At 65.1% G+C, this 57671-nt stretch carries 47 protein-coding genes (1 of these 47 running past the window's edge); 28 read left to right on the forward strand and 19 right to left on the reverse strand.

The genetic code is table 11. The features are described from left to right. Both VM94_RS28405 and VM94_RS26170 read left to right on the forward strand, forming a co-directional pair. Positions 1–1490: glycoside hydrolase family 32 protein (locus tag VM94_RS28405; RefSeq protein ID WP_046686323.1), on the forward strand; the 1490-nt coding region annotated here is incomplete at its 5' end. Positions 1491–1592: 102 nt separating this feature from the next. Next, a complete protein-coding gene (locus tag VM94_RS26170) occupies positions 1593–2840 on the forward strand; it encodes an ROK family transcriptional regulator (RefSeq protein ID WP_046686051.1) in 1248 nt (415 codons plus the stop codon). Positions 2841–2869: 29 nt separating this feature from the next. Here the strand turns inward: VM94_RS26170 and VM94_RS26175 are convergent, their stop codons facing one another. The 3 genes from VM94_RS26175 to VM94_RS26185 are packed head-to-tail and all read right to left on the reverse strand — an operon-like array spanning position 2870 to position 5220. Then, positions 2870–3394 carry a GNAT family N-acetyltransferase gene (locus VM94_RS26175; RefSeq protein ID WP_046686052.1) on the reverse strand — a complete coding sequence of 175 codons (525 nt, stop codon included), beginning with the start codon at positions 3392–3394 and terminating at the stop codon, positions 2870–2872. Then, positions 3391–3909, reverse strand: coding sequence for a GNAT family N-acetyltransferase (locus tag VM94_RS26180; protein WP_034747283.1), 519 nt, complete (start codon positions 3907–3909; stop codon positions 3391–3393). The genes VM94_RS26175 and VM94_RS26180 overlap by 4 nt, the downstream gene beginning before the upstream one ends. A gap of 36 nt (positions 3910–3945) precedes the next feature. Then, positions 3946–5220, reverse strand: a complete 1275-nt coding sequence (locus tag VM94_RS26185; RefSeq protein ID WP_046686053.1) for an amidohydrolase family protein — start codon at positions 5218–5220, stop codon at positions 3946–3948. 379 nt (positions 5221–5599) lie between these two features. On the opposite strand from VM94_RS26185, the gene VM94_RS26190 reads away from it, so the two are divergent. The 4 genes from VM94_RS26190 (at position 5600) to VM94_RS26205 (ending at position 12456) form a co-directional block, all read left to right on the forward strand. After that, positions 5600–6496, forward strand: coding sequence for a phasin family protein (locus VM94_RS26190; protein WP_046686054.1), 897 nt, complete (start codon positions 5600–5602; stop codon positions 6494–6496). A gap of 166 nt (positions 6497–6662) precedes the next feature. Next, the gene (locus VM94_RS26195; protein ID WP_046686055.1) at positions 6663–8414 is read left to right on the forward strand and encodes an ABC transporter ATP-binding protein; all 1752 of its coding nucleotides are present in this window, start codon (positions 6663–6665) and stop codon (positions 8412–8414) included. Beyond that, the gene (locus tag VM94_RS26200) at positions 8404–10212 is read left to right on the forward strand and encodes an ABC transporter ATP-binding protein (RefSeq protein WP_046686056.1); all 1809 of its coding nucleotides are present in this window, start codon (positions 8404–8406) and stop codon (positions 10210–10212) included. The genes VM94_RS26195 and VM94_RS26200 overlap by 11 nt, the downstream gene beginning before the upstream one ends. Positions 10213–10395: 183 nt before the next feature. After that, positions 10396–12456, forward strand: coding sequence for a sensor domain-containing diguanylate cyclase (locus VM94_RS26205; RefSeq protein WP_235433021.1), 2061 nt, complete (start codon positions 10396–10398; stop codon positions 12454–12456). Positions 12457–12486: 30 nt separating this feature from the next. Here the strand turns inward: VM94_RS26205 and VM94_RS26210 are convergent, their stop codons facing one another. Together VM94_RS26210 and VM94_RS26215 are read right to left on the reverse strand one after the other, a co-directional pair. Further along, a complete protein-coding gene (locus tag VM94_RS26210) occupies positions 12487–12819 on the reverse strand; it encodes a hypothetical protein (RefSeq protein ID WP_034747273.1) in 333 nt (110 codons plus the stop codon). Positions 12820–12956: 137 nt separating this feature from the next. Beyond that, the gene (locus VM94_RS26215; protein ID WP_409929614.1) at positions 12957–14237 is read right to left on the reverse strand and encodes a cytochrome-c peroxidase; all 1281 of its coding nucleotides are present in this window, start codon (positions 14235–14237) and stop codon (positions 12957–12959) included. A gap of 164 nt (positions 14238–14401) precedes the next feature. On the opposite strand from VM94_RS26215, the gene acpA reads away from it, so the two are divergent. Further along, positions 14402–16522 (forward strand): acid phosphatase, encoded by a 2121-nt coding sequence (acpA, locus tag VM94_RS26220; RefSeq protein WP_046686057.1) that lies wholly within the window; start codon positions 14402–14404, stop codon positions 16520–16522. A 70-nt stretch (positions 16523–16592) separates the two neighbouring features. On the opposite strand, the gene VM94_RS26225 is transcribed toward acpA, so the two are convergent. Continuing rightward, entirely contained in the window at positions 16593–17507 is a 915-nt protein-coding gene (locus VM94_RS26225; RefSeq protein ID WP_138829000.1) for a hypothetical protein, read from the reverse strand. 168 nt (positions 17508–17675) lie between these two features. On the opposite strand from VM94_RS26225, the gene VM94_RS26230 reads away from it, so the two are divergent. Together VM94_RS26230 and VM94_RS26235 are read left to right on the forward strand one after the other, a co-directional pair. After that, a complete protein-coding gene (locus VM94_RS26230; protein WP_046686059.1) occupies positions 17676–18560 on the forward strand; it encodes a hypothetical protein in 885 nt (294 codons plus the stop codon). Then, on the forward strand, positions 18557–20059 hold the full coding sequence (locus VM94_RS26235) for a choice-of-anchor X domain-containing protein (RefSeq protein WP_046686060.1): 1503 nt from the start codon (positions 18557–18559) through the stop codon (positions 20057–20059). Before VM94_RS26230 ends, VM94_RS26235 begins: the two co-directional genes overlap by 4 nt. Positions 20060–20225: 166 nt before the next feature. Here VM94_RS26235 and VM94_RS26240 read toward each other — a convergent pair whose 3' ends face one another. Beyond that, positions 20226–20645 carry a hypothetical protein gene (locus tag VM94_RS26240; protein WP_082127916.1) on the reverse strand — a complete coding sequence of 140 codons (420 nt, stop codon included), beginning with the start codon at positions 20643–20645 and terminating at the stop codon, positions 20226–20228. A gap of 293 nt (positions 20646–20938) precedes the next feature. Between VM94_RS26240 and VM94_RS26245 the strand changes: the two genes are divergently transcribed. Then, positions 20939–22009: a hypothetical protein gene (locus VM94_RS26245; protein ID WP_046686062.1), complete on the forward strand. Its 1071-nt coding sequence runs from the start codon at positions 20939–20941 to the stop codon at positions 22007–22009. On the opposite strand, the gene VM94_RS26250 is transcribed toward VM94_RS26245, so the two are convergent. Beyond that, the gene (locus VM94_RS26250; RefSeq protein WP_235433022.1) at positions 22002–22961 is read right to left on the reverse strand and encodes a LysR family transcriptional regulator; all 960 of its coding nucleotides are present in this window, start codon (positions 22959–22961) and stop codon (positions 22002–22004) included. The two genes, VM94_RS26245 and VM94_RS26250, sit on opposite strands and share 8 nt — an antisense overlap. A 109-nt stretch (positions 22962–23070) precedes the next feature. Between VM94_RS26250 and VM94_RS26255 the strand changes: the two genes are divergently transcribed. Both VM94_RS26255 and VM94_RS26260 read left to right on the forward strand, forming a co-directional pair. Next, entirely contained in the window at positions 23071–23910 is an 840-nt protein-coding gene (locus VM94_RS26255; RefSeq protein ID WP_046686064.1) for a phytanoyl-CoA dioxygenase family protein, read from the forward strand. Beyond that, positions 23910–24731, forward strand: a complete 822-nt coding sequence (locus VM94_RS26260; protein ID WP_046686065.1) for a sugar phosphate isomerase/epimerase family protein — start codon at positions 23910–23912, stop codon at positions 24729–24731. The genes VM94_RS26255 and VM94_RS26260 overlap by 1 nt, the downstream gene beginning before the upstream one ends. A gap of 5 nt (positions 24732–24736) precedes the next feature. Here the strand turns inward: VM94_RS26260 and VM94_RS26265 are convergent, their stop codons facing one another. Further along, complete coding sequence (locus VM94_RS26265; protein WP_046686066.1) at positions 24737–25654, reverse strand: LysR family transcriptional regulator; 918 nt, start codon at positions 25652–25654, stop codon at positions 24737–24739. Between the two features lie 126 nt (positions 25655–25780). On the opposite strand from VM94_RS26265, the gene VM94_RS26270 reads away from it, so the two are divergent. The 12 genes from VM94_RS26270 to VM94_RS26325 all read left to right on the forward strand — a co-directional run bounded on the left by VM94_RS26270 (position 25781) and on the right by VM94_RS26325 (position 42374). Further along, on the forward strand, positions 25781–26650 hold the full coding sequence (locus VM94_RS26270) for an aldo/keto reductase family oxidoreductase (RefSeq protein ID WP_046686288.1): 870 nt from the start codon (positions 25781–25783) through the stop codon (positions 26648–26650). Between the two features lie 21 nt (positions 26651–26671). After that, entirely contained in the window at positions 26672–27133 is a 462-nt protein-coding gene (locus VM94_RS26275; protein WP_046686067.1) for a MarR family winged helix-turn-helix transcriptional regulator, read from the forward strand. 165 nt (positions 27134–27298) lie between these two features. After that, a complete protein-coding gene (locus VM94_RS26280; protein WP_046686068.1) occupies positions 27299–29674 on the forward strand; it encodes a M1 family metallopeptidase in 2376 nt (791 codons plus the stop codon). Continuing rightward, positions 29671–30159 (forward strand): DUF6702 family protein, encoded by a 489-nt coding sequence (locus tag VM94_RS26285; RefSeq protein ID WP_046686069.1) that lies wholly within the window; start codon positions 29671–29673, stop codon positions 30157–30159. Before VM94_RS26280 ends, VM94_RS26285 begins: the two co-directional genes overlap by 4 nt. A gap of 21 nt (positions 30160–30180) precedes the next feature. Next, a complete protein-coding gene (locus VM94_RS26290) occupies positions 30181–32217 on the forward strand; it encodes a TonB-dependent receptor (RefSeq protein ID WP_046686070.1) in 2037 nt (678 codons plus the stop codon). A 102-nt stretch (positions 32218–32319) separates the two neighbouring features. After that, the gene (locus tag VM94_RS26295; RefSeq protein WP_046686071.1) at positions 32320–33054 is read left to right on the forward strand and encodes a 2OG-Fe dioxygenase family protein; all 735 of its coding nucleotides are present in this window, start codon (positions 32320–32322) and stop codon (positions 33052–33054) included. A gap of 142 nt (positions 33055–33196) precedes the next feature. Beyond that, positions 33197–34558, forward strand: coding sequence for a hybrid sensor histidine kinase/response regulator (locus VM94_RS26300; protein ID WP_046686072.1), 1362 nt, complete (start codon positions 33197–33199; stop codon positions 34556–34558). 264 nt (positions 34559–34822) lie between these two features. Then, positions 34823–35551: a CerR family C-terminal domain-containing protein gene (locus tag VM94_RS26305; RefSeq protein WP_046686073.1), complete on the forward strand. Its 729-nt coding sequence runs from the start codon at positions 34823–34825 to the stop codon at positions 35549–35551. Next, positions 35548–36960, forward strand: coding sequence for an efflux transporter outer membrane subunit (locus VM94_RS26310; RefSeq protein ID WP_046686074.1), 1413 nt, complete (start codon positions 35548–35550; stop codon positions 36958–36960). Before VM94_RS26305 ends, VM94_RS26310 begins: the two co-directional genes overlap by 4 nt. A 12-nt stretch (positions 36961–36972) precedes the next feature. Beyond that, positions 36973–38139 (forward strand): efflux RND transporter periplasmic adaptor subunit, encoded by a 1167-nt coding sequence (locus VM94_RS26315; protein ID WP_046686075.1) that lies wholly within the window; start codon positions 36973–36975, stop codon positions 38137–38139. A 9-nt stretch (positions 38140–38148) separates the two neighbouring features. Next, on the forward strand, positions 38149–41265 hold the full coding sequence (locus tag VM94_RS26320) for an efflux RND transporter permease subunit (RefSeq protein ID WP_046686076.1): 3117 nt from the start codon (positions 38149–38151) through the stop codon (positions 41263–41265). A 131-nt stretch (positions 41266–41396) separates the two neighbouring features. Then, on the forward strand, positions 41397–42374 hold the full coding sequence (locus VM94_RS26325) for a hypothetical protein (RefSeq protein ID WP_046686077.1): 978 nt from the start codon (positions 41397–41399) through the stop codon (positions 42372–42374). A gap of 19 nt (positions 42375–42393) precedes the next feature. On the opposite strand, the gene VM94_RS26330 is transcribed toward VM94_RS26325, so the two are convergent. From VM94_RS26330 to VM94_RS26360, 7 genes are all read right to left on the reverse strand, one after another. Then, complete coding sequence (locus tag VM94_RS26330; protein ID WP_046686289.1) at positions 42394–43134, reverse strand: hypothetical protein; 741 nt, start codon at positions 43132–43134, stop codon at positions 42394–42396. An 86-nt stretch (positions 43135–43220) separates the two neighbouring features. Next, positions 43221–44615: an efflux transporter outer membrane subunit gene (locus VM94_RS26335; protein WP_046686078.1), complete on the reverse strand. Its 1395-nt coding sequence runs from the start codon at positions 44613–44615 to the stop codon at positions 43221–43223. After that, positions 44612–45808, reverse strand: a complete 1197-nt coding sequence (locus VM94_RS26340) for an HlyD family secretion protein (protein WP_046686079.1) — start codon at positions 45806–45808, stop codon at positions 44612–44614. The genes VM94_RS26335 and VM94_RS26340 overlap by 4 nt, the downstream gene beginning before the upstream one ends. After that, entirely contained in the window at positions 45795–47489 is a 1695-nt protein-coding gene (locus VM94_RS26345; RefSeq protein ID WP_046686080.1) for an MFS transporter, read from the reverse strand. The genes VM94_RS26340 and VM94_RS26345 overlap by 14 nt, the downstream gene beginning before the upstream one ends. Positions 47490–47678: 189 nt before the next feature. Further along, complete coding sequence (locus tag VM94_RS26350; RefSeq protein WP_046686081.1) at positions 47679–50090, reverse strand: catalase; 2412 nt, start codon at positions 50088–50090, stop codon at positions 47679–47681. Positions 50091–50345: 255 nt separating this feature from the next. After that, a complete protein-coding gene (locus tag VM94_RS26355) occupies positions 50346–50699 on the reverse strand; it encodes a DUF883 family protein (protein WP_046686082.1) in 354 nt (117 codons plus the stop codon). Between the two features lie 332 nt (positions 50700–51031). Further along, positions 51032–51445, reverse strand: a complete 414-nt coding sequence (locus VM94_RS26360; protein WP_200899274.1) for a DoxX family protein — start codon at positions 51443–51445, stop codon at positions 51032–51034. 187 nt (positions 51446–51632) lie between these two features. Here VM94_RS26360 and VM94_RS26365 point away from each other — a divergent pair, with 187 nt between their 5' ends. The 3 genes from VM94_RS26365 (at position 51633) to VM94_RS26375 (ending at position 54186) form a co-directional block, all read left to right on the forward strand. After that, positions 51633–52613 (forward strand): alpha/beta fold hydrolase, encoded by a 981-nt coding sequence (locus VM94_RS26365; protein WP_138828999.1) that lies wholly within the window; start codon positions 51633–51635, stop codon positions 52611–52613. Positions 52614–52777: 164 nt separating this feature from the next. Next, complete coding sequence (locus VM94_RS26370; protein WP_052755948.1) at positions 52778–53530, forward strand: sensor histidine kinase; 753 nt, start codon at positions 52778–52780, stop codon at positions 53528–53530. Between the two features lie 8 nt (positions 53531–53538). After that, positions 53539–54186 (forward strand): response regulator, encoded by a 648-nt coding sequence (locus VM94_RS26375; RefSeq protein ID WP_046686083.1) that lies wholly within the window; start codon positions 53539–53541, stop codon positions 54184–54186. A gap of 11 nt (positions 54187–54197) precedes the next feature. On the opposite strand, the gene VM94_RS26380 is transcribed toward VM94_RS26375, so the two are convergent. Together VM94_RS26380 and VM94_RS26385 are read right to left on the reverse strand one after the other, a co-directional pair. Further along, positions 54198–54479 carry a XapX domain-containing protein gene (locus VM94_RS26380; RefSeq protein ID WP_046686084.1) on the reverse strand — a complete coding sequence of 94 codons (282 nt, stop codon included), beginning with the start codon at positions 54477–54479 and terminating at the stop codon, positions 54198–54200. Positions 54480–54551: 72 nt separating this feature from the next. Then, positions 54552–55238 carry a hydrolase gene (locus VM94_RS26385; RefSeq protein WP_034747885.1) on the reverse strand — a complete coding sequence of 229 codons (687 nt, stop codon included), beginning with the start codon at positions 55236–55238 and terminating at the stop codon, positions 54552–54554. Between the two features lie 209 nt (positions 55239–55447). Between VM94_RS26385 and VM94_RS26390 the strand changes: the two genes are divergently transcribed. Further along, positions 55448–56080 carry a response regulator gene (locus VM94_RS26390; protein ID WP_046686293.1) on the forward strand — a complete coding sequence of 211 codons (633 nt, stop codon included), beginning with the start codon at positions 55448–55450 and terminating at the stop codon, positions 56078–56080. Here VM94_RS26390 and VM94_RS26395 read toward each other — a convergent pair. Further along, positions 56054–57671 carry the 3' portion of a sensor histidine kinase gene (locus VM94_RS26395; RefSeq protein WP_046686085.1) on the reverse strand. The gene runs 1457 nt beyond the window's last position, so 1618 of the gene's 3075 nt are visible here — the last part of the coding sequence; its start codon lies beyond the right edge, outside the window — the gene reads right to left on this strand; the stop codon is at positions 56054–56056. The genes VM94_RS26390 and VM94_RS26395 overlap by 27 nt on opposite strands.

Consider the following 57671-nt stretch of genomic DNA (forward strand, 5'->3'; position numbering starts at 1 on the left):
TCACGAGCAAGTACATCAATCTGATGGTCGGCGGCGGGCGCCATCCGCGCTTGCCCGGTGCGGGCGACGGCACGGTGCCTGCGGGAACCCTGCTGTTCCCGGGCGCCGGTTTTGAAGGCCCGCCCAATGCCACTTACGCCGACCTGGGCTGGACGGCCTCCGGCGACGTGGTAGGGCAAAAAGTTGCCGCAGGAAGCGACGCCGACCGGCAAGCGGCAGCCGGCAAGCTGGGCTCGGGTGTGTTCAATTCCCTCATCGGGGCCGGTGACGTGGCCAAGGGCAGCCTGACGTCGCCCACCTTTACCATCTCCAGGGACTACATCAACTTCCTCATCGGCGGCGGCAACCATCCCTACGCCAGCCCCAATCCCACGGCGGTGGTGCTCAAGGTCAATGGCAAGGTCGTGCGCAGCGCCACCGGGGCGGACTCCGAGCTGAACTGGACAAACTGGGACGTGCGCGAGTTCGCCGGACAGCAGGCCCAGATTGTCATCATCGACGACAACGACGGCGCCTGGGGACACATCGTTGCCGACGTGTTCGAGGCATCGGACCAGCCAGCCAAGCCCGTCAGCGATGAAACGACGGTGAACCTGCTGGTCAACGGCCAGGTGGTGAAAAGCGCAACCGGCGCCAATGCCGAAACCCTGAACTGGCGCAGCTGGAACGTGGATGCCTACCGGGGCAAGAGCGCGCAGATCCAGGTGGTGGACAAAAACACGGGCGGCTGGGGCCATATCCTGGTCGACCATATCGTTTTTTCAGACGCTGCCAAGGAAGAAGCCAACTGGCTCGACTACGGCGCCGACTTTTATGCCGCCGTGACCTGGAACGGCATACCCGATGGCAAGCGCATCGGCCTGGGCTGGATGAGCAACTGGGACTACGCTGGCAACACGCCCACCACCCCATGGCGCAGCGCCCAGACCTTCGCCCGGGAATTCACGCTGCGCACCATCGGCGGCCAGGTGCGGCTGGTGCAACAGCCGGTGGACAACTTCAGCTCACTGCGCACCAAGGCGCTCTACAGCGCCCAGGACCGTTCCGTGGCCACCGGCGTGCAAGCACTAGCTATCACCCCCGCCCCGGGTCAGGCCCTGGACATCGTGGCCAAATTCCAGCCGGGCAGTGCCACCGGTTTTGGCCTGAAGGTGCGCACCGGCGCGAATGGCGAAGAAACCGTCATCGGTTATGACGCGGTGGCCGGCGAGGTGTATATCGACCGCAGCAAATCGGGCGACGCCAGCTTCAACGCCAGCTTTGCCGCCCGCCATACCGCCCCGCTGCCCCTGCGCACCGGCACGGTGGACCTGCGCATTGTGGTCGACACCTCGTCGGTGATGGTATTTGCGGGCAACGAGGTGGTGTTAACCGACCAGATCTTCCCGCAACCGTCCAGCAACGGTGTCGCGCTGTTCGCCGTGGGCGGCGCGGCAACGCTGAAAGATCTGACCATCTGGCCTTTGAAGTCGATCTGGGCCAAGCGCTAACGCTGCACGGGAGCTCCAGCATCTGGAGCTCCACTGGCGGGGCGTCGGATATGTAATAAAATGTCCTTCTTTTACGCCTGTAGAAACCGGACCCGCCCCGCCATGTCAGACAGCTTTACCGAAGAGGCGTGCGCGCCGCAAGCAGCCATCGACGATGCTCCATGGCTGCAGCCGCGCGGCTCGAACCAGATGGGCATGAGCCAGTTCAACGAGCGGGTGGTGCTGCAGGCCGTGCGCTTGCACGGCAGCATGCCAAAGGCCGACCTGGCCAGGCTGACCAACCTGAGCACGCAAACGATTTCCCTGATCATCAATCGCCTGCTGGAAGACGGCCTGGTCAGCAAGCGCGCGCCCGTGCGGGGCAAGGTCGGCCAGCCATCGGTGCCCATCATGCTCAATCCGGACGGCGCCTTCTCGATCGGCATCAAGATCGGCCGGCGCAGCCTCGACGTGTTGCTGGTCGATTTCGTCGGCAAGACGCGCGAGCGCCTGTCGTTTCCCTATTCCTTTCCCGTCCCCGACACCGTGTTCGGCCAGATCGAGTCGACGCTCCAAAGCATGGCCGTGCTGCTGGGACCGAAGTTGCTGCCGCGCCTGTGCGGCGTCGGCATCGCCGCGCCGCTGGGCTTGGGCGGCTGGCAGAATCTGCTCGAGATGGCGCCGGAGCAGGCCAACGCGTGGGACAGCATCGACATCGGCCAGCGCGTGCAGGCGATGACGGCGTTGCCGGTCGAGTTCGCCAAGGACACGGCTGCCGCCTGCGTCGCCGAGCTGGTGCTCGGGCGCGGGCGCAGCATCAAGAACTTCCTGTACGTCTTCGTCGACATCTTCATCGGTGGCGGCCTGGTCATCAACAGCCATTTGCACAGCGGTCTGCACGGCAACGCCGGCGCGGTCGGCTCCTTGCCGCTCGGCATGGCCACGGCCGGCGCCAGGAACCCGCCGGGCCAGTTGCTGGGCGACGCTTCCCTGTTCAACCTCGAGCAGTTGTACACCCTGGCCGGGCTGGACCCGGCCGCCGCCCACGACGGGCGGGCGCTGCAGGAACCGTTCGTCACGCACACCGTGGCCTGGCTCGACGACGCGGCGCGGGCCATCGCACTGAGCATCAACAGCGCCACCTGCCTGCTCGACCTGGAGGGGGTGATTATCGACGGCTCTTTCGACCGCGGCCTGCTCGAACAATTGCTGGCCCAGGTCGAGCGCGCGCTGGAATGCTATAGCTGGGAGGGCATCGCCCGGCCGCAGGTGCTCGGCGGCACCGTCGGCTCCGACGCGCGCGCCGTTGGCGGCGCCTTCCTGCCCCTGTACGCGCATTTCGCGCCGGACCGCGACCTGTTCCTCAAGTAAAGGTCCTGTCGCGTTGTTTTCTATAGAGACTAAGAAAAACTCTTGCGATAGATATTGATGTCCTTGCCAACGATAGGCTGGCGCGAAAAGCGTTCGAAGCGCAAACCGAGCTTGTTGATCAAGTTGATCGAAGGCTGGTTCTGCGGCGACACGAGGCCATACACAGCCGGCAGGCACAGCACGTCGCGCGCATGGCGCAGCACGCTAGCTGCAGCCTCCCAGGCCAGGCCCTGGCCGCAATACGCAGGCAGCAGCGCGTAGCCGATATCGGGACCCGGCATGGTGGCGCGTTTGATCAGGCCGCACATGCCGATTGCCACGCCATCGCCGCGGTGCTCGACGATATAGAAAGAGTAGCCGAGTTCCTGCTGCTGCGCGATCGGGCCCGTTTCCAGCGCCGCGCGCGCCGCGTCCACGGTGTGAATGTTGCGGTCGCCGATGGTCGCCAGCCAGGTCGGCTCGTTCACCAGCCCGAGGAAAAACGCCCCATCATCGACACTGGCGGTACGCAGGCGCAGGCGCGGCGTTTCAATCACGATGACCGTATCCGTCATGCCGGCCACTGCATCGGATCGGTCAGCAGCTGGTACATCACGTAGGCGTCGACATAGCCGAGCTGCGCGTGGCGGTAGGCCAGCGGCAGGGTGGCGACAACCGTGAAGCCCAGTTTTTTCCACAAGGTGACGGCGGCCAGGTTGGTGCTGACGACGAAGTTGAACTGCATCGCCAGGTAGCCCGCGCGGCGCGCTTCTTCCATGCAGTGCACGCCCAGCAGGCGGCCCACGCCCACGCCCTGCGCGGCCGGGTCGACCATGAACGAGGCATTGGCCACGTGCGAACCATGGCCAGGCTGGTTCGCCACCAGCTTGTACATGCCCAGCAGGCGCTCCGTGCCCATGGTGGCGACAAAGCTTTGCACGCCGGGGCCGAACCAGTAGGCGTGGCATGCTTCGCGCGTCGTATCGGCGGGGAAGGAATACGTGTCGCCGCCGGCCACCAGGGTCTGGAAGATCGGCCACATGGCGTCGAAGTCGGCTTCGCTGGCCGGGCGGATGTCAATTTCTTTCAAGGCGGTGCTCCCGATAACAAGTGATGGCTGATTGTATCAGCGGCCCAGGCGGAAATTGACCGTTTCGGGCCGCCCCGGCAGGTGCAGGCGCGATTGCGCGCGCGGCGCTTCGCTGACGACTTTCCCGCGCCGCAGCACCAGGCGCCGCGCCGCGCGCAATCGCAGCGCTTCCACGGTACTGCCGCAATCGAGGATCAGCAAATCCGCATGGCAGCCGGGCGCGATGCCGTAGCCGTCGAGACCCAGGATGCGCGCCGGCGTTTCCGTCACTGCCAGGAAGCAGTCGTGCATCGCTTGCTGGCCCGTCATCTGCGCCACGTGCAGTCCCATGTGCGCCACTTCCAGCATGTCGCCCGAACCGAGGCTGTACCACGGGTCCATCACGCAGTCGTGGCCAAAGGCGACGGGGATGCCGGCAGCCAGCATCTCGGGCACGCGCGTCATGCCGCGCCGCTTCGGATACGTATCGTGGCGCGCCTGCAGGGTGATGTTGATGAGGGGATTGGCGATGGCCGCCACGCCCGCCTCGCGGATCAGCGGCAGCAGTTTGCTCACATAATAATTGTCCATCGAATGCATGGATGTCAGGTGCGAGCCCGTCACCCTGCCCTGCATGCCAAGGCGCTGGCTGTGGAAGGCCAGGGTTTCGATGTGGCGCGACAGCGGGTCGTCCGACTCGTCGCAATGCATGTCGACCATCAGTCCCCGTTCGCAAGCGAATTCGCACAGCAGGCGCACGGATTCCGCGCCGTCCGCCATGGTGCGCTCGAAATGCGGGATGCCGCCCACCACGTCGACGCCCATGGCGATGGCCCGCTTCAGATTGTCGAAGGCGCCGGGGCTGCGCAGGATGCCGTCCTGCGGAAAGGCCACCAGCTGCAAATCGAGATACGGCGCCACTTGCCGCTTGACGTCGAGCAGCGCTTCGACGGCCAGCAGTCGCGGGTCGCAGATATCCACGTGCGAGCGGATGGCCAGCAAGCCCCGCGCCACGGCCCAGTCGCAATACTGCAGGGCGCGGTCCACCAGCGCCTGCTGCGTCAATTGCGGTTTCAGCTCGCCCCACAGTGCGATGCCTTCGAGCAGGGTGCCGGACGCGTTCACGCGCGGCAAGCCATAGCTGAGCGTGGCGTCCATGTGGAAGTGGGCATCGACGAACGGCGGCGTGACGAGGTCGCCGGCGGCGTCGATCTCTTGCGCGCCCGTCACGGGCAAGGCGGGGCCGACGGCGGCGATGCGGCCGCCCTCGATGGCGATATCGATGGCGCGGCGCCCATCGGGCAGGCTGGCATTGCGGATGACAAGGTCCATGCGGACACTCCTTCGGTTGACTACGGTACCTGGCGCTTCCAGTGCATTGTCATCGTATCTTTCAAGAATGCTGCAGCGCAAGAATATAGTCACTGGCAAAAGCGTAGCCATAGATTCCATGACAACGCTTTGCGCGGGCGCAAACTTCCGGCAAATGCCGCCAGGCGCATGAATGAAGCCAGCACACGGCACACGCCCTTGAGAAAATAGCTTTCAACTAACTCGAATCACCGCTAGAATATTCATATTGCGTTGCATCATAAAAAGTCTATGATCAGCTGTTTAGCACGCTACCTACTTTACAAAACGCGGCCAACTCTGGTTTTCGGGATTTTGCAGAGCGTTTTGCCAGCATTTTAATCCGTACAAAGGAGTAAATATGTTTCCGCTTCCTGAACAATTTTCCAGCGCCGCCAAGTCGCAACTGGAAAGCCAGCTGCAAATCTTCAGTACCCTCACCAGCAAAGTCTTTGAAAGCGCCGAGAAAATCATCGCGCTGAACCTGAACGCCGGTAAGGCCGCCATCTCGCAGACGGCGGAAACGGCGCAGCACCTGCTGGAAACGCAGGACCCGCGCGACTTCTTCAGCTACAGCAGCAGCCAGGCGCAGCCGAACATCGAGAGCGTGCTGGCCTACAGCCGCCAGCTGTTCGGCATCGCCTCGAGCACCCAGGCGGAATTGCTGGCCTCGGCCAAGGCCCGCCTCGACGAAGCCGCGCCTGTCGCCGCAACGGCACCCGCTCCTGCCGCAGCCAAGCCTGCACTGGCCACTGTACCTGCTGCGCCTGCCGCTGCGCCTGCACCGACGCCAGCAGCGCCACCTGCCCCCGTTGCCGCCAAGCCTGCCGAAGTGGCCAAGCCGGTAGCCAAGGCAGCGCCCGCCCCTACTCCCGTTGCCGCGCCGGCAGCCAAACCAGAAGCAGCGCCTGCCAAGGTTGCCGAGAAAGCCGCCGACAAGCCAGCCGTGAAAGCGGTGGAAGCCAAACCGGCAGCCAAGCCTGAAGCGGCCAAGCCCGCACCTGCACCCGCCGCCGCACCTGCACCAGCACCAGCGAAAGCGGCCGCGCCAGCACCGGCCAAGCCAGCCGCAAAGCCATTCCCTTCGAGCAAACCGGCCGCCAAGCCAGCCAGCGCCGCCGGCAAGACCGTGGCCAAGGCCGCAGTGAAGCACGCCCCTGCGCCAGCCGCCAAGCCGGCAGCCAAGGCAGCGCCCAAAGGCACGCCATCGAAACAGCTCGACATGCTGGGTGGCGCTAAAGGCAGCGGCCGCAAGTAAGCCTCGCGCACAGTACTGACGCAGCAAAACAACGGGCTACGGCCCGTTTTTTGCGTGCCCGTCCACAGCGCGCTTTTCCGCCTTGTTGTATCCTACGCGTACTTTCCGTCCGCGTGCCCGCCCTTCCGCCCCGCGACACCCCATTACTATAAAACAAAAGGTAACCATGAGTTTATCGAGGCTCATCGCCGGCTTCGTGCGTCAGCATTGGCCGGCGTATGCCGCCGCTGCCGTCATGCTGACAGGCGTGGCAACACTGACCGTCTGGATTCCGCGCCGCGTGGGCGCCATCATCGACGCGCTGGCCGCGCACCGCATGACGGCGGCCGAACTGTGGCTTGAGCTGCTGACCCTGCTCGCCGTCGGCGTCGTCATCTACTTCCTGCGCGTGGGCTGGCGCATCACCCTGTTCAAGGCCGCCTACCAGCTGGGCGTGATGCTGCGCACGCGCTTTTACACGCGCATGTCGCAGCAGGGCGCGTCGTTCTACCAGAACCAGCGCACGGGCGACCTGATGGCGCTGGCGACGAACGACATCGACGCCATCGAAATGGCCGCCGGCGAAGCCATGCTGGCCGGCTTCGACGGTACTTTGACCCTGTTGATGGTGCTCGGCATCATGCTGCTGGGCGTGGACTGGCGCCTGGCCTGCATCGCCCTCCTGCCTTTCCCCCTGATGGGACTGGCTTTCTGGCGCATCTCGAGCCACATCCACACGGCGTCGACGGATTCCTTAAAACGCTTTGCGGCGCTGAACGACCATGTGCAGGAATCGCTGTCGGGCGTGCGCACCTTGCGCGCACTGGGCCTGGAAGAGCGTAGCAGCAAGCAGTTTTCCACCCTGGCCGGCCATGCGGCCAACGCCAGCCTGACGGCGCAGCGCTGGGAAGCGGCGTACGAACCGGCCGTCGGCCTGACCCTGACAGCCGCCACGGCGCTGACCCTGGGCCTGGGCGGCTACCTCGTGTGGCAAGACCAGCTGACCATCGGCGCGCTGACGAGCTTTTCCATGTACCTGGGCCAGCTGATCTGGCCCATGTTCGCCGCCGGCTGGGTGCTCTCGCTGATCGAACGGGGGCGCGCCGCCTGGCAGCGATTGCAACCGATGCTGGACGCCCCGCTGGCCATCGACGACCACGGCACCATCGCCACGCTCACGCCCGGCCCCCTGCAATTGCAGGACGTCGGCTTTGCCTATGCTGGCCAGACGGCGCCGGCCCTGTCCGGCATTTCGCTGCATTTGGAACCGGGCCAGACCCTGGGCTTGGTGGGCCCGACGGGCAGCGGCAAGTCGACCCTGCTGCGCGTGCTGCTGCGCCAGGTGACGCCGCAATCGGGCACGGCCACGTGGAATGGCGAGGCGCTGGACGCCTACACTTTGCATGCGCTGCGCGCGGCCATCAGCTGGGTGCCGCAGGAGTCATTTTTATTCTCCGCCACCATCGCCGACAATATCGCCCTGGCCCGTCCCGGCGCCACGCGCGAGGAAGTGGAGCGGGCGGCGCAGCTGGCCGACATCCACGACGATATTTTGCAGTTCCCCGAGGGCTATGCCACCCACGTGGGCGAGAAAGGCATCACCCTGTCCGGCGGCCAGCGCCAGCGCGTGGCGATTGCCCGGGCCCTGCTGGCCGACAACGGCTTGCTGCTCTTGGATGATGCGCTGTCCGCCGTCGACACGGGCACGGAAACGCGCATCCTGCAGCACCTGGAAGAACTGCGCGCGCGCCGCCCCGAGCGCAGCGCCATCATCGCCAGCCACCGTCTGAGCGCCGTCGTCAACGCGGACCTGATCCTGGTGCTGCGCGACGGCCACGTCACGGAAACGGGCAACCACGACGCGCTGATGCAGCGCGACGGCTGGTATGCCAGCCAGTGGCGCTATCAACAACTGGAAGCCAGCCTCGATGCCATCTAAGACCGACCAAGCCACCACCGCCACGCAATCCGTGCGCCGCCAGGCCGCGCAAGCCATCGGCCTGCTGCGCCGCGCCGCCGCACCCGACCTGCGCCATTTATATTGGGCCACGTTCTGGCTGATCATCGCCGCCGCCCTGGAAGTGACGGGCCCGATACTGGGCAAGGCCCTGATCGACCAGCATCTGCTGCCGCGCAACCTGGACTGGACGCGCATGTCCTTGCTGCTGGGCGGCTGCCTGCTGACGGGCTGGATCGCTTCCGGCCTGCGCTATCTGCAGCTGGTGCGCCTGTCCGGCCTGGCCATGCGCTCCGTGCAGCGCCTGCGCGAAACCGTCTACCAGCACGTGCTGCGCCTGCCGATGGCCTTCTTCGACCGCGCCATCACGGGGCAACTGGTCAGCCGCGTCACCAACGACACGGAAGCCGTGAAATCGCTGTACGTGCAGGTGCTGTTCGTCATCCTCGACAGCTCCATCGTCCTGGTCGGCACTATGGCCGCCATGGCTTTCCTCGACTGGCGCTTGATGCTGATCGTGCTGGCCCTGCTGCCGGCCGTGCTGGTCATCGTCTTCCTGTACCAGCGCTGGAGCGCGCCAGCCGTCACGCGCGCGCGCGCCCTGCGCAGCGAGATCAACGGCCAGATCGCCGAATCGATCGGCGGCATGAGCGTACTGCAGGCGAATAACGCGGAAAAACGCTTCGGTGCGCGCTTCACGGACATCAACCAGGACCACTACACGGCGCGCATGCAGGAATTGCGCGCCAACGCCTGGCTGCTGCGCCCCGCGCTCGACATGCTCAACATCGTGCTGCTGGCCGTCGTCATCTTCAACTTCGGCCGGCGCGAGATGGGCGCCGTGGAAGTGGGCGTGCTGTATGCGTTCATCAGCTACATCGCGCGCGTGATCGAGCCGCTGATCCAGATCACCATGCAGTTCAGCCAGTTGCAGCAATCGGTGGTGGCCACGGCGCGCGTCTCGGCGCTGCTGGACGAAGCACAGGCGCTCGAGCACGCGCAGGGACGGGAAACTCCGGCCCTGCGGCAGGCGCAAACGGGCAGCGAACTGCCCGCCGTCGACATCAGGAAGCTGACCTTCGCCTACGTGGAAAACCAGCCCGTGCTGCACGACCTGTCGCTGACGATACCGCAAGGCGCCTTCTTCGGCATCGTCGGCCACACGGGCAGCGGCAAGTCGACCCTGCTGTCCCTGCTGCTGCGCTTTTACCCCGTCACGCAGGGCAGCATCGCCATCAATGGCGTGGCCCTCGACAGCATCGACAACGAGCACTTCCGCGCCGACGTGGGCCTGGTGCCGCAAGACCCCTTCCTGCTGGCCGCCTCGGCGCGCGAAAACATCGACATGGGCCGCGGCTACACGCAGCAGCAGATCGAGACGGCCGCGCGCGCCGCCCATGCGCACGACTTCATCGCCGCGCTGGAACACGGCTACGACACGCCGCTGGGCGAAGGCGGCTCGCGCCTGTCGTCGGGGCAGAAGCAGCTGATCGCGATTGCCCGCGCGCTGGCCGGCCAGCCGCGCATCTTGCTGCTCGACGAAGCGACGTCGCGCATCGATAGCCAGACGGAGCAGATCGTGCAGCTGGCCCTCAATGAATTGCGCGGCAAGGTCACCATCATCGCCATCGCCCACCGCCTGTCGACCATCCGCGAGGCCGACCGTATCATCGTGCTCAATCACGGCCGCATCACGGAAGCGGGGCCGCACGACGCCCTGATGCAGATCGAAGGCGGCCTGTACCAGCGCCTGTACCTGCTGCAGCAACTGGCGCAGTAATAGCGCCTTGTCAACGTCCGCCGTGTGCACTTTCGCAAATTTCTGCGGTGCGCATGATATTTCTTGATTGCAACAGAATATAATCTGTTACAGACAGGTGGTTATTGCGGGAGCGGGACGTTGGCAGGCAGACAGAGACGGGCATCATGGCGAAAGGCGCATTGGCTGCTGGTATTGGCCTGCATGCTGCCGCCTGCCGCGCACGCCCAGGTCGGCAACCTGGAGCAGTATCTTGCCGCCGTGCGCGACGATGGCCGCTTCGTGCCCGCGCGCGCCCTGCAGCGTCTGCAAGAGGTGGAAACCCAGGCGCGCAGCGCCCCCTTGCCCGTGCGCGCGGAATTCCTTACCCAACTGAGCAACGCCCGCATGCGCCTGGGGCAGAACGATATCGCCATGCAGCTGGCCGAAGAGCTGATCGCCTACGCCCGCATCAACAAGAGCGACGTGGCGCTGGCGAAGGGCATGCTCAACAAGGCCTACATCACGTTTGCCCGGAACGAACGCCGCGCCTCGCACCTGCTGGCCTTTGAAGCGGAACGCATCGCCAATGGCACGGACGACTTGCCCGTGCGCGTGCAGGCCACCATCAGCGCGGGCCAGTCGTGGGCCGAGGAAGGCAATTTCCCGTTTGCGCTGGCCAAGCTGCAGGCGGCCGTCGACCTGGCGCGCCAGAGCAAATCCCCGTCCAGCCTGGCCGCCGCCCTGAATGCCCTCACCCTGCTGTACACGCAGATGCGCGAATACGACAAGGGTTTCGAAGTGCTCGATGAATTGCTGGCCGTGTCCAGCACCCTGGCGTCGCCGGGCCGCATGGCGCAGGCGAAGAATACGGAATACGGCCTGGCGCTCGACGCGCAGCAGCCGCAGCGGGGCCAGCGCGCCCTGCTGGCGGCCCTGGCGCTGGAACGCCAGCTGGGCGCGCGCGCCATGGTCGCCGTCACCCTCGTCAATCTGTCGGACAGCTACCTGAAGGAGGGCGATTACGCGCGCGCGCTGCGCTACGCGAATGAAGCCATCACGGCGGCGCGCCTCGTCAACGATGAGCAGGTGGAGGCGACGGCGCGGCTCAATATCGGCCAGGCGCTGATCGGCCAGGGCCGGTTGCAAGAAGGCAAACAAAGCGTGGCCACGGGCTTGGCCTACTACGAACGCACGGCCAACCAGCCGGAAATGCAGGCCGTGCTGCTGGAATACGGCATGGCGCTGGAAAAGGCGGGCGACCTGCGCGGCGCCGTCACGGCGTATCACCGCGAGCGGGGCATTTCCAACCAGCTGTTCGAGCAGCAGCGGCAAAAGGCCGTGTATGAGCTGCAAGAAAAGTATGAGGCGGAAAAGAAACAGCGCCAGATCGAGCTGCTGAGCCGCGAAAACCAGCTGAAGAGCACGGAAATCGACAACCGCCGCCTGCAGCAGCGCGTGTGGTGGCTGCTGGCGCTGGTACTGGCCATGGCGTCCGCCATCGTTGGCTTGCTATACCGCAAGGTGCGCCATGCGAACGTGCAGCTGAAGGTGAAAAACCAGGAACTCAAGCGCCAGAGCTCGCGCGACCCGCTGACGGCCCTGTACAACCGCCGCCATTTCCAGGAATTCATGCGCAGCCATGCGGGCAAGCCGCAGCCATCCTATGCCGGCGGCGATGTCGTGGGCGCGCTGTTCCTGCTCGACGTCGACCATTTCAAGCACATCAACGACGGCTACGGCCATGCGGCGGGCGACCTGGTGCTGACGACGATCGCCGAAACCTTGCACGACGTGTTGCGCGAAACGGACATGATCGTGCGCTGGGGCGGCGAGGAATTCCTCGCCTTCCTGCCGGCCGTCGCGCGTGACGGGCTCGACGACATCGCGCGGCGCATCCTCAATGGCATGGCGGCGCAAGTCATCCATTACCAGGGGCAGACCATCCAGGTGCACGTGTCCGTGGGCTTTGCGCCGTATCCGCTGGCGCCGCTGGGACGGCCCCTCACGTGGGAACGCAGCGTCAACCTGATCGACATGGCGCTGTACCTGGCCAAGGCGCACGGACGCAACCGGGCGTATGGCTTGCGCGGTTTTCAGAACGTGGAAAAAACGACGCTGGAAGCGGTGGAGCAAGACCTGGAACGCGCGTGGCGTGACGGCTTTGTCGATTTGAGCGTGGTGCTGGGGGGAACGGACGGGGTGGATGGTGCAAGTGCAGGGACGGCGGCGCAGGGCAGCCAGGCTGGCGCCAGCGAAGGCGTCGCCGCAGCCGCCATCACCTGACGGCAGCTGCGGGGCGCGCTGATGGCGTGCTTACTTGTGCGCGGCGTCCTGCATCTTTTCGCCGGCTTTTTCCACTTTCTTGCCCACGGCATCGGCCGCTTCGCTCATTTTCTTGTCCGCGTCGGCGGCGACCTGGTCCATCTTGGCGCCCGTATCGGCAGCGGCCTGGCTCACGGCAGCGTCGGCCTTGGTAGCGGCATCCTTGATGTCGGCTTCAGCCTTGGCAGCGGCCGCATCGATCTTTTGGCCAGCTTGTTCCGCAGGACCGGCGGCGGCGACATCGTCCTTCTTCTGGCAGGCAGCCAGTGCCACAACCATCATCCCGGCGGCGCACACGGTCATCCAATTTTTGCTTGCTTTCATGGTATTCCCTTTCATTGTTATCAAAAGACACAGATCAGTTCGCAATATACACCTGCCTAAAATTTTCTAGCGTGCGCTAACGCACATAAAAACAGGCTTTTGTGGCGTAGTTGTAAGCAATGGTATCTTGATATCTTTTAGCCATGTTTTCCCTGTACCGGAGGGGGAGCCTGATAACCATCCGTCAGGGTGTGCAGGAAGGCGATCACATCGGCGATCTCCGCGTCGTTCAGGGCCGGCGCCTGGCCCGGCTGGCGGTCGAACGGCGCTTCCACGTTCACGTTCGCCACCAGGCCGGGCGGCAGGTCGTCGTATTTGCGCACCTTGCCGTTCTTATCCGTCGGATACCATTTTTGCGGCGCCGTATCGCGCTGTACGTAGAAGCGCAGCACCTGCTCCAGGCTGTCAAAGCTGCCGTTGTGGAAAAACACCTTGCGCAGGGCGACGTTGCGCAATGACGGCGTCTTGAAGCTGCCGCAGTACTCCTTGTGCGCCATCAAGTCGGTGCGGTCCGGGCCGCACAAGCCCATGTCGAAGAACGCCGGATCCGCGTTGACGGGCAGCTTGCCATTGCGCGGCACGCCAATATTGATCAAGCCGTAATCGGTAAATTGAGGGAAGGCGCCGCCGGAAGTGACCTGGCTGATGTGGCAGGACGCGCAATTACCCTTGCGTTCATCGTTGAACAGAGCCAGGCCGCGCGCTTCCTGCGGACTCAAAACGGCCTGCTTGCGCAGCACGGCGTCGTACTTGCTCGTGTACGGATAGAAATCGGCAGGGCTTTCCTGGAACACTTCCAGCGACATCAGCGCCCAGCGCAAGGCCTGGCCCGGCTGCTCGAAGATATCCGCGCCATACGTCTGGCGAAACTGCGCCGCCAGGGGGCCCGCCTTCAATTTGGCGACGACGGCGGCCGCATCGCGGTTGCCCATCTCGCGCTTGGACAACAATGGCGCCAGCGCCTGCTCGTGGCCCGACTGGGCGCGCCCATCCCAGTTGCGCCCGCCCGTGGGACCGGCGTCGACGCTGTCATCGCCATCGTCGTCATGATAGTGCTCGGTGAAGGCGGGCGCCGTCTGCAGGTAACGCAACGAGGGCGCGGCGCGCGTACCCGCATCCTTCAATTCCGGGCCGCCCAGCTGCACCGCCAGCCCATTCGGCGGGCCGTACGCGTGCTCGGGACTGTGGCAGCTGGCGCACGACATTTTTCCTGAGACAGACAGACTGGGCTCGAAAAACATGGCGCGGCCCATGGCCGTCATCTGGGCCACGGAAGGCTGGCGTTGCAGGGTGGGCGCGTAGGCGCCCGACAGATAGGCGGGCTTGGCGACGGCTTCTTTTTGCGCTGCAGGATGGCAGGCGGCCAGCAGACAGGCGGCCACGGCGGCAAGCAGCAAGGTGAAGTTCGTTTTCATCATGGGCTGGCAGCGTAGCAACGGCATGTGACAGCTGCGTGACAAAACCCTGCAAAACCTAATGTATCAAGTCCGTACATTACGTCATGTAACAGGCGCTGACATGTCATGGAGCTGACATATTGCCTGCCTAGCATGCGACGTTTTCCACCCAAAAGGCATGAACAATGAAACCGCAAGCCCGCCCCGTCTTACGTCCCCTGCCAATCTTGCTGTCGCTGGGCCTGGCCGCCTGCGGCAGCAACTATGCGATCACGCCCAGCACCACGGGCCAGGTGATCGGCAGCTACTATGAAAACGCCCAGGTATGCCTGGAAAGCGCCACCGCCAAGCTGACGTGCGACAGCGCCTCCGCCGCCGTGCGCACGGCAGCCGACGGCAGCTACACCTTGGACGGCCAGGGCGCCGTGCTGGTGACCGTGGGCACGGACGCCATCCGCCATGAAGTCGTCGGCGATGCCGGTACCAAAGTCACGCAAAAGCTGCTGCTGCGCGCCCCCGCCGGGCACAGCGCCTTCGTCAGCGCCCTGTCGACGGAACTGGCGCAAGTCATGGATGGCAATGGCGGCGACTTTGCGGTTGCCAGCGGCAAGCTGGCCGCGCGCATCGGTGTGTCCGAAGCGGGCCTGGCGTCGGACTTCAACAAGGCCAGCGGCGACGAGCAGGCGAAACTGAAGGCGGAAAACGCCAGCGTGACGGCCTTGATCGCCAGCGCCAGCACGCAAGCGGCGCCCGCCGACGCGCTGGCCGCCCTGAACGGCGCGCTGGCACTGAACAATATCCAGACCATCGTCGTCATCTATGCGGAAAACCGCGGCTTTGACAATCTGTACGGCCTGTTCCCGGGCGCCAACGGCGTACCGGGCGTGAACCCCACGTCGACGTCCTCGTATGTGCCGCAGAAAGACATCGACGGCAGCACCCTGCCCGTGCTGCCGCCCACCTGGGGCGGCATGACGGCGGCCGGCCAGAGCACCGTCATCACGCAGGCGCAATCGGCCAACCTGCCCAACAAGCCGTTCCAGATCGACGACGCCAGCAGCCCCCTGTACCTGCCGCAATCGGTAATCACGCGCGACCTGGTGCACCGCTTCTACAACAACCAGATGCAGATCAACGGCGGCGCCAACGACAAGTTCGCCGCGTATTCCGATGCGGGCGGCCTGTCGATGGGCTATTACGACGGCAGCAAGATGCAGCTGTGGGACATCGCCAAACAATATGCGCTGGCCGACAACCTGTTCATCGGCGCGTTTGGCGGCTCCTTCCTCACGCACCAGTACCTGATCTGCGCCTGCGCGCCTACCTACCCGAACGCGGACACGTCGGTGGCGAAAGGCTCGATCGCCAAGATCGACGTCGACGCCAACGGCAACTTCCTGCGCCTGACGCCATCCGCCACGGCGCCGACCACGGTCTTGAACGGCGCGCCCGCCTATGCCAACGACGGCGCGCTGACGCCGGCCGACAGCACGGGCATGTTCTACGCCGTCAACACCATGCAGCCGGCGTTCCAGCCCAGCAGCAACGCGCCCGCCTCGGGCGACAGCAGCAAGCTGTATGCGGACACGGGCAAGGCCAACACCTTGCCGCCGCAAACGCAGACGAATATCGGCGACCTGCTCTCTGGCAAGAACATCGACTGGGCCTGGTATGCGGGCGCCTGGAAGGACACGACGGCCCTGGCCACGGCCAGCGCGCGCGCCGGCAGCTTCCCGAATCCGCCCAACTTCCAGTTCCACCACCAGCCGTTCAACTATTTTTCCAACATGGACCCCGTGAAGGCGCCCGCCTACCGCGCCGCCCACTTGCGCGACTTCGACAGCCAGTTCCTGGCTGACGCGGGCGCCGGCAAGCTGCCGCCCGTGACCTTCTACAAGCCGCAGGGCAACTTGAACCAGCATGCGGGCTATGCCAGCGTGGCCGATGGCGACGCGCACATCGCCAGCGTCATCGCCCAGTTGAAGAAAAGTCCGCAATGGAAAAACATGCTGGTCATCGTCACCTACGATGAAAACGGCGGCTTTTATGACCACGCGGCGCCGCCGAAGGGCGACCGCTGGGGTCCGGGCACACGCGTGCCGGCCATCCTCGTCTCGCCGTACGTGAAAAAGGGCTTGGTTGATCATACGCAATACGATTCAGCCTCCATCCTGCGCGCCATCACGCACCGCTTCTCGCTGCCCGTACTCGATGGCTTGAGCACGCGCGACAAGGCGCTGGTGGCCAACGGCGGCAAGCCGATGGGCGACTTCAGCGCCGCGCTGGCCTTGGTACCGCAAGAGTAAGGCTGAGTAAGCCTGAGTAAAATTCGCCCGCTCGGCTTGGCCGCGGCGGGCGTTTTACATGTTGTTGGCGCTACTGGCCCGGGGACGCATCGAGCAGCGAACGTTCGAGCAATTGCGACAGCGCCGCGCGCAGCGCCTGCGTGCGCGCAGCCAGTTCCGGCCGCTTGTAGCGCTCGGCGGCGATCAGGCTGTTTTCCAGGCAGACCCGGTCAGAACGCGCCAGGCAGGCGTCGGCCAAGTCCAGCTGGGCGCTTGCCTGCGCCACTTTCACCTTGGCGTCGAGTTCCAGGGTGTCGGGATCGTCGCCCCAGCGTTTTACATAGATGGCCAGGCGCGTGGCGGCCAGGTCCGGCTTGCCCGCGTCGAGCGCCTGGTTGACGCTGTCTTGCAAGGCCGTCCACGCCTGTGCACGCTGCTGTTGCTTGTCGCACGCGGCGGCAGACTTGGTGATGCTCGCCTGCAAGCGCTTGATCTGTGCGGCGGGCGCCTTGGCGCTTTTCAGCACGGCCAGCGCGCTGCGCGCCCCATCCAGGTCGCACTGCGCCGCCAGCGCAGTGGCAGCCTCGACCTGTTCCGCCACGCTGGCCGGCTTGTCTGCAGGCTTGTTATAAAACCAGATACCGGTCAGCACCACCGCCGCGGCGATCCACGTGCGCAAGCGCACGGGCGGGCGCGGCGGCGGCACCGAACCTTTGCCGGCAGGCTTGGCGGGCGGCGTCTTGGTCGGTGCGGGAGCCGATGCTGCAGGCGCTGGCGGGACGGGCTGGGGAGCAGGCTGAGACGCGGGCTGCGGCGCAGGAGTGGGCGGCGCCACAGGCACCGGCGGCGGCATGCGCGGGGGCGCCGGGGGCAGCACCACTGCTTTCTCCAGAACAGGCGCTTGCGCCACCTGGCGCGTCCCGCAAAACGGGCAATGCGCCACGCGCAGCGGCAAGGTCCGGCCGCAAGCGGCGTTGATGCAAACGTCATTCACTGTTTCAAGCACATTCCAACCTTTTCCTGGAGTCATTCCACTGCGTTCTGCCGCAATATTACCTTACGCAAGCATCACAACGGCGCACCCGCACCGTGTTCCACGGCCTTGATACGGATCAAAAAGCATCCGCCGCCGCAGCCTAAGCTGGAAGTTCCGGCTAAGGACAAGGAGAACGCCATGTCAGCCCACCTGATCATCGAAGACGGCCAGCCCTGGTGGGACAGCGCCGATATCTGGGTCGTGCCGGGCAATGATCCGAATGGCCCGCCCGGCGCGCCCATTGCCGGTACCAGCAATTACCTGTGGGGCCGCGTGCACAACACGGGCGACAGTGCATCGAACGGCGCGCGCGTGGACTTTTACTGGGCCGACCCTTCCGGCCAGATCGCCGTCGGCGCCGCCACGCAGGTCGGCTCCGCGTTTGCCGACTTGCCGCCGGGGGCCACGCAGGAAGTGCTGTGCCTGGTACCGTGGGTGCCCGTCATCGTCAATGGCGGCCACGAATGCCTGCTGGCCGTGGCCCACGGCCCGGGCGACATCAACCCGCTGCCCGATCCCCTGCCCAACGGTTTTCCCTTCCAGCCCAAGCAGCACGAGCAGATCGCCCAGCGCAATGTCACCGTAGTGCTGGCGGCACGGCGCGCGCAACTGCTGACCATCGCGGTGGCGGCCCTGCCCCGCGAAACAAAAAAAGTGGAACTGCAGATTGAGCAGGGCGGCGAGTTGCCGGAGCCCCTGCTGGCCACCCTGGGGCTTGAGCGCTGGCAGCCGGCCAGGGACGCGCGCCTGATAGCGGGTCTGGCGCGCACGCCTCATTGCAATGGCGATACGCCCGGCGAGCAAAAGCTGGCGCTGGACGTGCCGCGCGGCCAGGCCCAGGCCGTGTACCTGAGCGTACGCGCCGAAGCCTTGCCGCCACGCCAGTATGCGCTGCTGCGCGTGCTGGAGAGCCAGGACGGCAAGCTCATGGGCGGCGTCACGTACATCGTCACCGATCTGGAGAAAGAGCAAGCTCAAGAGCAGGCGCAAGAACAGCACAGCCCCGAGGAGCAAGCATCATGAGCGACACACCCCTGCAGGTGCTGACGCGGCCGTTCGCGATCGAGCCCGTCACCAATATCATGCTGCCCGATGGCATCTTCGACAATGCCATCTATGGCTTGCGCATCGCCGCCCACGTCACCAACATGTCGGGCAGCGCGCTGACGAATGTCACCGTGTACCTGGAAAGCGTGGGCGACCCCGGCATCGTGCCCGTGGCGCGCACCTTCTTCTTTGCCAGCATTCCCGCCGGCGCGGCCATGCTCGTCATGTGGGATGCCGACTTCCAGCATGCGGCGCCCGGCAAGCGCCTCGTCAGCTTTGTCGCCAAGGCCGACGGCCATACGCCGCACCGCTCGATCCAGCAGATTTTTGTGTCGCAGACGCGCTTCGACAGCGCCACCAACACCTACACGTGCACGGTCGAGGAAGGCACCCTGGAACTGTCCAAGCCACAAGGCCACCTGCCCGGCAAGCGCTGGGGCAGCACGGGCACGGATGGGAAGGAGTGCCGCTGCCCGCCCGGCCTGGGGCCCATCGTGCCGACCGGCATGACCCTCGTCTGGACGCCGAATCCCTCCTATGCGGGCACGCATGGCGAGTTGCCATTTTCCGACCCATGGTGGAAGGTCCTCGCCATCATCATCGCCATCATCGCCGCGCTGGTGGCCATCATTGCCGCCGCGCTCGGTTCAGGCAAGGCCAGCTTCAGCGTGGGCGGCACGTTCGAGGAAACCGATCCCAGCGTCGATTGCTGCTCGCTCGAAGGGGCCGGCTCGGGCCAGCCCGAATTCACAGTGGCAGGCGTGGCCTCGGCCATCGCCTCGGGCGCCATCGCCGTCGCCTGTTCCGATATCGCGGACCCGTTCTGGCGTGGCCAGGAAGCAACACCACCGGCCGCCGGCGAACTGACACTGGCCGAGCGCGTGGTGGCGAAATGGGTGTTGCCGGAAGCGCCGAACGCGGGCCTGCCCTACACGGCCGACATCAGCTGGGAGTATCAGCGTTTCACGACGGGCGCCACCTACCAGCATGCCGTCACCGAAACGCAAGTCAACATCCACGTGGCGGGGCCCGTGGAAACGGATACGCCCGCCGTCGTGCAAGCCTACGAACCGCTGTGGATACGCGCCAGCTTCCAGCGCGACAATGGCAATGTCTTCCGTGGCACGGAGCTGTATGCCTTCGTGCTGTTCCAGGCGCCGCAAGGCCTGTATTTCGTGGAATCGCTGACCGACGACGGCCTGGGCTTCGACCCGGGCGCCAATGACGGCGTGTACGCAGCCAGCCTGGACTTAAAGCGGGCTTACCGCACCTTGCTGCAATATGATCAAAAGGTCTACGGCACGTGGCGAGTCTTCGTCTTCGCCCAGGACGTCAACCTGACCAAGCCCGGCACGCCGCCCGAAATCGCCGCCCAGCACATCGGCGGCATGTTCGTCGCCAGCGCCATCGAAATCACCTTCGACGACACCCTGCCCTGCCCGCTCAAGGCGCAGGCGAATATCATCGTGGCGTAGTGATAAGTGAGAAGCGAGAAGCGAGGCCAAGCATAGGTCGCGTAGGTCGGATTAGCGGGGCAAAGCCCCGCGTAATCCGACAACATTGTTGGCGCCGCGCACGCGAAGCAGCTGAGCAAGCATCCAAGGGCAGGCAACAACACCCAGGGCCTTGTATCAGCCGCTCTTAAACTTTGACGCTTTCAGCCTTGGCAATGACCGTGCGCGGAATGATATCCGTTGCCGGGCAAGTATCCATCGCCTCCGAATACGCAAGCCAGCGCTGCAGGCTTTCCATGCGGCGGATGGTGATGCCCTTGCCATTGATATAGCCGATCTGCTCGAAATTGGCGGGGCTGGTGGTCAGTTTCGACACGGTGGGCGCATTGTCGACCAGGCGGTCATACGCCTTGCGCGCCTTGTGTTCCCACTTGGCCAGCCCGGGGTCGTCAAAGCGGTTGCTTTCAAAATACACGGTGATGGTGCGGTCGTGGTTGGCAAAGCCGACGATGGCCGCGCCCTTGCGTATGGTCAACAGGACATCTTCCTTGACGCCCGTGACGGGAACGAAGACGGCGGCGCGCCCATCCGTATCCGGCCGCTCCATGGGAATATCTTGTCCAATTATGCTCATCGCATCACGCTCTTAATCCTGGCTTGTCAGCCTGTTGTATTGATATGGCTCTGTGGCAGCACGCCTGGCGCAGGCGGGCTCTACCGCTGCTCTCCGCACTGTCCAAGCTTGCCGTCAAGCGGTTTATCAATAATACATTGCCGTGTGGCACTACACAAGATCACCAGCGCCACAGGCAAGCGGCCCTACGCCCGATGGCGAATGGCGGCGCCCGCGGCAATCGCCTTATAATGCCGTGTTTACTTCACGTCCCCCACCTTCGCACCATGACGCTTCCCGAAAATGACACCAGCCGGCTCGACGCCATCAGCGCCACCGCCACCGAAGTGGCCGCGCAAAACGTGGCCGACCTGCTGGCCATGGCCATCTGCCACCGCCCGGACGAACCGTCCCTGATCGTCTGCGACAAGCGCAGCTGGCTCAACGTCGTGCTGACGGAAGCGTATCGCCAGGCCTTGCCGGACGCGACCTTCATCGATTTCGACGAGGTCACGCCCGACGCCGTGCTGGCCGCGTTTGCCGAACTGCCGGCCGGCAGCCTCGTCGTGTTGATCCAGTCGACCAGCTTCCGCCTGGAAGCGTTCCGCATCCGCATCGAGCTGTTCAAGCGGGGCCTGAAGGTCATCGAGCACGTGCACCTGTCGCGCATGCCCGGCGTGCAGGGCCTGCACTACATCGCCTCGCTGGCCTACGACCCCGCCTACTATCGCGGCGTGGGCCATGCGCTGAAAGCGCGCATCGACAAGGCCCGCCACGGCATGGTCGACAGCGGCGGCGAACAGCTGGTCTTCGCCTCGCCATTCGAAGGCGCCAAGCTCAATATCGGCGACTACAGCGGCATGAACAATATCGGCGGCCAATTCCCCTTGGGCGAAGTGTTCACGGAAGCGCAGGACCTGGAAGCCGTGAACGGTCGCGTGCGCATCTTCGTTTTTGGCGACACGCACTTCATGGTCAACCGCCCCGACACGCCGATCACGCTGATCATCGACAAGGGCCGGGTGACAGGCACGGAAAACGCCACGCCGGAATTCACCGCCATGCTGGAGATCATCCGCGCGCATGAAGGCGAAGTGTGGGTGCGCGAACTGGGCTTCGGCATGAACCGCGCCTTTTCGCGCGAACAGCTGGTCAACGACATCGGCACGTATGAACGCATGTGCGGCATCCATCTGTCGCTGGGCGCCAAGCACGGCGTCTACACCAAGCCCCAGTTCAAGCGCAAGGATGCGCGCTACCACGTCGATATCTTCGCCGTCACCGAAGCCGTCTATCTGGACGACGAGCGTGTATATGCCGATGGCGCGTGGACGGTGGAACCGGTCGCCTTCAGCTGAAAAAACCCGCCGCTTCCAGCTCGCGGTCCCATGGCGGCACGGGCTGGTATTCGGCCACGAGGAAATCGATCAGCGCGCGCACCTTGGGCGAGGGCTGGCGGCTGGCCGGATACAGGGCGCTCAGGTGATTCAAGGGCAGTTCCCAGTCCGTCAGCACGGGCACCAGGCTGCCATCGAGCAGATTGCGCCAGGCGAGGAAGGTGGTGCTGTAGACGATGCCGAGCCCCCGCTGCGCCGCCTGGTGCAGCACCAGCCCGTTATTCGCCGTGAAACCCGCCTGCACGCGCACGCTCACTTCCTCGCGCAACTCTCCTTCTCCACGCTGGAAATGCCAGTTCGTGCCATCGGTCAGGTGGCTGAAATGCAGGCACTGATGCTGCAGCAAATCCTGCGGCGTCTGCGGCACGCCCCATTGCGCCAGATAGGCGGGGCTGGCGCACAGCACGGCGCGGCACGGCGCCAGCGGGCGCATGGCCAGCGCGCTGCTGTCCGGGATGCCGCCCACGCGGATGGTCAAATCGAAACCGTGGCGTATCGGGTCGAGCAAGGCGTCGTCGACAAACAACTCGGCTTGCACCTGCGGGTGCAGCAAACTGAAACGGGCGACGGCGTCGGCCAGCCACGCGCTGCCGAAACTCGACGGCGCCTGGATGCGCAGCGGCCCGGCCAGCTCCGCCCCCGCTCCCGCCTGCGCCACGTGCGCCACCATGCGCGCCGCTTCCTGCGCCTGGCTGACGGTGGCCATGCACGGCGCCAGATAGGCGCGGCCCGCGTCCGTCAAACTCACTTCGCGCGTGGAGCGGTGCAGCAGGCGCGCATGCAGGCGTTCTTCCAGCTGCATGATGGTCTTGCTGACCATGGCGCGCGTCAGGCCCAGGCGCTGCCCCGCCAAGGTAAAACTGCGCTGGCGCGCCACTTCGACAAAGATTTCCATCGCTTTTAATTGATCCATGTCAAAGATTGTCTGCGCTTTGGCGACAATCTGTCAACCGCTGGGCGATTGTTTGCCGCCCTCGCCCATCCTACAATGGCGCTTTCCACCGACCTCCGGAGCCGCCGCCATGCTGACTACTGAACAACAAGAACAATACCAACGCGACGGCTACCTCATCCTGCCCGATTTCAAGGGTGCGGACGACATCGCCGCCCTGCGCGCGCGCGCCGAGCAGATTGTCAACGAATTCGATCCCAGCCAGAGCCAATCGATCTTCACCACGCGCGACCAAGCAAAGAACACCAACGATTATTTTCTCGCTTCCGACAACACCATCCGCTGCTTCTTCGAGGAAGAAGCGTTCGGCCCGGACGGTCAATTGAAGCAGGCGAAATCGCTGTCGATCAACAAGATCGGCCATGCCATGCACGATCTGGACCCCGTCTTCCGCGCTTTTTCGGCCGACCCGAAACTGGCCGAAGTGGCGCGCGACCTGGGCCTGGCGGATGCGCAGGTGTGGCAATCGATGTACATCTTCAAGCAGCCCGGCATCGGCGGCGAAGTGCGCTGGCACCAGGACGCCACGTATTTCGAGACCACGCCCATCAGCGTGACCACGTTCTGGTTCGCGCTGGAAGACGCCACCCTGGAAAACGGCTGCCTGTGGGCGGAACCGGGCGGCCACCGCGGCCCCTTGCGCGAACGCTTCATCCGCAACGGCGACCAGGTAAGAGTGGAAAAACTCGACGCCACGCCGTGGCCCGACGACAGCACGGCCGTGCCGCTGGAAGTGAAGGCGGGCGCCCTCGTCTGCTTCCACGGCTTGCTGCCCCACTACAGCGCGCCGAACCGCTCGCCCGTCTCGCGCCACGCCTACACCTTGCACGCCACCGACGGCCAGACGCAATACGCGGCGCATAACTGGATCCAGCGCGATGACTCCTTCCCCGTGCGGGGCTTCGTCTGATGCGCATCGAGGTTTTTGCCGCCCACTGGGGCAATAACGACCTGCCGCCCGATGTCTTCATCGACAGGGTAGCGGCGGCCGGCTTCGACGGCATCGAAATGTCGCTGCCGCTGGACTCTGCCCTGCGCGGGGAATGGGCGGAGCGCATCGCCAAGGCGGGACTGCAGCTGATCGCCGCGCAGTGGGAAACCGTGTTCCACAGCGATTTCGAGCAGCACCGCGCCGCTCTCGCCGAGTTGCTGGAAAACGCCTGCCTGGCGCGCCCTGTGCTGGTCAACACGCACACGGGCAAGGATTTTTATACGCAGGCGCAGAACGCAGAACTGCTCGACCTGGCCGCCACCATCTCGGCCAGGCACGGTGTGCCCATCGTGCATGAAATCCACCGCAGCCGCTTTTCCGGCCACCCGATGCTGCTGCTGCCGTATCTGGCGCAGTATCCCGATCTGCCATTGACGGCCGACCTGTCGCACTGGTGCTGCGCCTGCGAATCGCTGCTGGAAGACCAGCCTCACACCATGGCGCAAGTGCTGCCGCTGGTGCGCCACGTGCACGCGCGCGTCGGTCATGCGCAGGGTCCGCAAGTGGCCGACTTCCGCGCGCCGGAAGCGAAGCCGGCGCTCGACGCCCACCTGGCCTGGTGGGACGCCATCGTCGCACTGCGCCGCGCGGCCGGCGCCGAGCGCATGACGTTCACGCCGGAATTCGGCCCCGCGCCCTACACGCAAACCTTGCCATGGACGCAGCAGCCCGTGAGCGACGCGTGGGAACAGAACGTCGCCATGCTCAAGCTGCTGCGCGCACGCTATCCGGCGGACTGAGAAAACTACGGAAACTGCGCAAAATTGGCCTGCACGAAATCGATGAAGGTGCGCAGCGGCGCTGGCAGATGGCGCCGGCCCGCATAGTATAAAAACGGGCCGGGAAAGGACATCGCCCAGTCTTCCAGCACGGGCTGCAGCTGGCCCGCATCGATATATGGCTGCAGCCACTCTTCAAACAGATAGACGAGGCCATGGCCGGCGACGGCCATGCTGACCGCGAAGTCAGCCGCCGTCGGCGTGACGATCACGGGGCCGTCCGGCTCGACGCTCACTTTTTGCCCGTCCCGCTCGAACTCCCACGGTGGAACCGCGCCACTGAGGAATTTCCCCAGCAGGCAGGCATGCTGCAGCAGGTCGCGCGGATGCACGGGCACGCCGCGCTGCGCCAGGTAGGACGGCGCGCCCGCCACCGCGAAGCGCTGCGTGCGCGGGCCAATGGGGATGGCGATCATGTCCTGCTCCAGCCGCTCGCCATAGCGGATGCCGGCGTCGCAACCGCTGGCGACGACGTCGACAAAATTATTATCGACCACCAGCTCGACCCTGATCTGCGGATAGGCGCGCAGGAACTGGTCGACCATGGGCTGCAAAAAGAAGCGCGCCGCGTTGACCGGCACGTTCAGGCGCAAGGTGCCGCGCGGGCTGTCGCGCAAGTCGTTCAGCACATCGAGCGCGCTGCTCACTTCATCGAGCGCCGGGCGCAAGCGCGTCAGCAGCAACGCCCCGGCCGCCGTCGGCGTCACGCTGCGCGTCGTGCGCTCCAGCAGGCGGATGCCAAGTTGCTGTTCCAGCCGCCGCAGCGCTTCGCTCATGGCGGACGCGGACTGCCCGCTGGCGCGCGCGGCCTGGCGAAAACCCTGGTGCCGGGCCACCAGGGCAAAGGCGGCCAGGTCGGCCATGGAAGGGTTGTCTGCATGCATGGGGAGAGCTTTCATTGTGCGGAAATGAGTACAGCCTGTGCCGGATTGACCCGATTATCATACAGCGCAATCGGCCTTACGATGGTGGCTCCCTTACTCGACCACCACACAGGAGCTGCCATGCACATGCCTTCCCCCGCCCGCGACCAATTCACGCCCGCCCATTGCGACATCGCATTCAACCGCCTCGGCTACGGCGCCATGCAACTGGCCGGCCCGCACGTCTGGGGTCCGCCGAAAGACCGCGCCGCCGCCGTCGCCGTGCTGCGCGAAGCCATCGAACTGGGCGTCAACCATATCGACACATCGGACTTTTACGGCCCGCACGTCACCAACCAGATCATCCGCGAAGCGCTGCATCCCTATCGCGACGGCTTGACCATCGTTACCAAGATCGGCTTCGTGCGCGGCGCCGACCAGTCCTGGCTGCCGGCCGCATCGCCACAACAACTGCGCGACGCCGTGCACGACAACCTGCGCAACCTGGGCCTGGAGGTGCTCGACGTGGTCAACCTGCGCGCGCCGGGCATGGCCGGCCCGGACGGCTCGTCGCTTGCCGAACCGCTGGACACCTTGGTGCAGCTGCGGCGCGAAGGCCTGGTGCGCCATATCGGCCTGTCCAATGTCGATGCGGGTCAGGTGGCCGAGGCACAGCGCATCAGCCCCATTGTCTGCGTGCAGAACCATTACAACCTGGCGCACCGCGCGGACGATGCGCTGATCGACACCCTGGCCGCGCAAGGCATCGCCTATGTGCCGTTCTTCCCCTTGGGCGGCTTTTCGCCGCTGCAGTCCGATACCCTGAACCAGGTGGCGGCCGCCATGCAGGCCACGCCGATGCAAGTGGCGCTGGCCTGGCTGCTGCAGCGCGCGCCGAATGTGCTGGTCATTCCCGGCACCTCGTCGGTGGCGCATCTGCGCGAAAACATCGCGGCGGGCGCGCTTAAGCTCGACGCGCAGGCGCTGGCGGCATTGAGGTCGCTTGCAACTAAGTAGCGCACTATATATACTGTGCCCATGGATACCACCACCGCCCCCAACCCCTTGCACCAGGTGCCGCGCCTGGACGGCCAGCTGTGCTTTGCGCTGTACTCGACCTCGCTTGCCATGAACAAGCTGTACCGCAAGCTCTTGCGCAAGCTGGGCCTGACGTATTCGCAATATCTGGTGATGATGGTGCTGTGGGAGCACGACGGCTTGACGGTGTCGGAAGTGGGCGAGCGGCTGTTCCTCGATTCGGCCACCCTGACACCCTTGCTCAAGCGCATGGAACAATCGGGCTTGCTGACGCGCACGCGCGCCGCCAGCGACGAGCGCCAGGTCATCATTTCCCTCACAGAGCAGGGCGACCAGTTGCGCCACGAAGCGGCCCTGTTGCCCGAAGCCATCCTGACGGCCAGCCACTGCAGCGTGGAGCAGGTTGTGGACATGAAACAACAGCTGAACCAGTTGCGCGACAGCCTGATGAAAAGTGAGTAAAAGCGCCGCTTTTCCAAGCAAAATCAGGCAAAGCATCCCCCTGACGGCGCCAGGCAAAAGCTGGTGCAAAATCCGCCTTTCTTTATTACAAATCGATACATGGATGGCCTCACCCTGCGTATAGAATAGTTGCCACTATTTCCTTACAACAACATCAGGGTGATCATGCGCATACCTTTCGGCTCCGTCGCTTCGCTGGCTTTGTGCTTTACCGTATCGGCCTTCGCCGCCGAGCCATTCGACGACAAGTTCCGCCAGCTCGAAGAAGTGCTGCCCACCCCGAATACCTACCGCACGGCCTCCGGCGCACCTGGCCACGCCTACTGGCAGCAGCGCGCCGACTACACCATCCGCGCCACGCTCGATGAAGCCAAGCGCGAAATCGCCGGCAGCGGCACCATCACCTACCATAACCAGTCGCCCGACACGCTCGGCTACCTGTGGGTGCAGCTGGACCAGAATATCTACAAACCCGAGTCCGACGCGCGCCGCATGGCCACGGCGCCATCGCGCCAGGCGTGGGCCAAGACGGCGGGCGAAGACACGATGAAATTCGAAGGCTTGCGCGGCATCCTCGCGCGCGGCGACTTCCAGGGCGGCTTCAATATCCGCGCCTTGAAAGGCGCCGATGGCCAGCCTTTGAGGTATGTTATCAACCGCACCATGATGCGCATCGACTTACCGCAGCCCTTGAAACCGGGCCAGGATTTCGTCTTCCAGATCGACTGGGATTACCGCATTAACGAACAGAAGGTGCTGGGCGGGCGCGCCGGCTATGAAGTCTTCGACGACAAGAACGCCCTGTTCGAAGTGGCGCAGTGGTTCCCCCGCATGGCGGCCTATTACGACGCGGCCGGCTGGCAGCACAAGCAGTTCCTCGGCTCGGGCGAATTCACCCTGGAGTTCGGCGACTACGACGTGCAGCTGACGGTGCCCGCCGACCATATCGTCGCCTCCACGGGCCAGCTGCAAAACCCGCAGGACGTGCTGTCCGCCGCGCAGCGCGAGCGCCTGGAAAAAGCGCGCGGCAGCGACAAGCCCGTCGTCATCGTTACGCAGAAGGAAGCGGAAGCGGCCGAGAAATCCGTCAGCCGCGCGCAAAAGACGTGGCACTTCAAGGCAGCCAACGTGCGCGACTTCGCCTGGGCCTCGAGCCGCAAGTTCATCTGGGATGCGCAGGGCTACAAGAAGGGCGGCAGCGATGTGATGGCCATGTCCTACTATCCGAAGGAAGGCAATCCGCTGTGGGAAAAATACAGCACGCAAGCCATCGTGCACACGATCGAGCAGTACAACAAGTACAGCATAGCCTACCCGTACCCGACGGCCATTTCCGTCAACGGCCCCGTGGGCGGCATGGAGTATCCGATGATCTCGTTCAACGGCCCCCGTCCGGTGAAAGACAAGAAGACGGGCGAGCTGACCTACTCGAAGCGCACCAAGTATGGCCTGATCGGCGTGATCATCCACGAGGTGGGCCACAACTACTACCCGATGATCATCAACTCGGACGAGCGCCAGTGGACGTGGATGGACGAAGGCCTCAACACCTTCGTGCAATACCTGGCGCAGCAGGCGTGGGAAGAGAACTACCCGGCCTCGCGCGGCGAGCCGCGCGAGATCGTCGACTACATGCGTAGCCGCGACCAGGTGCCGATCATGACCAATTCCGAGTCCCTGCTGCAGTTCGGCAACAACGCCTACGCCAAGCCGGCGGCGGGCCTGAACATCCTGCGCGAGACCATCCTCGGGCGCGAACTGTTCGACTACGCGTTCAAGGAATATGCGCAGCGCTGGAAATTCAAGCGCCCCACGCCCGCCGACTTTTTCCGCACCATGGAAGACGCTTCGGGCACGGACCTGGACTGGTTCTGGCGCGGCTGGTTCTATACGACCGATCCGGTCGACATCAGCATCGACGGCATCAGCGAATATGGCGTGAGCTCAAAAGATCCGGCCACGGAAAAAGCGTGGAAAAAAGCGCAAAAGGAGGCACAGCCGGAATCCGTCACGAGCCGCGCCAACAAGGGCATGCCGCGTCGGGTCGATGCGCATCCGGAGCTCAAGGATTTCTACAACCAGCACGACGATTTCACGGTGACCAACAAGGACCGAAACGCCTACGCCGAGGCACTGGCCGCCCTGGAACCGTGGGAAAAGGACTTGCTGAAACAGGGCAAGCATTTGTACCTGGTCGACCTGTCGAACGTGGGCGGCATGGTCATGCCCCTGATCCTCGAGATCGAACTGAAAAGCGGCAAGAAATACGTCGAGCGCGTACCGGCCGAAGTGTGGCGCTACTCGCCGAAGAAAATCACCAAGGTCGTCATCACGGATGAACCGATGGTGGGCCTGGTGCAGGACCCGTACTGGGAAACGGCCGACATCGACACGAGCAACAATAGCTGGCCGCGGAGAATCACGCCATCGCGCCTGGAACTGTTCAAGAGCGAGAAGTCGCCCAAGGATAACCTGATGCGCGATTTCCATACGCCGCTGAAAGGCCAGAACGGCGGCTCGGCCAAGGGCGACGAGGCATGAAGTGCTGGCGCATGCTGGCTTGCGCCATGCTGGCCTGCGCCAGCATGGCGGCCGGCGCCCACAACTTCCACATGGGTATCGCCGACATCAGCTACAACGCGGCCAGCGGCAGCACGGAAGTGGTGCACACCTACACGGGCCACGACGTCGAAGCGCTGCTGACGAACCTGTACCAGCGTCAGTTCGACCTGGGCCAGGAAGACAGCGAAGCGGCGCTGCGCCGCTATGTGGAAAAACAGTTTTACCTGGTGGGGCCGGATGGCAAGCGATTGCGCCTGAACTGGGTCGGCATGAAGGTCAATGCCGACAACGTGGTGATCTTCCAGGAGATCGAACGCACGCGCCTGGCCCCCGCCACGCGCATCCACAACCAGCTGCTGACCGACTTCCTGCCCAGCCAGCGCAATACCCTCAACGTGCAGGACAACGGCGCCATCCAGACGCTGATTTTCGACCGCCAGAACACGGAACTGCCGATCCGCTAAGCCCCGACACACCGGACATCCATGACGCCACGCTCTCTTCCCCTGCTCCTCGCCGCCCTGTTTTCAGCCACCGCCGCCCACGCCGACGACATCTTCCAGCGCGTGCTGGTCGACGGTTCGCGCCTGAACCAGCTGGGCGTGGCCGATTCGGCCAACGCGGGCAGCGTCACGCAACAGCAACTCGATGCGCGCACCAGCTACCGGCCAGGCGAATTGCTCGAAGCCGTGCCGGGACTGATCGTCAGCCAGCATAGCGGCGAGGGCAAGGCCAACCAGTTCTACCTGCGGGGCTTCAACCTCGATCATGGCACGGACTTGCGCACCACCGTCGACGAGATGCCCGTCAACCAGCGCAGCCACGGCCACGGGCAGGGCTGGACGGACCTGAACTTTTTGATCCCCGAACTAGCCATGCGCCTCGATTACAAGAAGGGGCCGTATTCGGCGGCGCAAGGCGATTTTTCCTCGGCGGGCGCGGCGTCCGTCGTCTACGCGAACCGCCTGACGCAGGGCATCGCCAGCGTGGGCATCGGGCAAAACGGCTTTCGCCGCGCCCTGCTGGCCGACTCGCTCGACGCGGGCGACGGCAGCCTGCTGTACGCGCTCGAAGCGCAGCGCAACGATGGCCCGTTCACGCAGCCGGACCGCTACCGCAAGCTCAATGGCGTGCTGCGCTACAGCGAAGGCTATGCCAACAACGGCTTCAACGTCACGGCCATGGCGTATGACGCCAGCTGGAACGCCACCGACCAGATTGCGCTGCGCGCCGTGCAGGATGGCACCCTGGGCCGCTTCGACGCCATCGATGCCAGCGACGGCGGCAAGGCGCAGCGCTACAGCCTGTCGGGTGCCTGGCGCCAGACGACGGACGACGTATCGTCCAAAGTCAGCGCGTATGTGATCGCCAACCGCCTGGCCCTGTTCTCGAATTTTACGTATGCGATGGACGACCCCGATAACGGCGACCAGTTCGCCCAGCCCGACCGGCGCGTGACGGCCGGCCTCGACGCCAGCCACACCTGGCACCGCCATACGGACAGGGGCAGCAGCGACACCACCATCGGCCTGCAGCTACAGAACGACAATATCCACAATGGCCTGTACAACACGCGGCAGCGGCAAATCCTGTCGACCACGCGGCAAGACCATATCGTCGAATCGAGCCTCGGTGTGTACGGCGAAAACAGCACGCGCTGGTCGCGCTGGCTGCGCACCGTGGCCGGCCTGCGCGCGGACGCCTACCGCTTCGACGTACGCAACGACCGGCCGGAAAATTCAGGCAAGGCCAGCGACCATTTGTTCAGCCCCAGCCTGAGCGTGATCGCCGGACCGTGGCGCGATACGGAAGCGTATATCAACATTGGCAATGGTTTTCACAGCAACGACGCACGCGGCACAACGATCACGGTCGACCCGAAGACGGGCGAAGCGGCTGACAAGGTCACGCCTCTGGTGCGCTCGCGCGGGCTGGAATTGGGCTTGCGCAGCGCCGCCATCGCCGGCCTGCAAACGTCGCTGTCGCTGTACCGCCTGGACTTCGATTCCGAACTGCTGTTCATCGGCGACGCGGGCGCCACCGAGGCGGGCCGCCCCAGCCGCCGCTACGGCATCGAGTTTTCCAGCTACTACAAGGCGGCCAGATGGCTGTCTCTGGACCTGGACCTCGCGTATGCGCGGGCACGCTCGCGCGGCAGCGACCCGGCGGGCGACTTCATCCCCGGCGCCATCGAAGGCGTGGCCCAGCTGGCCATGACGGTGACGCCGCCAGGGCCGTGGTCGGGCTCCTTGCGCCTGCGCTACTTCGGCCCGCGCCCGCTGGTGGAAGACAACAGCGTGCGCTCGTCGGCCAGCGTGGGCTTGAACGGGCGCATCGCCTACCAGATCGACAAGACCTTGCGCGTGGAAGTCGAAGGCTACAACCTGGCCAACCGGCGCGACTCGGCCATCGATTACTACTATGCCTCGCGCCTGCCCGGCGAGGCGCAGCCCGTCGACGACATCCACTTCCATCCGGTGGAGTCGCGCTCGATGCGCCTGACCCTGGTAAAGAATTTTTAAGTAAACAAGAATAATTCCTATCTCACTGCACAGGAAACGCCGCGAAGTCGTAGAATGCCAGGCTGGATAAACTGAGACAGGCCGCGTTGCGGCCGCACCGCCATGAGCACTTCCGCACCGATCTTTACCGACCCGTCCCACGTCAAGGACGCCTTGCGCGATGACGGCTATGCCGTCCTGCGCCCGCAGGACGTGGCCGCGCTGGCCGGCTGCCCGCTGGACGCATTGCGCTCGCTGGAACCGAGCTGGAATACCCTGGCGCTGGACAATTACCTGAAAGATGGCGGCCGCTATCGCCGCCGGCGCCACTCGTGCTTCGTGCAGGATGGCGAGCGCCTGACGCAGACGGCGCACCGTCCGCACTGGCAACCGGTGGAATACAACGCCCTGCACGGCGGCATGCACCGCCTGTTCGAACCGGTCGAAGCGGCTATCGTTGCGCAAGCGGCCTGGCAGCAGCTGATCCGCGCGCTGGGCGACGTCTGTTCGCAGGTCAAGGGCAGCCAGCCGTGGTTCATCGAGGCGCACCAGTTCCGCATCGATACGACCGACGGCATCGGCCGCCCCACGCCGGAAGGCGCGCACCGCGACGGCGTCGATTTCGTCGCCGTGCTGCTGATCGGGCGCGAACAGATCAAGGGCGGCGAGACGCGCATCTTCGAAGCGGACGGCCCCAACGGCAAGCGCTTTACCCTGACCGAACCGTGGTCGCTGCTGCTGCTCGACGACGCGTCTGTCATCCACGAATCGACGCCGATCCAGCCCATCGGCGACCATGGCCACCGCGATACGCTCGTGCTGACCTATCGCGCAGGACAGTTCCAGGGCGAAAACTGACAAGCGGCCACAGCATTCTCTGTGGCCAAAATAGTTACTTGGAAGTTACTTTTGCAGACCTAAATCCGATATAGTCATACGATGTCGATATTGCGCGCTCACCGCGCCCAGCATCACCACACTGAAATCCTAGGAGAGGTCTGTGGACTCCAACAACCAAATCAAGCCTGACGAAATCGAGATCCTGATCGTCGAGGATAGCCCGACCCAGGCGGAGCGCTTGCGCCGCCTGATCCAGTCGCTGCACTATAACGCGCGCGTGGCGGCGAATGGCCAGCTGGCCCTGGCCGCCATCCGCGAGCGCAAGCCGCACCTGGTGCTGTCCGATATCGTCATGCCTGAAATGAATGGCTACGACCTGTGCCGCGCCATCAAGTCCGATCCGACCCTGCGCGACATCCCCGTGATCCTCGTCACCTCGCTCAACGATCCGAAGGACATCATCCGCGGCATCGAGTGCGGGGCCGACAATTTCATCCGCAAGCCCTACGCGGAAGACTACCTGCTCAACCGCATCAGCCACATGCTGATGAACCAGAAGCTGCGCAAGAACCAGAACGTGGAAATCGGCATCGCCCTGTACCTGGGCGATCAGAAGCATTTCATCAATGCGGAACGCCAGCAGATCCTCGACCTGCTGATCTCCACGTATGAACAGGCGGTGCAGGTCAACGGCGAACTGCAGGCGCGCGAACGCCAGGTGATCGAACTGAACATGCGCCTGGCGCACCATGCGGCCGAGCTGGAAACCATCAACCGCGAAATCGCCCTGAAAAACCTGGAGCTGGCCGAGGCGAGCCGCATGAAGTCCGCCTTCATCGCCAACATGTCGCATGAACTGCGCACGCCGCTCAACGCCATCATCGGATTTACGGGCGCGCTGCTGATGAAACTGCCCGGCCCCCTGACGTCCGACCAGGACAAGCAACTCAATACCATCCGCGCCAGCGCGCGCCATTTGCTCTCGCTGATCAACGACATTCTCGACGTGGCCAAGATCGAAGCGGGCAAGCTGACCCTGTCGATCGAACCCGTGCACTGCCAGGAACTGATGGCCGACGTGGCCGACACCCTGCGCCCCCTGGCCCAGCAAAAAGGCCTGGCGCTGGAACTCGAACTGGGCGAGCCGGGCCAGCCGCCTGCCATCATTGACACGGACCGCCGCGCGCTGACGCAAATTCTCATCAACCTGCTCAACAACGCCATCAAGTTCACGGAACAGGGCACGGTGCGCATCAGCCTGGCCCAGCGCGACGAAGATGGCGTGCAGGTGACGGAAATGAGCATCGCCGACAGCGGCGCCGGCATCAAGGAAGAAGACCAGGCCAAGCTGTTCCAGGCCTTCTCGCAGCTCGATTCCACCTCCACGCGCCACGTGGAAGGCGCGGGTCTGGGCCTGTACCTGTGCCAGAACCTGGCCAACGCCATCGGCGGCGCCCTGTTCTTCAACAGCGACTACGGCTCGGGCAGCACGTTTACACTGGCCCTGCGCAGCAAGGCCTGAGCTTCTGTGCGCCGCAACATGGAATACGGGATTTTTGCCACCGAAAAGAGACCGATACAGTAGTTCTACGGTATTGCACTGCACCATTTTCAGCGCTATAGTAGAACTGTCTCCTCCAATTCGTTCTCCGAACATTGGATTCAGCCCGCGAATACAACCGCGGGCTTTTTTTTGCCTGCGTTTTTCATTATCTTCATCCTTTCTTAACTAAATCAACCGGCTTAGTTATATCAATCGTTTGAGATATATGATTAAATCTCCGGCATGATTGAAAAAACCGCCATCCCCAACTCCCATGCCGACGACGGGCGCAAGCCCCGTTCCGACGGCGAGCAGTCGCGCGAGCGGCTGCTGCATAGCGCCATCCGCCTGTTTGCCGAGCAGGGTTACGCCAAGACATCCACGCGCGAACTGGCGCACGCGGCCGGCACCAACGCGGCCGCCATCAGCTACTATTTTGGCGACAAGGCGGGACTGTACCGCGCCGCCTTCGCGCAGCAGTCAGCGGACCCGCAAGACAATATCGCCCTGTACGAACAGCCCCATTTCACCTTGCGCCAAAGCCTGGAAGGCTTTTATGCGCAATTGCTCGCCCCCATGCAGCAAGGCGACATCGCGCGCGACTGCATGCGCCTGTGGTGCCGCGAAATGCTGGAACCGACGGGCCTGTGGGCGCGCGAGATCGACCAGAACATCCGCCCCGAACACGAAGCGCTCACGCGCGTGCTGGCGCGCCACCTGGGCGCGCCCGACAACAGCGACGACATGCACCGGCTGGCGTTTTCCATCGCTTCGCTGGCCCTGCAGCACATGGTCGGCACCGAGGTGCTGCAAACCTTGCGCCCGCAATTGCTGGAATCGCCGCACGCGATCGACACCTGGCTGGCGCGCATGACCGACTACGCGCTGGCCATGGCCGACGTGGAGCGCCGGCGCCTGGCCATGCCGCCCTCCCCCTCTACACCTCAACGACAAGCAGAAGGACCAGCATGACGACTATTCGATGCACCGTTCAACGCGCCCTGGCCGCCAGCATCGTGCTGGCGCTGGGCGGTTGCGCCCTGCAGGGACCACCTGCGGCGGTGGCCGCCAGCGCGCCCGCGCAGTGGCAGGCACCGCTGCCGCACAACGGCAAGCTGACGGACCTGGCCAGCTGGTGGCAGGGCCAGGGCGACAGCCTGCTGGTGGAATTGATCACCGACGCGCAGCAGGTCAGCCCGACCATCGCCGCCGCCGGCACGCGCATCGTGCAGGCGCGCGCGGACAGGGTTGCCAGCGGCGCCGCGCTGGCGCCCACCTTGGACGCGACGGGCAGCGTGGTGCGCACCAGCCAGCAATCGGCGCAACCGAGCGGCACCACCTCGCAGGCCGCCTTGCAGGCGTCGTGGGAAATCGATGTATTTGGGGCCAACCGCGCCACGCGCGATGCGGCGCAGGAGCGCTACGACAGCGCCCGCGCGGGATGGCATGAAGCCCGCGTCTCGGTGGCCGCCGAAGTGGCGAACCAGTACTACGCCTTGCGCACCTGCCAGCAATTGCAGGCCGTATCCGAACAGGACGCCGTCTCGCGCCGCGACTCGGCGCGCCTGACGGAACTGAGCGCCGGCGCCGGCTTCCAGCCGCCCGCCAATGCCGCGCTGGCCCGCGCCAGCGCGGCCGAAGGCGCCAGCCGCGCCATCGAACAGCGCGCCGCCTGCGACGTGAATATCAAGGCGCTGGTGGCCCTGTCCGCCATGCCGGAAGCGTCGCTGCGCCAGAAGCTGGCGGCCAGCCCCGCCATCCTGCCCTCGCCCGTGGCGATTGCGGAATTGCCGGCGAAAATCCTGGGCCAGCGCCCCGACATCTACAGCGCCGAACGCGAAGTGGCGGCGGCCAGCTTCGAAGTACGCGGCGCGCAGGCGCAGCGCTATCCCCGCCTGAGCCTGGCCGGCTCCATCGGCAAGGGCAATATCCGCGCCGGCGGCACCAGCATCACGGCCAGCACCTGGAGCATCGGCCCGCTGGCCGTCAGCCTGCCCATCTTCGACGGCGGCACGCGCCGCGCGCAGATCGATGCGGCCACGGCGCGCTATGACGAAGCCGTGGTGAAATACCGCGCCGGCGTGCGCCAGGCCGTGCGCGAAATGGAAGAAGCATTGGTCAACCTGGCCAGCACGGACGAACGCAGCAGCCATGCGAAAACGGCACTGGAAGGCTACCGCGTGTCGTTCGTCGCCACGGAAGACCGCTACAAGAATGGCCTGGCCAGCCTGATCGAACTGGAAGACGCGCGCCGCACGCGCCTGGCCGCCGAAAACACGGTGGTCAACCTCGAGCGCGAACGCAGCGCCGCCTGGGTAGCGCTGTACCGCGCCGCCGGCGGCGGCTGGACCAGCAGCGCCATCGCCAACAACGCCCCCTGACGGATACACAACATGAAAAAACTGACCTTGAAACCGATGGCGCTCGCCCTGGCCGCCCTTTGCGTGATGCTGGGTGCGGGCGTCGCCCTGTACTCCCCTTCCTCCACGGCGGCGGACGACGCCAAGGATAAAAACGCGGCGCAAAAACCGGCCCTCACCGTCACCACGGCCAAGCCGCAAACGGCCAGCCTGCCCATCAAGCTGAAGGCCAACGGCAACGTGGCCGCCTGGCAGGAAGCCGTCATCGGCAGCGAATCGAACGGCTTGCGCCTGACCGACGTGCGCGTGAACGTGGGCGACGTCGTGCGCGCCGGCCAGGTGCTGGCCGTGTTCTCGAACGACACGGTGAACGCCGACGTGGCGCAGGCGAAAGCCGCCGTGCTGGAAGCGCAAGCCAATGCCGCCGAGGCGGCCGCCAACGCGCAGCGCGCCCGCTCGCTGCAAAGCACGGGCGCCATCAGCGCGCAACAGATCAGCCAGTACCTGACGGCAGAACAGACGGCCAACGCGCGCATCGCGTCCGCCAAGGCGCAGCTGGCGTCGCAGCAGCTGCGCCTGAAATACACGCAGGTGGTGGCGCCAGACAGCGGCATCATCTCTTCACGCTCGGCCACCGTGGGTTCGGTGGTGGGAGCCGGCACGGAGCTGTTCCGCATGATCCGCCAGGGCCGCCTCGAATGGCGCGCCGAAGTGACGGCCACCGAGCTGCTGAATCTGAAACCAGGCACCCTGGCGCAAGTGAAGGCGGCCAACGGCAGCGTCTTGACGGGCAAGGTGCGCATGATCGCCCCCACCGTCGATCCGCAGACGCGTTCCGCCCTCGTGTACGTGGACCTGCCGGCCAGCACGGGCGCGACCGCACCGTTCAAGGCCGGCATGTACGCCAGCGGCGAATTTGAACTGGGTACCTCGGGCGCGCTGACCGTGCCGCAGCAGGCGATTGCCGTGCGCGACGGTTTCAGTTATGTCTTCCGCCTCAATCCCGACCAGCGGGTCAGCCAGATCAAGGTGCAGGCCGGACGGCGCCTGAGCGACCGCATTGAAATCCTTGGCGGCATCACGGCCGACACGACGATTGTCGTCAGCGGCGCCGGCTTCCTCAATGACGGCGATCTGGTACGGAATGTACAGGCTCCGGCAGCGGCCAAGGCTGCTGTAGCACCGGCAGCGAAAAAGTAAGGAGAGGCCATGAATTTTTCCTCCCTCTCGATCAAGAATCCGATCCCGGCCATCATGCTGTTCGCGCTGCTGACCCTGGCCGGCCTGCTGGCCTACAAGGCCAATCCGGTGCAGGATTTCCCCGACATCGAACTGCCCATCGTCACCGTCAGCGCGGTGCTGCCCGGCGCCGCGCCGGCCCAGCTGGAAACGGAAGTGGCGCGCAAGATCGAAGACTCCGTCGCCACCTTGCAAGGCGTGAAAAACATCTACACCAAGGTGCTCGATGGCGTCGTCACGGTAACCGTCGAATTCATCCTGGAAAAGCAGATCGCCGAAGCCGTCAACGATGTGCGCGACGCCGTCGCCCGCGTCAAGGCGGACATGCCGGCCGAACTGCGCGACCCCACCGTCACCAAGGCCTCCACGGCAGGGCGCGTGGTGCTGACCTTTATCGCCACGGCAAAGCCGGGCGTGGACAACCCGCTCGATGCGCCCGACCTATCCTGGTTCGTCGACAATACGGTGGCCAAGCGCCTCTTGACCGTACCCGGCGTGGGTGCCGTCACCCGAGTCGGCGGCGTCTACCGCGAAATCCAGGTGGAACTCGACGAGGCCCGCATGGCGGCATTGAAAGTGTCGGCCCTCGACGTCTCGCGCCAGCTGCGCCTGGTGCAGCGCGAAGCGCCTGGCGGCCGGGGCGACATCAGCGGCGCCGAGCAGTCCGTGCGCACCATCGCCACAGTGAAAACGGCCGATGAACTGTCGCGCGTGGAAGTGCCGCTGCCGGATGGACGCCATGTGCGCCTGGACCAGGTAGCCACCGTGCGCGACACCATCGCCGAACCGCGCGCGCTGGCCGAGCAGGATGGCAAGACCGTCGTCGCCTTTGAAGTGTTCCGCACCAAGGGCGCCAGCGAAGTGGCCGTCGCCAAGGGCGCGCGCGACGCCATCGCCGACCTGCAGAAGGAAAACCCGAACGTGGTGCTGCAGCAGTCGATCGACAATGCCTTCCCCGTCGAGGAAAACTTCGACGGCTCGATGGAGCTGCTGTACGAAGGCGCACTGCTGGCCGTGCTGGTGGTGTGGTGGTTCCTGCGCGACTGGCGCGCCACCCTGGTGGCCGCCGCCGCCCTGCCCCTGTCCGTGATGCCGGCTTTTCTCGGCATCTACTGGTTCGGCTACACGCTCAATACCGTCACCCTGCTGTCGCTGGCCCTGGTCGTCGGCGTGCTGGTCGATGACGCCATCGTGGAAATCGAAAACATCGAGCGCCATCTGCGCATGGGCAAGTCACCTATGGAAGCGGCCATGGAAGCGGCCGACGAAATCGGCATGGCGGTCATCGCCACCACGTTCGCGCTGGTGGCCGTGTTCCTGCCGACGGCCTTCATGAGCGGCATTCCCGGCCTGTTCTTCAAGCAGTTCGGCTGGACGGCCGTGCTGGCCGTGCTGGCCTCGCTGGTGGTGGCGCGGCTGCTCACGCCGATGATGGCGGCCTATATCCTGAAACCGCTGCCGCACAAGGAAGAGCAGGATGGCTGGCTGATGACGCGCTACCTGACGGTCATGCGCTGGTGCCTGAACCACCGCGGCATCACGGCCATCGCCGCGGCCCTGTTCTTTGTCGGCGCCATCGCGCTCGTGCCGCTGCTGCCGACCGGCTTCGTGCCCGCCGCCGACCGCGCGCAGACGCAGATCAACCTGGAACTGCCGCCCGGCTCCACCCTGGGCGAAACGCAGGCTGTGGCAGCCCTGGCGCGCGATGCGGCCATGCGCACGCCGGGCATTCAGGGCGTCTTCAGTTCGATAGGCGGCGGCTCGAGCGGCGACGCCTTCGCCCCCGGCGCCGCGGCCGAGGCGCGCCGCGCCGTGCTGACCCTGACCACCGTGCACCGCACCGAGCGCAAGGAATCGATGGCGGACCTGGAAACCCAGTTGCGCCACAAGCTCGATACCATCCCCGGCGCCCGCTTCACGGTGGGACCGCCCGACACGGGCGTCAAGATGCAGCTGGTGCTGCGCTCGGAAGACCCGGTGGCGCTGATGGCGGCGGCGCAAAAGGTCGAGCGCGAACTGCGCGGTCTGAAAGGCATCGGCAACGTCAATTCCAGCGCCTCGCTGGTGCGTCCGGAAATCATCGTGCGTCCTGATTTCGCCAAGGCGGCGGACCTGGGCGTGACGGCGGCGGCCATCGGCGAAACCGTGCGCGTGGCCACGGCCGGCGACTACGACACGGACCTGACGAAAATGAACCTGCCCGAGCGGCAAGTGCCGATCCGCGTCAAGCTGCCCAACAGCGTGCGCGCCGACCTGGCCGCCATCGAGCGCCTGACGGTGCCCGGCAAGAATGGTCCCGTGCGCCTGGCGAACGTGGCCACGGTGACGATGGAAAGCGGTCCGGCGCAGATCGACCGTTTGAACCGCAGCCGCAACGTGACCCTCGACGTGGAACTCGGTTCGCGCACCCTGGGTGAATTGAACGTGGAAGCGCGCGCGCTGCCGTCGATGAAGAATTTGCCGCCATCCGTGAAGATCGCCGAACTGGGCGACGCGCAGGAAATGGCCTCGCTGTTCGCCAGCTTCGGCCTGGCCATGCTGATCGGCGTGCTGTGCATCTATTGCGTGCTGGTGCTGCTGTTCAAGGACTTCATGCAGCCGGTGACCATCCTGGCGGCGCTGCCGCTGTCGATTGGCGGCGCCTTCGTGGCGCTTCTGATCACGGGCAGCGCCCTGTCGATGCCCTCGATGATCGGCCTGATCATGCTGATGGGGATCGTCACCAAGAACTCGATCCTGCTGGTCGACTATGCGATCCTGGCGCGCCAGGCGGGCATGAACCGCTTCGATGCGCTGGTCGACGCCTGCCACAAGCGCAGCCGCCCCATCCTGATGACGACGATCGCCATGGGCGCCGGCATGATGCCGCTGGCGCTGGGCTGGGGCGCCGACCCCAGCTTCCGTTCACCGATGGCCATAACCGTCATCGGCGGCCTGATCACGTCGACTTTACTGAGCCTCCTGGTGGTGCCGGCCGTGTTCACCTACATCGACGACCTCGAGCACCTGCTCAAGCGCGGCATGGCGAAACTGCGCCGCCAGAAGGCGCCGCTGCGGCGCGACGACAAGGTGGCGCTGGAAAAATAAATGCTGCGGTAAATTGCAAAATCGCCCCCTGCGGGCAAGGAAGCGAGGGACCGGCCGCCAGGCCGCGCTCCCTCGCTTTCATCTATCTGGCATACTGCGCCCATTCTCCATGAACGCAATCTGCCCTGCCTATGAATCACCGTACCCCGCTCGTCCTGCTATTGGTATCCGCACTGCTCGGTGCCTGCTCGGACAAGACCGCCCCCGCCAGCGCCGACCTGGCTGCTGACGTGGTCACCGAAGTCCCCGCTGCCGCTGCCGCGGCAGATGCCGCATCGGCCGAACACGTGCCGCCGCCATCCGCCACCGCCCCCAGGACGGAAGCGATGAACACGCCGCAGGCGCGCGAGCGCGAGGTGGGCATGATGCGCGCCGTCTTCGGCAAGGACTACCGCAGCGACAGCGAAGATGCGCTGGCCGACCTGTCCGATCCCGACAACCACGTCGACAAGCTCAGTTACGTGGTCAGCGCCGTCAGCCACAAGCTGCTGCCCGATGGCAGCGCCATTCTGGTGGCGAATGCGGAAACGGCCAACACGGAAGGCACGGCCGAATCGGCGCATGCCTCGCCGGGGTTGCTGAATGTCTTTTTCCTGGCGCCCAAGGGTCAGCCGGAAGACGGCCAGTGGCAAGTCGTGAAACGTCTGGAAAACATCGCAGCCTTGGGCTCTTCGGGGCAACTCGGCGAAGTCCACTGGGTCATGCTGGGCGCGAACAAGCCGGGACTGGCGATCCGCCATGGCTATACGGGCCAGGGCTATACCATCACGCAACTGGCCCTGTTTGAAATCGGCGACGGCAAGGTCACCTCACTCGATGGTGCCGTCGACCTGTATTCGGACAATATGGGCGCCTGCGGGCCTGAGACGGACGAGTGCTGGATGGTCAAGGGGAACTGGCGCTTCGCGCCGGCGCGCAATGGCGGCGCCTACGACGACTTGCTGATCGATTTCAAGGGCGCCTCCGAGAAGATCAAGCCTGGCGTCACGGTCAAGCCGGACGAAGACCCGCCGCGCATCGCCACGCCCCTGAACGGCCACGCGCGCTATGGCTTCGATGGCAAGGGATATAAACTGATTGAAGGGAAGAACACGGTGCCGGGCGTTTAAACACGGCACCGTCATGCCGCTACTTGCGCGCCGCTTCCAGGCGCGCCAGCAGCGGTGCATACATGGAACGCGTATGGCTGCTCCAGCGGGCCATGGCGCTGTCGATATCGAGCAGCAAACGCTCCGACAACACCTTGTCGCCCTGCCGCAGCGCCCAGATCGCGCACTCGGCGCGGCACTCGAAGCTGTTGTAGCGCGTCAGCGCATCGTCGAATTCCGCCTTCGCCTCCGCCTGCCGCCCGCTTTGCGCCAGCGCGCGCGCCGTCAGCAGGGACACCATCTCGGGACGGAAATGGATATCCGTGCGGCGGATGAATTCCAGGTGCGTCAACGCTTCGGCGCCCCGTTCGCACTCCAGGTAGGCGCGTGCCGCGCCCAGGCGAATTTCCAGGTCCGATGAAAACGCTCCCTGCAGGCAGGCTTCATACGTCGATGCCGCTTCGCGCGCATTGCCCGCTTCGAGCTGCGCGCTGGCCAGGCGCATCTGGTTTTGCGCCGTCGGCGTGTACTCGAAAGCCGCTTTCGCCTCGCGCAATTCGCGGTTCGGATCGAGCACCTGCACGGCTACCGACGCGACCTTGCGCGCGCCTTGCGGCAGGCGCGAATTGGGCAGGTAGATGGCGAAGAAATACACCACGCTGCCCAGCAGCGGGAACATGAATAAAATGAGCAGCCAGTACAGCTGCTGCCCGTTGCGCACCACGTGGATCGCAAAAAATACCGCGATCAGGATATGGATACCTATGCCAAAAATCGTCATGCTGCGACCTCGTTCGTTCGTGATGGAAGCGGCTGGCACCATGCCGCCGCTTTTCCAGGCCAGATAGTACACCGGCAGTGTGGCTATTATCCGCCGCCAACCGACCAGCCGCCCCCCATGGCGCGGTACAGGTCGACCGAAGCGACAAGGATGCGCGTCTTCAATTGCAGCAGTCCCACGTCGGCGCTATACAGGGTGCGCTGGGCGTCGAGTTCTTCCAGGTACGAGGCGTAACCATTGCGGTAGCGGTTATGCGCGATGCGCAGGGTGTCGGCGGCAGCGGCGCGGCGCGCGTCGTTTTCCACGGCTTGCTGCTGGAGACGGTAGATGGCGCCCAGGCTGTTTTCCGTTTCGGCGAAAGCATTGCGCACCACGTTTTCATACGTGTACACGAGCTGGTCGCGCTGCGCGCCGGCCGCATCCGTCTGCGCCTGCACGCGGCCGCCATCGAACAGGGGGCCGGCCGCCAAGGCCGTCAGGCGCCACAAGGCGGTCGGCGCATGCAGGAAATCGGTGAGTGTTGTCGCTTGCCCGCCGCCGACGGCCGTCAGCTTGAACGAGGGCAGCAGCTGGTCGCGCGTGGCGGCCAGGCTGGCGTTGGCGGCCGCCAAGTTGTGTTCCGCACGCGCGATGTCGGGCCGCCGGCGCAGCAATTCGGAGGGCAAGCCTGCCGGCACGCCAGGCGCCGCCAGCTCGGCCAATGGCAAGCCGCGCGCGATGGGGCCCGGATTGCCGCCGACGAGAACGGCCAGCGCGTTTTCCTGTTCAAAGATCTGCCGCTGCAGCTGCGGCACCTGTTCGGCCGCCGCATGGTATTCCGATTGCGCCTGCAGCCATTCCAGGCGCGAGCTGTAGCCCACCTCGAACTGCTTGCGCGCCAGCTCGCGCGACTGTTCGCGCAGCTGCAAGGTCGATTGCGTCAACGCCAGCTGCGCGTCGAGTCCCCGCAAATTCAGGTAGCTCGTCGCCACGCTGGCGGCGATCGACAGGGCCGCCGCATCGAGGCTGGCCTGTTCGGCGCGGTAGCTCTCGCCCGCCGCATCGCTCAGGCTGGCCAGCCGGCCCCACACATCGATTTCATAGCTGGCCTGCAGTTCCGCCTGGAAGACATTCGTCACATACGGCTTGCCGCTGGACGCCAGGGTGCGCGTGCGCGTGGGCGAACCGTCGAAAGCCAGGTTGGGCGCGCGGTTCGCGTCGGCCTGCGCCAGGCGCGCGCGGTATTCCTGCACGCGGGCGCGCGCCACGCGCAAGTCGCCATTGCGCGCCAGCGCCTCGCCCACCAGGTCGCTCAAGACCGGATCGCCGAAGGCTTGCCACCACAGCTGCTCGACATGGGCGTCAGTCGCCGCGGGGACACCGATGGCTTGCGCGCGCCAGCCGGACGGCAACTGCAGTGCCGACGCGGGCTGCGGTGGCGCGTTGGCGGCGCAGCCTGCCAGTGCCAGCGCGCCGGCCATCAGCAGGAAACGGCGCTTCATGGCTTGGCCTTCTTCGGCGCCGGCGGCGGCGCAGGATTGTCCGCCGAGTCGTTCAGCACGGCCGACGTGTCGACGCTGACCACCACCGACATGCCCGGCACGAGGCGGCGCGCATTCGCCTGGCCCGGGTCGATACGGATGCGCACGGGAATGCGCTGGGCGATTTTAAGGTAATTGCCCGTCGCGTTATCGGCCGGCAGCACGGAAAACTCGGAACCGGTGGCCGGCGAAATGCGTTCCACCTGCCCCGTCAGCACGGCGCCGTCGAGCGCGTCGACGTGGAAGGTGGCGCTCTGCCCTTCCTGCACGCCGTTCATCTGCGTTTCCTTGAAATTGGCGATCACCCACATCTGGCGCGGCACCAGCGCCATCAGCTGCGCGCCCGAATTCACGTAGGCGCCCTGGCGCACCGTCACCTGACCCAGTTGGCCATCGGATGGGGCCACGATGCGCGTGTTATCGAGGTCGATCTTCGCCGCCTTGACAGCCGCCTGCGCGTTGGCCACGGCCGCTTCCAACGCCTGCTTGTTGACCACCACGGAATGCACGCTTTGCTGCGCGATGTCGAGATTGGCGCGGGCCTGCGCCAGCGCCGCCGCCATCTGCGCCTGCGCGGCGCGCGACTGGTCGTGTTCGCGCTGCGACAGCGAACCGTCGGCCACCAGCTGCTCCACGCGATTGAGGTCGGCGCTGGCCTTGCGCGCCTGCGCTTCCGCATTCGCCATCACGGCCTCGCTGACGGAAATACCCGCCTGCGCGCTGGCCTTTTGCTGCGCCCAGTTCGACAGCGCCGCCTGCTGCGCGGCCAGCTGGGCCTGCGCCTGCTCATAGCGCTGCTGATAGATGCGGTCGTCGATGCGCACCAGCAGCTGGCCTTCCTTCACGTCCATGAAATCCTGCACCGTCACTTCCACCACATAGCCCGACAGCTGCGTGCCGATGATGGTCACCTGCCCGCGCACGGTGGCGTTTTCCGTCGTCACGATGGGGCTGGTGAACGGCGGCAGACGCCACGCATACAGCACGATCAGCACGCCCACCAGGGCCACGGCGGCAAAGGCCAGCGCGGACAGCCACTGGTGGCGCCGGTCAGGCTGCGGCGGCGTGCCGCTTGCCGCAGGCGCTGGCGCAGGTGGAGCCGCAGGTGCGGGGGCTGGTGCGGGTACTGGCGGCGTGGTGTTATTTTCTGTCATTGCTCGGTTCCGAATTGGTAATGGGGACGATGGCCATGGCCGTCTGCGCATCGCGCACGGGGCCGACCAGGCGGCGCGCGCCGGTGGTGATGCGGGTCCAGGACTGGCTGACCAGCATCCAGATCAGGGTGGCGATGGCGACGCCGGCGATCATCAAAAAAACGTCGTTATAGGCCAGCACATTGGCTTCGCGCGTGGCGATGGCGCCCAGGCGCGCCACGCCTTGGGCGCTGCGCAAGGCAGGGTCCATCAGCACGCCGCCATAGCTTGCGGCGCCCGACTGCACGCGCGCGGCCACCTGCGGATCCAGCATGCTCAAGTGCTCGACTAGGTAGCTGGAATGGTATTTTTCGCGCGCCGTCTGGATGGTGCCGACGATGGCCGCGCCGAGCAGGCCGCCCAGGTTCTGCGTCATGGTAAACATCACGGAAAAACTCACCAGGTTGCGCGGTTCGGCGATCACGGCGCCCATGCCGGCCACCATGGTGGGACCGAGGAAATACGTGCCGCCAAAGGCCAGCAGGAACTGGCTTACATACATGTTGACTGGGCGCGTCTGGCTGGTGGCGTGCGCGTCGATCAGGGCACCGGCAGCGATCAGCAGCAGCGCGAACATCAGCGAGCGGTTCAGGGTCGCCGGATTGATCGTCAGCGCGCTGACCACCAGGCCCGCCACGCTGCCCAGCAGCACCACGACGAACAGGTTCTGCATCTGGTCCGTGTTCAGGCCCAGCGCCTGCAGAAAGCCGACGGCCCCCGTCGATTCGGACAGCACGATGCGAAACAGCAGCACCGATAAAAACAGCTTGGCGATCTTGCCCGTCGTGAGCCAGCGCGTGTTGAGCAGCGGACGCGCGCGGTTATGTTCGATGGCCAGCGAGGCGGCGATCAGCACGATGGAGCACGCCAGGCACACGCCCACCCATTCGGACTCCATCCACCACGCCGTGCGCCCCTGCGCCAGCACGGCGCACAGCAGGGCCACGCCGGGCGCGAACAGGATAAAAGTGAGGAAATCGAGCGGCTCGAACGTCTGCACCCGGTCGCCCGGAGGCAGCTTCAGGGCCAGCACGCAGCCCAGCGCCAGCAGGGCCAGCCCCAGTTCGAACAAATACAGGCCGTGCCATTCGCCGATCTGCAGCAGTTCGGACGTGAAGATGCGCGCCAGCGGCAAGGCCAATTGGGCAAAGCCCAGGCCCAGCACCACGCCCTTCAGGCGGTGCCGCGCGGGGAACGCCTGCAAGGTGTAGTACAGGCCCAGCACCCCCAGCGCGCCGCCCACCATGCCATGCGCGGCGCGCACGGCGATCGCCGACGACAAGGTATTGGCATACAAGTGGGCAAACGTCACCAGCGCATACAGCACCAGGAACGCTTCCGTAAACAGGCGCAGGCCGAACTGCTGGCGGAACTTCACCAGCAGGAGATTCATGGAAACGATGGTCATCACGTAGGCGGCCGGCAGCCACTGCATCTGGTAGGCATAGGCGCCCAGCGAACCTTGCAGGTTCAAGATATTGGCCGTCACCAGGCCGTTGCCCAGCCCCCCCGTCAGCGCGACGATCAGGCCGACGATGAAATACGCGACACGCTTGGGCGTCGAATGTTCGGGCATCGATGGCGACCCGGGCAAGGTCGGGCGTTCGCCCGGCCCCCAGGTGCGAGGTGTGTACTTGTCCATGCAGTAATCGCGATCCGGTTTGCTGAAGCCGTTCCTTGCTGCTGTTACACAGATAGTGGCAAATGAACAGTTCTAGTCAGCAGCATATCACCGCGGGACGTTTTTATTGTTTACATTGTTGCACGCAGTTGCAGGCATTGACGGAGACAGGGCAGGCAAAGCCCGCCCTGTCCTTTGCTCAGGCCCGCATCACACCCGCGGCGGATCCGTCTCGCGCGCAAACGCCCGGTGCGCGGCCAGCACCTTCTTGAACGCAGCCACGGCTTTCACTAGGTCGCCGGACGGCGCGACGATGATGGCGGGATCGGGCTTGCCGTCGGGCAGGGTCACCGGCACGCCAGCCTTGTCCAGCAAGTCCTTGCCCGCGCCGATGACCAGCATCGGCTTGCAGTGGCGGTATTGCAGGCGCAGGAAGTCGAGCGCGTTGGCGTCGCTGCCCAGCTGCTGCACGGCGCCCTGGCCGTCCGGCACCACGACGGCGTCGAACAGCACGCCCGGTCCCGCTTCGAGCGAGATTTCCACGGCCAGCGGCGCGCCGCTGCTCGTATCGACTGTCCCCAGGTGGCTGCCCACCAGGCGCGGCGCGGCGCCGTCAGCCAGCAGCGCGGCATAGGTATTGCGCACTTGCGCGCCATCGCTGCCCGGCCCCACCAGGATGGCCACGCGCAGGGTATGGATGCCCGTCTTGCCGGGGCGGAAAAAGAGCGACAGGGCCGGCGATGGCGGATACGCCGGCAGCGGCTGCAGGGAAGCGCGCGGCATGGCGGGCGGCAGGGCCAGGCCCAGGCCATCGGCCAGGCGCTGCGCCAGGGTCTCGTCGACATTGCGCAGCATGGCGACGATGCGCTGGCGGATCGCCACCGTCTGCACCTTGCTCAGCTCAAAGCGGAACGCATGCACGATATGGTTTTGCTCGACCGGCGTCTGGCTGATCCAGAACAGGCGCGCCTGGGCATAATGCTCGGCGAATTTCTCGGGCTTGCCGCGCACCTTGTCGCCTTCGGCGGAGGCAGGAAAACTGTTGAAACCTTTCGCACCCGCCTGGAACGGACAGCCGCCCGCCAGCGAGTTCGGTTCATACGCGACCCGGCCCCGGTTGATGGCCTGGCGGTGCATGCCGTCGCGCTGATTGTTGTGCACGGGCGCCAGCGGCGCATTGATGGGAATCTCGTGGAAATTCGGGCCGCCCAGGCGCGTCAGCTGGGTATCGACATAGGAATGGATGCGTCCCTGCAACAGCGGATCATTGCTGAAATCGATGCCGGGCACGATGTGCGCCGTACAGAAGGCCACCTGCTCCGTCTCGGCGAAAAAATTGTCGGGATTGCGGTTCAAGACCATTTTCCCGACGGGGATGAGCGGGACGACTTCTTCGGGAATCAGCTTGGTGGGGTCGAGCACGTCGAAAGGAAACGCTTCCGCCTGCGCTTCCGTGAAGACCTGGAAGGACAGCTCGTATTCAGGATACTCGCCGCATTCGATGGCTTCCCACAGGTCGCGCCGGTGGAAGTCGGAATCGGCGCCGCTGATCTTGACGGCTTCGTCCCACACGAGCGAATGCGTGCCGGCCATCGGCGACCAGTGGAATTTGCAGAAAACGGACTGGCCCTTGGCATTCACGAGGCGGAAGGTATGCACGCCGAAGCCCTGCATCATCCGGTAACTGCGCGGGATGGCGCGGTCCGACATGACCCACATCAGCATGTGCGTGATTTCCGGCGACAGCGAGGCGAAATCCCAGAAGGTGTCGTGCGCGCTGGCCGCCTGCGGCATGCCGTGGTGCGGCTCGGGCTTGACGGCGTGCACCACGTCGGGGAATTTCATCGCATCCTGGATGAAGAAGACGGGGATGTTATTGCCGACCAAATCCCAGTTGCCCTCGTCCGTATAAAACTTCACGGCAAAGCCGCGCACGTCGCGCGCCGTATCGGTGGAACCGCGTTCGCCGGCTACCGTGGAAAAGCGCACGAAGACGGGCGTGCGCTTGCCCGCCCTGGCGAACGGCGCGGCGCGCGTCAGCTTGCTTTGTTCCTTGTAGCATTCGAAGTAGCCATGGGCGGCCGAACCGCGCGCATGCACGACCCGTTCGGGGATGCGCTCATGATCGAAATGCGTGAGCTTTTCACGCAGGATGAAATCTTCCATCAAGGTGGGGCCGCGCAAGCCCGCCTTCAGCGAATTCTGGTTGTCGCCCACGGGCACGCCCTGGTTGGTCGTCAGCACGCAGCCGCTGTCGTCGCTGCGGGCGCCATCGAGCGAGGCGTTGCGCGCATTTTCGCCCAGCGCCGGCTGGCCATCGCCCGTCTTCGGCGACGCGGTCGTTTCGCCCGTGGTGCTGGCCGTGGCCAGCGGTTCGCCGGCTGCCACATGCACGCCTTCGACCGGCGTGCGCGCGGCCTCGCCATACTGGCCTTCTTCCTTGGGATTGACGGCCATGGCGGCGGCCAGCTGCTGGCCGGCGGCCGTCTTTTGCAGCAGCGCGCGGGTCACGTCGTTGTCCGCGCCCAGGCTGTGCGGCGCATTGCTGTCGGATGGGCCGGACATGCTGCTCAATACGGAACCTGCACCGTCCGTGGACGGCGTTTTCTTGCTGGTAGCCATTACATCTCCTGTGAGTAGTTTGCCCCGGGAAGTAACGCTACAACTCCCTCATTCAGCGCACGAACAGGGCAATCAAAATAATGATGGGAATAGGTATGCCGATCAACCACAACAAAATGGAGCGCATCATCACTCTCCTTTACTGCTTGCTACTACTTTGTACCTTGCACCTTGTGCGCGTGGGCGCCGGCCCGCCCCGCCATGACGGCGAAGGGAACAGCGCCCACGACACATACTTCCCGGAAGGCGTAAAACTTATTTACGCGAACCCAGCAATTTCGACAGGCCATAACCGGCCGCGGCAGCAATCAGCAGGGACACGGCCGGGCGTTCGCGCACATAGTCGCGTCCCGTTTCGCCGGCGCGCTGGCAGGCGGCGCCCAATTGCTTGCCACGCGCCATCAGGGTTTCGGAAGCCTTGTTGACGGTATCGCTGACCTGGCCGATGCGGTCGCCCACCTGGTCCACGCCGTCATGGGCGCGCGTGGCCACCTTGTCGGCCAGGGGCTGGGCCTGGCTTGCCACCTTGTCGATGGTGCGGTGCAAATCCTGGCGGGTATCCTGGGCGGTGCCGTTCATATCGGAGCTGGTTTTTTCAATCGCGTTCATGATGGTTTCCTTTAACAGTGAATAATTTCAACCATGCTCGATGCCGTGACCGAATCATGATTCTCCTCGCTTCAGGGAAAAAGAAGCGGCTAAACGCTGCCGGGCTGAGCCATATCAAACAAGGATCAGCAGCAAGCTGTTGGCACTACCTTAACTGCGTCCGCCCCGCGCCACCGTGCGCTGCCACACCTTGAGGTGCAGACTTAAATGCCTGCCGGAAATAACAATCCCCGCCGGCCTGGTGGGGCGGACGGGGATCGGGGTGAAATGGTGTTATTTAGGCGTAGGTCGGGTTAGCGGAGCGTAATCCAACACATCGTTGACATTACCGCTTACGCCTGCAACCGCGCATCGAGCGAATAGCGTCCCGCGCCGCTGATGGCAATGGTGCCAAAGATGATGATCAGCAGCCATCCGAACTGGCCGTCGGCGATGCTCCAGTCCGGGTGCACGAGCAGCATCGACACGCCCAGCAGGAACAGCAAGGGCAAACAGGCCAGGCGCGTCAGCAAGCCGGCGGCGACCAGCAGCGGGCAGAGGATTTCCGCGAACAGGGCGCAGTACAGGGTGACGGCGCGGCCCAGGTGCAGCGGGTCGTCGATGTGCGCCAGTTCCTCGGAAAAGTGCAGCAGCTTGGGCAAGCCGTGCACGTGCAGTACCAGCAGCGCGCCCGTCATGCGCGCAAACAGCAAGCCGGCATCGGGTAAAAAGGGGCCGGCCAGCGCCGCCATCCAGTTTTTCTTCATGATCGCTCCAGTGGGAAAGCCAGTCGGCGCGGCGCGCCGCTGCCAGCCATCATAGGCAGGCGGACACGTGGGCGCGACTGGTCTTTTGGCAGAGGCGCCGGCGCGCGCGAAAGCCTAGACTGGCCGATGCCATCACTGGTCCAGGCCGTAACCGGCCTCCCTCCCCCATCCCCGAAGGAAATGCATCATGTCGAAGAAAATCGAAGCCGAAGAAGTCACTTCCCGCCGCAAGCTGCTCGTCAGCGTCGCCGGTGTCGCCGCCGGTGCGGGCCTGCTGGCCGCCGGTGGCGCCAGCGCCGCCGCCAAGCCAGCCGCTGCCGCCGCCAACGCGCCGGGCAAGCTCACCGTCAACAGCGTTACCGTCAAGGACGGCACCGTCATCCACTTCAAGGACTGGGGCACGGGCACGCCCGTCGTCTTCAGCCACGGCTGGCCATTGCAGGGCGACGCCTGGGAAGACCAGATGATGTTCCTGGCCAGCCACGGCTACCGCGTGATCGCGCACGACCGCCGCGGCCACGGCCTGTCCAGCCAGCCATGGCAGGGCAATGACATGGATACCTACGCCGACGACCTGGCCACCCTGCTCGACGCGCTCGACATCAAGGGCGCGACCCTGGTCGGCCATTCGACGGGCGGCGGCGAAGTGGCGCGCTACATCGGCCGCCATGGCGAAAAACGCGTGGCCAAGGCCGTGCTGGTAGGCGCCGTGCCGCCGCAGATGGTCAAGTCGGACACCAATCCGGGCGGCTTGCCGATGTCCGTGTTTGACGGCATCCGCGCCGGCGTGCTGGCCGACCGTTCGCAATTTTTCAAGGACCTGACCGTGCCGTTCTTCGGCGCCAACCGTCCCGGCAACAAAGTATCGCAAGGCATGCGCGACACCTTCTGGCTGCAGGGCATGCAGTGCGGCATCAAGAACGCCTACGATTGCATCAAGCAGTTTTCCGAGACGGACTTCACGGCCGACCTGAAGAAAATCTCCGTGCCGACCCTGGTCGTGCATGGCGGCGACGACCAGATCGTGCCGATCGACGCGTCCGGCAAGGCTGCGGCCAAGCTCATCAAGAACGCCAAGCTGGTCATCTATGAAGGCGCGCCGCACGGCTTGCCGGCTACCCACAAGGATCGCCTGAACGAAGACTTGCTGGCCTTTATCAAGTCCTAATCCGTTCTTCGCTTTCCGCACCGCCGGCCCGCCCGGCGGTGTTTATTGCCCCCGCCGCGTAAAAAAACCGCCCGCCTCCCCCATTCGTATAACTGCCTTGCCTGACGGCGCGTGCATACTTGCTGCAATGCGGCATCCGCCGCGACAGCGACAGGAGCACGGCGATGGCCAGCATGCATTATTTCCCTCAGACGCAGGACGCCGGCCTGGCGCACGCGCAGCGCACGGGCAGCATGGGCGGCATGGGCGGCATGGGCGAATTTGCCGCATCGGTCGCGCACGAGGTGCGCCAGCCGCTGGCGGCCATCGCGCTCAATGCCGATGCCGCCACGCGCTGGCTCGATCATGATCCGCCCCGCCTCGACGAAGTACGCGCGGCACTGGCCCTGGTCGCCAGCGCCGGCAGCCATGCCAGCGCCGTGCTGCGCAGCGTGCATGGCCTGGCCTGCAATTCGCCGGGCAGCCACGCTCATTTTGTGGCCGACGACGCCGTGCAGGACTTGCTGCCGCTGCTGCGCGCACCGCTGCAACGCCACGCCATCCACCTGGAAACGCAACTGGCACCTGGCCGCCCGCTGCTGCACGCCGACCCGGTGCAGTTCCGGCAAGTCCTCCTGAACCTGCTGATGAACGCCATCGAAGCCTTGCAGGGCACGAGCGGCCGGCCGCGCACGGTGCTGCTGTCCTCGCGCCTCGATGGGGGCGTGCAGCATTTCAGCATCGCCGACAATGGCGCCGGCATCGCGCCGCAGGCGGCGGACCGCCTGTACCACGCCCTGTATTCCAGCAAGCCGGACGGCATGGGCATGGGCTTGGCCATCTGCCGCCGCATCCTCGACGCGCATGGCGGCCGCCTGTGGCATGCGCCCGGCGCGCCCCACGGCAGCGTCTTCCACTTCACCTTGCCAGCTCAATGAAGACAACCATGGACACGACCATTCCCCCGGCCGATGCACCGATTACCCTCTTGATCGCCGACGACCACCCGCTGATCCTGGCCGGCCTGGCCTCGCTGATCGCATCACTGCCTGGGCTGCGCCTGCTGGGCCAGGCCGGCACGGGCCTCGCCGCCGTGGAGCTGTACCGGGAGCTGCGGCCCGACGTGGTGCTGATGGATTTGAACATGCCGGAAATGCATGGCATCGAGGCGATCGAGCGCATCTGCGCGGACGACGCGCAAGCAAAAATCGTCATCCTCACCAGCTACCAGGGCGAGGACAGCGTGCACCGGGCCTTGCGCGCCGGCGCGCGCGGCTACCTGCTGAAGGATTCCGGCTTCCTGCAACTGACGCAGTGCATCCGCCAAGTGGCCGCCGGCAGGCAATACCTGCCGCCGGAACTGGCCGCGCAGCAGGCCGGCCGCATCGAGGCAAACCGCCTGTCGAAACGCGAGCACGACATCCTGCTGCACCTGTCCGCGGGCAAGAGCAACAAGATGATCGCGCGCAGCGCCGGCATCGAGGTGGGCACCGTCAAATTCCACGTGAATAATATTTTGACCAAGCTCAACGTATCAAGCCGCACCGAGGCGGCCACGGTGGCCGCCCGGCGCGGCTTGCTGGGCGCGTTTTAAGGCCACGGATATCAGGCGGCGCTGTCGTCCTTCTGCTGCGGCTCGGCCTTGGCCAGCGTTGGTTTGGCTTCCACGCCGCTGATCTTCGGCACGCATTCGCTGCGCAGCCACGATACCGTCACGGGCTCGCCCGCCATCAGGCGCTTGACGCTGGGGACGATCTGTTCGCCGATCAGCATGCCCAGCAGGCCGATCAGGGCTATCGCGGGCGGCGCCGGCGAGCGCACTTGCAAGACGGCGTAGATGATGCCAACGAGCAAGCCCACGGCCAGCGAAATCACATATAACTTCATGGCGCATTCCTTTCGATAAAAAAAACGCCGCGCGCGGTCAGGCGCGCGGCGCATGGCATAGCCGCGCGGCGATTACTTGGCCGGCACCGGCGCCAGGGTCGTATGTTCGCCATGGATGCGCTGCGGCGCCTTGTGCACCATCGTGTAGGCGTAGTCGACGCCCATGCCGTAGGCGCCCGAATGTTCGCGCACGATGGCCATGACGGCGTCATAGGTTGCCTTGTGCGCCCAGTCGCGCTGCCATTCCAGCAGCACCTGCTGCCAGGTCACCGGCACAACGCCGGCCTGGATCATGCGCTGCATGGCGTAGTCGTGCGCTTCCTTCGACGTGCCGCCGGAAGCATCGGCCACCATGTAGATCTCGTAGTCGCCTTCGAGCATCGCGCACAGGGCGAAACTGTTGTTGCACACTTCCGTCCACAGGCCCGACACGACGACTTTCTTCTTGCCGTTGGCGGCCAGCGCATCGCGCACCTTCTGGTCATCCCACGAATTCATCGAGCTGCGCTCGAGGATATCCTTGCCCGGGAAGACGTCGAGCAGTTCCGGATAGGTGTGGCCGGAGAAGCTTTCCGTTTCCACCGTGGTGATGATGGTGGGGATGTTGAACACCTTGGCGGCCTTGGCCAGGCCCACGGTATTGTTTTTCAGCGCCTGGCGGTCCATCGACTGCACGCCGAACGCCATTTGCGGCTGCTGGTCGATGAAGATGATCTGGCAATTGTCGGGGGTAAGGACTTCCAGTTTCGGATTGGTCATGATGTCATCCATGAAAAAAGGGTTGAGTGGGTACTGCCGTGCATCGTATGCCTGGCGCCGCGCCCGCACCACTATCTAAATATAGGCTGGCATCCTGGTTGCCTATGGGAAATACCTCCTGCAGGAGGGCAGGCGCTGCGGTAAAATACCTTTTGCTCACCATGCTCCGACGACTCTTGATCGCTAACTCCTCTTTGCCAGACAACATCATGCGCAGCGATACGGCACCGATACGCGTCCTCATTGCCGACGACCACCAGTTGCTGCTCGACGGCATCGCGGCCCTGCTGCGCGCCTTTCCCGGCGTGCTGCTGGTGGGCCAGGCCACCGATGGCCAGCAGGCGGTGCAGCAATTTGACGCGCTGCTGCCCGATGTCACGCTGATGGATTTGCAGATGCCGGTCATGAGCGGCCTTGACGCCATCGGCGCCATCCGCGCGCGCCATCCGCAGGCGCGCATCATCGTGCTGACCACCTACAAGGGCGACACGCAAGTGCTGCGCGCCATCCGCGCAGGCGCCTGCGGCTATGTGCTGAAAAGCGCGCTGCGCCACGAATTGCTGGCGGCGATACAGAACGTGCACGCGGGGCGGCGCCACATCACGCCCGAGATCGAAGCGGAACTGGCGCTGTATGCGTGCAGCGACGTGCTGTCGAACCGCGAACTGGACGTGCTCAAGCAAGTCGCGCAAGGCAATTCCAACCGCGAAACGGGCGCCCTGCTGCAGATCAAGGAAGAAACCGTCAAGGCGCACATGAGCACCATCCTGGCCAAGCTGGGCGCGAGGGACCGCACCCACGCCGTCACCATCGCGCTAAGGCGCGGCATCCTCGACGCCTGAGCGGCGCCAGCGCTGCCACCAGCGGCGCAGCGGGCCTTGCGCCACTGGCCAGGCGCGGTGCGCCGGCACCCGCAGGTGCCACTGCGTGCCGCCGCCGTCGCGCCCGCCCACGGACAGGCGCGCACCGAGTTTCGCGGCGCGCTCGCGCATGCCCGGCATGCCCCAGTGTCCGGGAATCTGCCCGTTCGCCGCCACCACCGGAGGCAAGCCCTGTCCATCGTCGCGCACGAGCACTTCGATGCCGCCGCACGCATAGCGCACCGCCACCTCGACCACCTGCGCGCGCGCATGCCGGAAGGCATTGCGCAGCGCTTCGCTGGCGATGCGGTAGATCTCGTGCGCGGCGCGCGCATGCAGCATGCGCGCCTCGCCTTCCTCCGCGTAGCGGAACACGATGCCGTGCTGCGCCGCCAGCCGTTCGCCTTCGCGCTGCAGGATGGCGCTCCAGCGGGCGCCGGCATCGTCGCCGGCGCGCAAGTCGTGCACGTGGTCGCGCCCCTCGCCCAGCATGCGGTCGGCGTCGTCGAGCGCGCGCAGCATCGCGGCGCGCGCGGGATCGTCCTCGGCGATGGCCATGCTGGCATTGTGAAAGTGCAGGATCATCGCCTGCGTGCCCTGCAGCAGGGTATCGTGCAGTTCGCGCGCGATGCGTTCGCGTTCGGCCTGCTGCGCCTCCATCCGCGTCTGCAGGCGCGCGGCGTGCTCGCGCAGCCGCCAGCGGTAGGCGCCATACGCGGCCGCCAGCAGCGCCGCCGCGCACAGGCTGCGGAACCACCAGGTCTGGTAAAAGGCGGGCAGCACGCGGAATGGCAGTTGCGCCACCGCGCTGGCCACACCGTCGCCATTGATGGCCATCACCTGAAAACGGTAGGCGCCCGGCCCCAGCCCCGTGTATTGCGCCTGGCGCCGTTCGTCCGCATTCTGCCAGTCCCTGTCATAGCCTTCCAGCCGGTAGCGGAAGCGCAGGCGGGCCGGCGCGCCCAGGCTGCTGGCGTTGTAGGCGAACTGCACGTCGCGCGTGCCGGCCGGCAGGCGCTCATAATCGGCGACGGCGACATTCTCGCCATCGACCATCAGTGCAGCGATCACGGCCTGCGGCGCCGGCAGCGGCGGTGACGGCTGGCGCGGGTCGATCCAGAAGGTCACGCTCTGGCGCGAAAACCAGATCCTGCCATCGTCCGCTTCGGCAATCGATTCGTTATGCAGCAAGCTCATTTTGCCGTTCAAGCCATCGGCGCCATCGTACCAGCGCGCCTGCATGGGGTGCGATTGGTCGCGCAGGGCCTGCGCCACCTCGGCCGCGGCCACGTGCACGGCGCCATTGCCCGTATTGAGCCACAGGCTGCCGTCGCGCGCACGCAACATGCCGACCACGCCGTCGAAAACGCCGGGCGACGCCGCGCGCAGCGATACGAAGCGGCCATCGCGCCACAGCGCCAGCCCCTGCTGGCCGCCCGCCAGCAGCTGGCCGCCCGTCTCCAGCAGCGCGGGCACCTTGCCCAAGTCCAGCCCCTGTGCGGGACCGTAGCTGGCCAGGCGCCCGCCGTCCAGCACGACCACGCTGCCGTCCGGATAGGACAGCCACAGGCGG

It is taken from the genome of Janthinobacterium sp. KBS0711 (assembly GCF_000988085.1).
In the GTDB taxonomy this organism is placed as follows: Bacteria; Pseudomonadota; Gammaproteobacteria; order Burkholderiales; family Burkholderiaceae_D; genus Janthinobacterium; species Janthinobacterium lividum_E.

What these genes read in the sequence shown, in the direction of transcription:
- VM94_RS26335 (WP_046686078.1), bottom strand. Translation starts at nt 44,615, where the DNA reads ATGAAGCGCCGTTTCCTGCTGATGGCCGGCGCGCTGGCACTGGCAGGC.
- VM94_RS26390 (WP_046686293.1), top strand. Translation starts at nt 55,448, where the DNA reads ATGCGCAGCGATACGGCACCGATACGCGTCCTCATTGCCGACGACCAC.
- VM94_RS26325 (WP_046686077.1), top strand. Translation starts at nt 41,397, where the DNA reads ATGAATCACCGTACCCCGCTCGTCCTGCTATTGGTATCCGCACTGCTC.
- VM94_RS26385 (WP_034747885.1), bottom strand. Translation starts at nt 55,238, where the DNA reads ATGACCAATCCGAAACTGGAAGTCCTTACCCCCGACAATTGCCAGATC.
- VM94_RS26230 (WP_046686059.1), top strand. Translation starts at nt 17,676, where the DNA reads ATGTCAGCCCACCTGATCATCGAAGACGGCCAGCCCTGGTGGGACAGC.
- VM94_RS26170 (WP_046686051.1), top strand. Translation starts at nt 1,593, where the DNA reads ATGTCAGACAGCTTTACCGAAGAGGCGTGCGCGCCGCAAGCAGCCATC.
- VM94_RS26270 (WP_046686288.1), top strand. Translation starts at nt 25,781, where the DNA reads ATGCCTTCCCCCGCCCGCGACCAATTCACGCCCGCCCATTGCGACATC.
- VM94_RS26275 (WP_046686067.1), top strand. Translation starts at nt 26,672, where the DNA reads ATGGATACCACCACCGCCCCCAACCCCTTGCACCAGGTGCCGCGCCTG.
- VM94_RS26330 (WP_046686289.1), bottom strand. Translation starts at nt 43,134, where the DNA reads ATGACGATTTTTGGCATAGGTATCCATATCCTGATCGCGGTATTTTTT.
- VM94_RS26365 (WP_138828999.1), top strand. Translation starts at nt 51,633, where the DNA reads ATGTCGAAGAAAATCGAAGCCGAAGAAGTCACTTCCCGCCGCAAGCTG.
- VM94_RS26340 (WP_046686079.1), bottom strand. Translation starts at nt 45,808, where the DNA reads ATGACAGAAAATAACACCACGCCGCCAGTACCCGCACCAGCCCCCGCA.
- VM94_RS26195 (WP_046686055.1), top strand. Translation starts at nt 6,663, where the DNA reads ATGAGTTTATCGAGGCTCATCGCCGGCTTCGTGCGTCAGCATTGGCCG.
- VM94_RS26215 (WP_409929614.1), bottom strand. Translation starts at nt 14,237, where the DNA reads ATGATGAAAACGAACTTCACCTTGCTGCTTGCCGCCGTGGCCGCCTGT.
- VM94_RS26185 (WP_046686053.1), bottom strand. Translation starts at nt 5,220, where the DNA reads ATGGACCTTGTCATCCGCAATGCCAGCCTGCCCGATGGGCGCCGCGCC.
- acpA (WP_046686057.1), top strand. Translation starts at nt 14,402, where the DNA reads ATGAAACCGCAAGCCCGCCCCGTCTTACGTCCCCTGCCAATCTTGCTG.
- VM94_RS26295 (WP_046686071.1), top strand. Translation starts at nt 32,320, where the DNA reads ATGAGCACTTCCGCACCGATCTTTACCGACCCGTCCCACGTCAAGGAC.
- VM94_RS26265 (WP_046686066.1), bottom strand. Translation starts at nt 25,654, where the DNA reads ATGCATGCAGACAACCCTTCCATGGCCGACCTGGCCGCCTTTGCCCTG.
- VM94_RS26285 (WP_046686069.1), top strand. Translation starts at nt 29,671, where the DNA reads ATGAAGTGCTGGCGCATGCTGGCTTGCGCCATGCTGGCCTGCGCCAGC.
- VM94_RS26250 (WP_235433022.1), bottom strand. Translation starts at nt 22,961, where the DNA reads ATGGATCAATTAAAAGCGATGGAAATCTTTGTCGAAGTGGCGCGCCAG.
- VM94_RS26235 (WP_046686060.1), top strand. Translation starts at nt 18,557, where the DNA reads ATGAGCGACACACCCCTGCAGGTGCTGACGCGGCCGTTCGCGATCGAG.
- VM94_RS26345 (WP_046686080.1), bottom strand. Translation starts at nt 47,489, where the DNA reads ATGGACAAGTACACACCTCGCACCTGGGGGCCGGGCGAACGCCCGACC.
- VM94_RS26370 (WP_052755948.1), top strand. Translation starts at nt 52,778, where the DNA reads ATGGCCAGCATGCATTATTTCCCTCAGACGCAGGACGCCGGCCTGGCG.
- VM94_RS26355 (WP_046686082.1), bottom strand. Translation starts at nt 50,699, where the DNA reads ATGAACGCGATTGAAAAAACCAGCTCCGATATGAACGGCACCGCCCAG.
- VM94_RS26280 (WP_046686068.1), top strand. Translation starts at nt 27,299, where the DNA reads ATGCGCATACCTTTCGGCTCCGTCGCTTCGCTGGCTTTGTGCTTTACC.
- VM94_RS26210 (WP_034747273.1), bottom strand. Translation starts at nt 12,819, where the DNA reads ATGAAAGCAAGCAAAAATTGGATGACCGTGTGCGCCGCCGGGATGATG.
- VM94_RS26315 (WP_046686075.1), top strand. Translation starts at nt 36,973, where the DNA reads ATGAAAAAACTGACCTTGAAACCGATGGCGCTCGCCCTGGCCGCCCTT.
- VM94_RS26360 (WP_200899274.1), bottom strand. Translation starts at nt 51,445, where the DNA reads ATGAAGAAAAACTGGATGGCGGCGCTGGCCGGCCCCTTTTTACCCGAT.
- VM94_RS26245 (WP_046686062.1), top strand. Translation starts at nt 20,939, where the DNA reads ATGACGCTTCCCGAAAATGACACCAGCCGGCTCGACGCCATCAGCGCC.
- VM94_RS26290 (WP_046686070.1), top strand. Translation starts at nt 30,181, where the DNA reads ATGACGCCACGCTCTCTTCCCCTGCTCCTCGCCGCCCTGTTTTCAGCC.
- VM94_RS26175 (WP_046686052.1), bottom strand. Translation starts at nt 3,394, where the DNA reads ATGACGGATACGGTCATCGTGATTGAAACGCCGCGCCTGCGCCTGCGT.
- VM94_RS26320 (WP_046686076.1), top strand. Translation starts at nt 38,149, where the DNA reads ATGAATTTTTCCTCCCTCTCGATCAAGAATCCGATCCCGGCCATCATG.
- VM94_RS26240 (WP_082127916.1), bottom strand. Translation starts at nt 20,645, where the DNA reads ATGGAGCGGCCGGATACGGATGGGCGCGCCGCCGTCTTCGTTCCCGTC.
- VM94_RS26200 (WP_046686056.1), top strand. Translation starts at nt 8,404, where the DNA reads ATGCCATCTAAGACCGACCAAGCCACCACCGCCACGCAATCCGTGCGC.
- VM94_RS26350 (WP_046686081.1), bottom strand. Translation starts at nt 50,090, where the DNA reads ATGGCTACCAGCAAGAAAACGCCGTCCACGGACGGTGCAGGTTCCGTA.
- VM94_RS26190 (WP_046686054.1), top strand. Translation starts at nt 5,600, where the DNA reads ATGTTTCCGCTTCCTGAACAATTTTCCAGCGCCGCCAAGTCGCAACTG.
- VM94_RS26260 (WP_046686065.1), top strand. Translation starts at nt 23,910, where the DNA reads ATGCGCATCGAGGTTTTTGCCGCCCACTGGGGCAATAACGACCTGCCG.
- VM94_RS26310 (WP_046686074.1), top strand. Translation starts at nt 35,548, where the DNA reads ATGACGACTATTCGATGCACCGTTCAACGCGCCCTGGCCGCCAGCATC.
- VM94_RS26205 (WP_235433021.1), top strand. Translation starts at nt 10,396, where the DNA reads ATGCTGCCGCCTGCCGCGCACGCCCAGGTCGGCAACCTGGAGCAGTAT.
- VM94_RS26380 (WP_046686084.1), bottom strand. Translation starts at nt 54,479, where the DNA reads ATGAAGTTATATGTGATTTCGCTGGCCGTGGGCTTGCTCGTTGGCATC.
- VM94_RS26305 (WP_046686073.1), top strand. Translation starts at nt 34,823, where the DNA reads ATGATTGAAAAAACCGCCATCCCCAACTCCCATGCCGACGACGGGCGC.
- VM94_RS26255 (WP_046686064.1), top strand. Translation starts at nt 23,071, where the DNA reads ATGCTGACTACTGAACAACAAGAACAATACCAACGCGACGGCTACCTC.
- VM94_RS26375 (WP_046686083.1), top strand. Translation starts at nt 53,539, where the DNA reads ATGGACACGACCATTCCCCCGGCCGATGCACCGATTACCCTCTTGATC.